Raw genomic sequence first — 57,671 nt, 5'->3', positions numbered from 1 at the left:
TGGCAGCCTCAAATGCCACACCCATATTCACATGATATCCCCCTGCCGCTGCACTGCTGGTCAATGCATTTTTCCGATAGGGGTCACTGGAGTTTTCCCAGAACTGTTTCTGCTGCTCTGAGATCAGATACATACTGGATGTTTCCAGAGCTGCAGACTTCTCATCCTGCTCCATATGATCCGATACCGGACAATCCCCCTCAAGGACCCATGATTTGACGTTCCCCATAATCCCGTCACTCCTGATGATCAGCCAGCGGTTGGGTATGCAGGGATAATCCTGCATATCTTCCTTCTTTGTACGGAGTTCCCGCGGGAGGACAAAACGTATCCAGACGCCGCGCTCCTCTATCTCATTATTTCTGTTGGTGGAACTGGGCTCAGGTGAATAAAATCTGTCCAGTGCGGCATAATTAAATTCCCAGCGGCGGAATATACTGTTCCCTCCCGTCAGGTCATCCACCACCATGGCTTCCAGTTCTAAGGATTTTACTCTATCCCCGCTCATTTCCCGCCCTCCTTCTCAAATACGGTACGTTCTCCCGTGGTCAGAAGTTCTGTCACAAAGGTCAGCACGTCTATCTCTTCTGCCTTTTTTCCCAGCCTCTTAGCCATCTGTCCCAGCAGCCCACTGCCCGCTTTATCCAGATCCAGGACATGGGCATCACTCCGAAACACTTCATAATCCTTATGGAGAATCTTCATCTGAAGGCTCTCCCCCGGCTCCTCCACCTGGATCCTTGCGGGTATTCCGTCCAGTATGCACAGAAGCGTCTCCCCCGCAAGGTGCTGCATGCGAAGGATTGCCAGCTTCTTTCCCTCCTTGTCATAAGCCTGCAGCGACAGTGTAGGCCAACTGGAAACCAGATGGCTCCGGATCATAAAGCCTCCTTTTGGCCCCCCATCATCACCAGGCACTGTCTCACCATAAAGGGCGGCCCGGTAAGCCAGCATCTCCTTTCTGGTACTTTCATAGAGTATCCGTTCCATCACACAGTTAAAATCTGCCTGTCTGCTGGAATCCAGCCCCAGACTCACAGCTCCGTCGAAGGCGGCCCTCTGCCAATTTTCATCCAGGTAAAAGAAACGAACACTTTCCCTGGGAAGCAGCTGCGGATGGGGAAGCAGATAATCCTGCGGTACAGGGTACAGCAGCAGCAGTTTGCCAAGCCAGGCTGCAAGGGGCGCTGTCTCTTCCTCTAAAAGGGGCAGTAAAAGCATATAATTCTCTTTGAGAAATGCCCTCACAAGAACCTCCGTCTCTGTCATGACCTCCCCCGTTATACAGGACGCCTCCCCTGCAAGCCTCATCAGCCCTTCCCCCTGTCCTATTGTATCCCATCCTGTCCTGTTAAGTGCCATGACCAGTGTCTCCGCATCTTTCCCGCCCTGCAGCAAACCGTCCCATTCCTCTTTCCCAAGTTGTTCCAGCTCTTTTCTGGCACTTTGGGCAAATTCCTCCGGTCGGTCCAGAGTATCTTTTTTTCCGCTTTCTGCTGCTCTGGACAGCATCCGGGAAAAAAGCACATCCGCGATCTGCTGGGCTTTTTTGCGGAGCGCCAGAATCTGTCTGACGTATACCTGATCCGATACAGCTGACAATCTGCCTGCCTCCCAGGCACAGGCCAGGGATAAATCAAAGACAGCACTCTGTGCATCATAGATCATAGCCGCATCTGCCGTAAAAAAAGGTTCCTTCTTCTCAATCTCCTTTCCGCTTACGGGTATCAGAGGTGAGCGGTAAAAGCACATCCCTTCATCGCCAGTCCTGGCATGGTAAAGCAGCGGCACAAACCCCTCTTTTACCCTTTCCTTTACTGCCCCGTCAGGGATATCTCCGGAAAGACGAAGAAGCATCCTATCAGCATCTTTCTCTGTCAGGTCTTCACAGAATCTTCTGAAACTGTAGGGCGTCTGCCCTGATACCTGAAACTCCCAGGAGTACAGGACTATGAAATCCTGGAACGGGCTGTCTTTCCCCTCCTCCCGTAACAGACCGTCCTGCACGATCAGGAAGGTATGATAAGACTGTACCTGTCCGGGAATATACTGGGGAACCCTGGGCGACATGACCACAGAGAATAACCCGTCCCGATCCAGACCCATCTCAGCCTTATTCCCTATATAAACCTGTCGGCAGTGTGCATAGTAAGACAGCTCATCCATGTGGGGCAGTACCTTTTTTGCCAGTGGACCTGCAATTCGTATATAACTACACTCCTGTTCGGCCATCTCTTTGGGTATATCTGTATAATCCGGACGGAACACCCCATTGTCCCTTCCTACTCCACCCAGATAATCCTTCACCTTCATCCTATGAAGTGTCCCACATCCGTTTTCCCTAAGCTCCTGTTCTGTCAGGACGAGAAGTCCCAGCGATGGGACTGCCTTTTCCTTCCACCTGCAGCGCCCAATCCATGGAAGGAACGGACCCTTTAATATAATGTGGGGAACACAGTCCGTCACCGCTGCCTTGGTACCGGGCAGAGGACAACGGTTCACCACCATCCCCTCAGTCAGAGAAAAAACTGCAGAGGGTACCAATATCTGACGGCGGACACGGATCTTTTCTTCATTGACAGCTTTTCGCTGTGCATCTTTATTTAGACTCAGCTCCTGTTCTATCTCTACCGTCCATATTCCCGCATCCATTTGGGGTACCATGGATGCATACAGACGCAGGTTTTCCGACTCATTCATGTACGGTTTCCTCCTTTTACAAACATCGGACGGTCGCGGAATATAGAATACAAATTCTTACCTATCAAGTCGAAGTCTCCCGACGGACCGTCATAAAACATGGCAAGCTGCGTTGCTGCATCCAGACGGCTGGCTTTTTCCTGCTCTGCCGCTATCCTCTCCAGACAAACAAAAGCCTCCTCCCCCTCACTGGGCCTGAACATATCCGATTCCTGATTTTCCTCAGCCAGCGGATTGGGCAGCTTGGTGCAGGTAATGAGAGCCTCCCTGTAATCTTCTATGTCTTTTGCGCCCTCGTTTAAAGCTTTTGGAGATGCAATCCGGTATCCTTTTACCAGACCGCCCAGCATGTTGGCTTTCGGACTGCCGGTGCCCTGAATGGGTCTTCCCCAGAGTGCTTCCGGAAAATCTCCGTGTATCTCCTCTGTCTCAAAGCCAAACTGCTCCGGCGGCCCCTGCCTCTTATCAGGTGAGATCACAGTGATCCTGTCTTCCGAAAAAACCTCCGGAAGTCCCATTGGGCGAACAGAGATATTCCCAAGAGGAATGACCGTCTCCGTAGCAAATTCAAATGTTCCGCTGTCCGCGATCCACGGCTCCTCCTGATCCTGCTGCGGCTGCAGGCCCTCCCTGGGGACTACGTGCACAATCTCTTTGGGAGCGGGTAGTACCTCACAAAATCCTTTCCAATCCAGTACCAGGCATTCGCCGTCTCTCCTTTTGCCAAAGCTGATATCAAAACTCAGCACGCACAGATCCACTGTGACAATGCCTCCCACAGGCGGACCCCATAACTGCAGCGCAGCCCCAAGGGTCAGTTTGATGGTCTTATGGCAGAAGAGCAGGTTCAGACGGCAGGATGCCCCCACTTCCACTCCTATTTCCGCCTGTAAGAAGAAGGGGTGCCACCGCATGACCATGTCTGCATATGCCGTGAACCATGCCCGCAGATCCCCTTTCTCAAAGACAAACTCCAGACTTCCCCCTGCCATGGCACAGGACGGCGTGACTGCCAGATATGCTTCCCCCTTTGCACTGATACAGGAACTCACCTTCCAGTGAAACCCTGCCCGGCATGGAGTGGGATAATGCTGCGGAATCCGGAAAGCCGGATGATATCCGCCCACGGTCACCACAAAATCTCCTGCATGGGGATTTTTACCGTACCAGGTATAAAAAGCCGCACCCCCGGTCAAATGGCAGTCCCTGCTTAAAAGGAATGAATCATCCGAGATAGCCGCATCAAGTGTAAATATCCCCTGACCCGGTTTCAATACTGCGGCCATCATGATTTTTATGTAGGCGTACGCTTGATCCCGCCCGGTACCTTTCGGAAATGTCATCTCACCACTCCCCAAAAGTGCTGCCTGTATCTCCTCCCCTAACATGAGAGAAAGGAGCAGTTTACCGTGAAGGAGTTCAAAGGACGTAAATTCAATGCCCACCGCTGCCATGTAATCCCCTTTTCGTACTTCCAGCCACGGTTCTTTCTGCCCATTGGGAGACTCCAGCTCTGAAAGGATCTGCATTCCTGTCTTTTTATCATCCATGGTCAAAAGCGGAAACGTCTCCACTTCCCCGATTTCAGGCATACGCAGCCGGCGGTTGATCCCAAGTCCTCCCATCAGGCCCGTCAACATAAAAGCCGGCGTCCCACCAAGTGCAGCCTGACAGTTCAGGAACAGGAAAAGGCTGGAGCTGTTATCCGTAAGCAGCGCATAGGATGCCATGCCGCTCAGCTTCCACCCTCCGGCTTTCACTGTGACGGTTCCCCCCAGCTTCAGACGAATACCCGGAGCTGATGTCTTTTCCCTGTAGATTCCGCCTTCCAGCGCAAGGGCTTCCGTGTTGTAAGACAGAGCCAGACCTATAAGTCCCCCAGTAATAGAATGGTCCGTTATATCATAACCGGCCGTCAAGCCTTTTATCTCCACTCCCACAGGCCCCATTTTCATCCCAGCATCCAACAACACCCGGATAACGCCGTCCTCCATGGATACCCCAACCCTGTGAAGGGCGGCCGTACCAATATTTTTATGTACATCAAACCAGCGGACACCCTCGTCTGTACAAATAGCACCTGTTTCGCCCTGTCCCTGCGTTTTCTCTTCTTGCCTCTCCTGCACAACGGCGGTACCGGCCGTCGAAAATGGTTCCTCCTCTTTTGAGTTGTCATTTGAATAGGCCAGAGAAATACAGCCCTCTGTTATGCTGCCATCCCTGTACGTCACCTTTATTCCTTCATCCTCATAGACAAATTCCCGGGGCAGCAGTTCTGCAAGCAAAGGAATCTCATTCAGACTGACCGGATTTTCAAGCTCTGCTTTTCCCTTGAAGGATACCATACAGCTGTTTTGGGCCAAATGGTATTCCATCTGAAATTCCTGAAGGGATATACAGCCCAGGAATCCAGGCAGGGATAGGCCTGGCACTGCCTTTCCCAGCGCCTCTGCCAGGTCCAGCACTGTGACACCAAACCCCAGACCTAAGCCTCCCGATATTACCCAGTCATCTGCCGCCGCATCATAAGAAGCGCCCGCGGTCAGCACCTTACCACTTCCCAGATCCATCATCCCGGCAAGTTTAAAACAGATTCCTTCCTCTCTCCGGTACTGCACTTCCATCTGCACATTTTGAAGTCTCAGCAGGCCTATCTGCCAGTCTGTCTTCAGACTGCAGTACAACCCGTACGCCTGCCCTTCAAGGTCCAGCTTTACCCTGCAGTCCTCCAGTTCCAGGTCTGCAACGGATGCTTCCGCCTCCATACTTCCCCCTGTCAGCTCCGAAAACAGCCTGCTTATCTTAACCGGGCTGTCTGTCTTCAGGCTGCCCTCTATGGTTTTGTCGGCCCAGTCAAAATCTACGAGAAATACCATATGCCAAAGTGTCAGCTGCAGTTCTGCTGTAAAATTCTTTAAACACCCCTCCTTCTCATCCAGGATGATCACTGCCCCGCACAGTGCAGCATCCAGGATTTCCTGGGAATCCGGGAGCCAGGATACCAGTTCCTCTGCATCGCTTTTTCCGGTGATCCATTTGATAAACGCAGAAAGCCCCGGAAATACACCTTCTTTTGATAATATACGAACCGTGATTTCCCGACCGGCCCCCCACCTGACATCTGCCGTCAGTTCCACAGCACCTCCTATACAAAAATACCCCTTCAGGTTATAGAAAAAAGCTGGTCCTGTCCTCATGATCATCATCTGTACCTGATCGAGAATTAGGATATCAGGCAGCAGCGTGATGCTTTTTGGATAACTGATAAAACAATTTTCCAGACATGTCTCTTCCTGATCCGAATACAGGATAAAGGAAAAGGAGCTGTCCAGATTTGACGCTGCTTCTTCCAGAAAACGAAACGATTCCGGGACATCTATGATCTTTTTTCCGGCAACGGTCAGAAGATCCTGTACATGCAGACTTTCCAGGGGATTGTGGCAGATGACCGCAATGCCTTCTGTCTCCCCATCCGTGGCAGTCTGTACACGCATACGCTCCCTGGCGCCCTCCTCCAGAATCTGCAGTTGGTCATCGCTTTTTTCAATCGTCAGGGTTTGTTCCGGAAGGCTTACCAACATCTGCACAAGCCAGAACGGAAGGCCCTCATCTACCGCAAATATCTTACACTGTCTCTCTTCACCTGACAAAAATCCGGCTATATTTCTTTTCTTCCCCATAAGACATGCCTCCTTCAGTCATGTTCTTTCAGTTCACCTACATGGCTGCAAATGTACATATTTCCATCTGCATTTTGGTCTGCCTCATCCCTGCGCTCCACTAGCACAGCCGGTATCATCGCAGTCCATCTATGAGGAGCAGGGCCTCCCCACAGGCGGTCATCATGTATATCGAGAATACTCACAATGGAGTCTTTGTCACAAAAAAGATAAAGCTGGGAAGCGCGTACCCTTCCGGGCTTTTCCGGTTCAAAATTGACCCCATAACCAATTGTGATATGTATATCCACATCTTTCAGACCCAAAATATCGGGTCTACCGGCATCTTTACATATGGATAGCCCTGCGGTAAACCTGTGACCAAAAGGAAAGATTTCAAAAACCGGAGTGACAGCCATGAATGGGGGCCTTTCCACAACAAGAGAGGTAAGTGTACTGACCTGGCACCTCTCAGGCAGCGGAAGATCTTCACCCGGAGAAGATATGGTGACCATATGTCTGTGTGCCTGCATAGAGCAGGGTCCATCCTCGTCTGAAATCGTCTGTTTATCCCAGGCAAACCAACATTTGTTTTCCCAGAATACAGGGGCCGTATTGTAATAAATGACTCTAAAACCTGCCGGAGTCAACTCATCCTGCATCCATATAATGGTCCCCGGCACTTGGAGTATCTTTACCTGGTTTTGGCGGCGGAAGGGTCTGAATCCCTGCTGTAAATCCTTTAAGCACACTCTGGGATGGCCGTTCCTACGCAGATTGAGCGTCCCGTACAGACAACTCCCGGAAAGAAAATCCCTTGCCACTTCAAAATAAACCGGCTCTCCTCCGCCCCTGGGCCAGTCAGCAAGCATGAATTCCGGCGCCAGAACCACAAACAGGTTCTCATCGCTGTTAGTCATATGGCTGGCTCTCATACATGCTGCTGCCGTATATTCATAAAACAGGTCTTCCTCCCAGGCCATCCACAATCTCTGCTGAGGCTCCCTGAATATTTTTATAAGATGGAAACGGGCCGCTGCAAGTTCAGACGCTATGTGGGGCCTCCATCTGATGAGATCTGATTCTATATACCTGTGCAGCCGTTCCCTTGTTCGTATGAGAAGATCAAGAGAAAAGGCAGCGTTTGCGTCTCTCCCTGTTTTGGGGTCTATACCCAATCTCTCTATTTCGTCACTAAGAAATATATCCAGCTGCCCTGTTGGAAGCCCCGGGTCATTCTCCGCGGTCTGTGCCGCCCTTTCCAGTAACACCACTGCCGGGATCTTCTGTCTGAATGCCACTTTCTCCTGATTCAAAACCGTCAACATACCCGGAGCGTGGAGCGTCTGCATAGCAGCCATCCCTATTAAATATACCTTCATCCCAACCCTCCCCGTAAAAAAAAAGACAGCCCTTTGATATGCTGTCTCAAGATTTTGTATTTCATTTATACTTATATTTGGTTTATATTTTTATTTTCCATGTTTTCACAGAGAAAGTCAAGGATTTTGTGAATCAGTCTAATTTTAATACCATAAGACTGTAAACAGTAAACAAAATGCATCCACAGGATCCCCCCTATGAATGCATCTGTTCCCGTTGTACCGGCCTCTGTATCTTTAAACCTTAAAGCGATACCCCACACCCCATATGGTCTCAATATACTGTGGTTTCGCTGTATTAAATTCAATCTTCTCACGGATCTTCTTAATATGCACCGTCACGGTTGCAATATCTCCGATGGACTCCATGGCCCATATCTCCTTGAACAGTTCGTCCTTTGTGAACACCCTGTTGGGGTTCTGTGCCAGGAAGGTGAGCAGATCAAACTCTTTGGTGGTAAAATTCTTCTCCTCACCGTTGATCCACACACGCCTCGCCGTCTTATCAATCTTTAGGCCACGGATCTCGATGATATCGTTCTCCTGCACACCGGTCCCTATAAGTCTCTCATATCTGGCCAGATGGGCCTTTACCCTGGCCACCAGCTCACTTGGGCTGAATGGCTTTGTCATATAGTCGTCTGCACCCAGACCCAGACCGCGGATCTTATCTATATCGTCCTTTTTGGCGGACACCATAATGACCGGATTATTCTTTACATTCCTGATCTCACGGCAGATTTCAAAACCGTCCACTTCCGGCAGCATCAAATCCAGGATAAACAGGTCATAACTGCCTTCCAGGGCTTTTTTCAGTCCCACGTCCCCCCGGTGCTCAATCTCCACCTCGAAGCCGCTCAGCTCCAGATAATCCTTCTCAAGGTCGGCTATTGCCTCCTCGTCTTCAATAATTAATATCTTACTCATTAATCGGTACCTCCTGGTATTTTCTAAGAACGAAGTACATTACCGTTCCAATATTCTCCTTGCTGGTTGCCCAGACTTTGCCGCCATGGTCCTCCATAACCTTCTTGACTATGGAAAGGCCAATTCCGCTTCCTCCCTTGGAAGAATTCCTGGAAGCGTCTGTGCGGTAAAACCTGTCAAAAATATTGGGCAGGTCTTTGGCTGCAATTCCTTTTCCGTTGTCCTCAATCTCCACTTGGACAAAATCACCTACGTCCTTCACCCGCAGGTTGATCCTCCGCTCTCTGCTGCTGTCCATGTATTTGAGGGAGTTGCTCACAATATTGTTTATAACCCTCTTAATCTGCTCCGCATCGGCAATGACAAGCACCTCAGTTCCCACATAATTGGAATACTGGAACTGTACAGACTTAGACTCCAGTTCAGAATCCAGCTCCTCCGCACAGTCATCAAAAAATTCTGTAACAGAAATCTTGTTGAATGTATAGGGGATTCTGTTGGTATCCATCTTGGAATAAAAAGTCAGCTCATTGATCAGCCTGTCCATGTCATTAGCCTTATTATAGATTGTATGGATATATCTGTCCATCTTTTCCGGTGTATTTGCCACACCATCCATAATCCCTTCCACATATCCTTTGATGGCTGTGATCGGTGTCTTCAGATCATGGGAAATGTTGCTGATCAGTTCCTTATTATCCTTGTCAAATTCCAGCTTCTCCTCCGCATTTTCTTTCAGCCTCTGGCGCATGGCTTCAAAATCCTGGCACAAGTCGGATATTTCATTGACACCCTCGCTGGCAATGGAGAAATCCAGGTTCCCCTCCTTGATCTTCTGCGTGGCTGTCCGCAGTTTATCAAGAGGAGAAATTACACCCCGGTATATCCACCAGGTAAGTCCCAGTGCTGTAACAGTAAGGATTATCACCACGGCCGCCAGCATATTCCGAATCAGCTCCTCTATCTGCGGCAGCGTCTTAAACACACTGGATACCACAAAAAGGCTGCCTTTCCCGTGCTCACTGGTCTCAAAATCAATCTGCTTGACCAGCGCCTTTATCTTGCCGCCCAGATAAAATCCGTCGCTGCTGTCACCGCTGTCCTCCTTGTAATCCGGCAGCCTGCTGATAAGCTCCGAGGGGTAAGGATCACATCCTATATATCTTATCTTATCATCTTCCCGGACAATAAGATAGGAGTGGACCTGCTCCAATTCCTTATTTACTGAATCCAGATATTCAATATTTTCCAGATCCTTGGGTGATTCCTTGGCTGCCTCTGACAACCGGCCAATGGCACCGCTGGTCATGCTGTTGATCACTTCCGCCGTGTTGGTCAGGCTTTCATATGTGGCATTCTCAATTCCATACTGCTTCTCTATGGCCTTGAGCTGATACTGGCTGAATCCCCAGAACGCCACACCGGTAAACAGCAGCGGCTCCAGTATGATGATGAAGAAAGAAACGATAATTCTTGTCTTTAATTTCATATTCCAGTACCTTTCTGCCCTTGTTAATGCTTTTTCAGTCAAACAGGCTCTAATACAAATGCTCTGAAACGGGCATAATGTCTTCTGGTAAATATTATAGCATAATTTTACACATTTTCTTCTAAACAAAAGTGAATCAAATCTAAACTTTCTATAAAAAACCTTACAAAATGCTTTGACTTTACCTGAAACACCTTCTAAAATATAAACAAACAGTTACCGGGGCCAACCCGCAGATTTTACCGAGGAGAAATTATGTTTTTAGATAAAGATAACCATCTTGCAAAATTAAATGAACTGTATGGGCAGAACTGTTTTCAGTCTGCAGCCATCTACTGTGATTCCGGTATGGGAAAGACTACCCTTCTCAGACAATTTTCTGCCGGCAAGCGGACTTTGTACTTTAAGCCCCTGGAGACCACGGACAATGAAAACTTTCTGGCATTAAAAAAGGAGGCCCTCCGCGTGCTGGGCCCATTAGAAAAACTAAAGGCAGCCAAAAGATTCGCCGAACTTTTCCGCACCATTGGAAAATCCTCCAGGGAAGACTCTCTCCTATTTATTATTGACGATTATCCACATCTGATCAATAAAAACAGAAGACTTTCCACATTGATCCAGTCCTATATGACAAAAGAGTGGAAAAACTCCCGGCTTTTTATTATCTTATGTAAACCTGCATCTCTTTACGAAAAAGAACACACCCAGACCGCCAATCCTCTGCTACTGAAACCCTTTACCTTTTTCGAGACACGCCAGCTTTTCCGCCATCTCCCCGTGGAACAGCAAATCTGGATCTTCGGCATAACAGGAGGGGTTCCCGGCTATCTGGCCTATTTCATCAACGATAAACCTTTTCAGGAAAACCTGTATCAATTGTTCTTCACAGAGGAAGGCGCTTTTTACCGCCGCCCCGCCAAATTTTTAAAGGTGCATCTGTCCGAACCGGAACTGGCGCACTCTGCCCTTTTGTGCCTGGGCGCCCAAAGGCGGAAACTGCATGAAATCTGTGAGCGCACAGAACTGACTCCCAGCGCTGCGGGAAGCCTTATGAACACATTGGATCTACTTGGTCTGGTGGATAAGATAATTCCCGTCACTGAGGAAGCCGGAAGCCGCAGGACACTCTACCGGACCTCTGACGGCGTATTTCGTTTCTGGTATACTTTTGCTGCCCCGCACCGGAGTGCCATTGAAATGGGATGCGGAAGAGAGGTATTTGACAAGGAAATCCTTCCTTCCCTGGACCGCTACTCTAGAGAAACATTTGAAGATATCTGCAGACAATATCTGGATCTGATAAGCAGCCTCGGCCAGGCTCCGTTTCCTTTTAACCATGCAGGAAGCTGGTGGGGACAGCACCCAACCAGAAAGCGTACAGAGTATGTACCTATTGCCGCCGCTGACGACAGCAATATATTGCTTGGTGACTGCTTCTGGACAGATGAATGGATCGACCTGGAGGGCCTGCAGAGTCTTCAGAAACATGCCAGCCTTTTTCCGCACAGTACAATCTGGTATTATCTTTTTGCCAAATCGGACTTTGTCTCAGGCATGGAAACTATCTACGGGGACACTGTAAAGGTCTTCACTCTGGAACAGATGTGTACCTGCGCGGATGCCGCGATCTGCACACCTGCTATCTGCTAAATTTAGCAAAATAGGTGCACATGATAACTGCCGTTTTACAAATGTTAATTATCAGTTCGTTTTTATCAAGTTTCCTTTTGGATATACTTAAAAGAAAAAAGGAGACACGGCAGTCATGGACGAGAAAAGAGAACGACAGTTCCGGGAACTGGGACTGACTATATCGTATTACCGGAAACTGAAAGGGCTCACACAATTACAGCTAGCAAATGCCGTAGGCCTGAGCCGGACCCATATCAGTAATATCGAGGCTCCCAGGATCAAAACATCCCTTTCCCTGGAAAGTCTGTTTGATATTGCAGATGCCCTGGACATCCAGCCCAGAGACCTGTTCAATTTCCGGGAACAGCAGCAACAGTAAAAAAGGTTCCGCATTCATCTGTACAGTGAATGCGGAACCTTTTCATACATGACCATAGAAGGTCCGTGGGGGGTACTTTCTATGATTTCTTATAAATATTTCTTTAAATCCTCTGCCTTATCCAGCCTTTCCCAGGGCAGATCCAAGTCGTTTCTTCCAAAATGTCCGTAAGCTGCTGTCTGCTTGTAGATCGGACGCCTCAGATCCAGCATTTTGATGATTCCCGCTGGCCTTAGATCAAAGTTTTCCCGTACGATCTCCGTCAGCTTCTGGTCTGAAAGTTCTCCTGTCCCAAATGTCTCCACCTGGATTGATGTGGGATGGGCCACGCCGATAGCGTAGGAAAGCTGAATCTCACATTTTCTGGCCAGCCCTGCTGCCACCATGTTCTTAGCCACATAGCGCGCCGCATATGCTGCGGAACGGTCCACCTTGGTGCAGTCCTTACCGGAAAATGCTCCGCCGCCGTGACGTGCGTATCCGCCATAAGTATCTACGATGATCTTACGTCCAGTAAGACCGCTGTCCCCATGAGGTCCGCCGATCACAAAGCGTCCTGTGGGATTAATGAAGAACTTTGTCTCCCCATCCACCATATGTGCGGGAAGAATGGGATCGAACACATATTTTTTAATATCCTCATGAATCTGTTCCTGGGTCACATCCGGATCATGCTGTGTGGAAAGTACCACTGCATCCAGGCGGATAGGGCGGTCATTCTCATCATACTCCACAGTTACCTGTGTTTTTCCGTCCGGTCTTAGATAGGTCAATGTGCCGTCTTTTCTTACCTTTGTAAGCTGGCGTGACAATTTATGCGCAAGGGAGATGGGATACGGCATAAACTCCTCTGTCTCATCTGAGGCAAATCCATACATCATACCCTGGTCACCGGCACCGATGGCGTCGATCTCAGCCTCGGACATACTGTTTTCCTTTGCCTCAAGAGCTTTGTCCACACCCATGGCAATATCCTTAGACTGCTCATCGATCGTAGTGATGACACCGCAGGTTTCAGCATCAAAACCATATTTCGCTCTGGTATATCCAATCTCGCGGACAGTTTCCCTTACGATCTTCGGAATATCTACATAGGCATTCGTCGTGATCTCTCCCATTACCATAACCATACCTGTTGTGGTGCAGGTCTCACAGGCCACACGGCTCATGGGGTCTTTTTCCATCAACGCATCCAAAATGGCATCAGAAATGGCATCGCACATTTTATCCGGATGGCCTTCAGTTACTGATTCGGAAGTAAATAATCTTTTTTCCATGTTTTTCTCCTTTTATAAGATTGTTTATCCTGCGGCGGCATATACCGCCAGTGACATACTCTGACAGAGATATAAACTTTCGTCCCGCTTTAAAACCACCCAGCAGAACAAAAAAAGGCCCGCATAAGCGGACCCATATCTTGCATAAATGAATCCTCTTATTGTTCGACTACTTCGCTCAGGTTGGCACCTTCCTTTTGTAAGGGGTTGCCGTGACTTCACAGATCCTATGTATCTCCATCACTCTGAATAAGGGGTACGATATTATATTGTTTTACTTGACTTTCACGTCGTATTATACACTTTATATGAAAAAAAGCAAGGATTTTTTAAATTTTTTAACCATTGGCGGCCTGTTCAAGCTCACGCCAAGGCCCATGCGGGCGGGCAGCCCTCCTGCGCCCTGTTGAGGAATAGGATGGCTGTCTTTTTGTTATTTCACCAGATATCCGCCATCTACCGGAATTACCGCACCGCTCACATAATCACTTGCATGGGAGGCCAGAAAGATGGCGGCTCCCTTCATGTCATCACCGGTTCCCCAGCGGTGTGCCGGGATTCTCTCAGATATAGATGCAAACCTGGGATTCTCCGGGTCCATGAGCGCCTTGTTCATCTCAGTAGCCATATAGCCCGGTGCAATGGCATTTACATTGATCCCTCTTGCCAGCCAGTCATTGGTCAGTTCCTTGGTAAGCTGTGCCACACCGCCTTTTGACGCCGCGTATGCCGGTATGGTCTGTCCGCCGAAGAAAGAATTCATGGACGCGATATTGATGATCTTGCCATATCCCTTTTTCAGCATCACCTTTGCAGACTCCTGGCAGAGGATGAAGATACTGGTCAGGTTCACACCAATGACCTCATCCCACTCTTCCATGGGAAATTCTTCCGCGCTGTGACGCCTCTGGATCCCGTGAGCCGTGAGGAGAATATCCACCTCACCGCCCAGCTTCTCCAGGCACTCACGGAAAACACGGTAAATATCCTGCCTGTCCCCCAGGTTTCCCTTGACGCCATGACATTTGAATCCCCGGTCCTTAAACTCCCCGGCCACCCGGTATACACTGTCAGAGGTTCCCACGATCACCACCTCGCAGCCTGCCTCCATATATCCTTCTGCCATTCCATAGCCCAGGCCTCTGGTCCCGCCTGTCACAATAGCCTTTTTTCCGCTGATATCAAATAAATCCTGTGCATGCATATTTTACTCCATGTATCCGCCCTTCATAGGAGAGACAGCCCTTTCTGAAAAGATTTTTAATACGCCCTTCTCATATTTCACCGGCTTAGGCTGCCATTTGCTTCTGCGCTCTTTTAAAACTGCCTCTACCTCTTCCTGTGTTTTCTTCTCCCCTGCGATCCCCACAATGCGGAGCACGCGGTTTGGAATATTTACCTCGATCAGGTCACCCTCCTCGACCAGTGCAATAGGGCCGCCCTCCGCCGCTTCCGGGGAGATATGTCCGATAGCCGGTCCCTTGGACGCACCTGAGAATCTGCCGTCTGTGAGAAGGGCAATGGATGCACCCAGTTCTGCGTCAGACGCAATGGCTTCCGTGGTATAGAACATTTCCGGCATACCGCTTCCCTTTGGCCCCTCATAACGGATGATCACTGCATCTCCCGGTTTGATCTCGTGGGTCAGCACCGCATGGATGGCATCCTCCTCACAGTCAAAGGGACGCGCTTTCAGAGTGGCCTCAAACATTTCCTTAGGCACTACGGTATGTTTTACCACTGCTCCTTCAGGCGCCAGGTTGCCATAGAGGATCGCTATACTTCCGTCTGTTCCGAATGGTTTGTCAAAGGGACGGATCACATCCTCTCTCTTCAGGCCTACCTGCTCCAGATATTTGTCACATTTATGGTAAAATCCGGTCTTTTTCAGTTCTTCCAGGTTTTCGCCCAGAGTCTTGCCTGTGACAGTCATGACATCCAGATGGAGCATATCCTTGATCTCTTCCATAATTGTGGGGACGCCGCCTGCATAATAGAAGAACTGTGCAGGCCATTCACCTGCGGGGCGGATGTTCAGCAGGTAATGCGCACCTCTGTGCAGCCGGTCAAAGGTATCCCCGTCAATCTCTATGCCAAATTCTCTGGCGATGGCCGGAAGATGAAGCAGGGAGTTTGTGGAACCGGAGATGGCAGCATGTACCATAATAGCATTCTCAAAGGATCTCATCGTCACGATCTTATCTGGTGTCAGGTCATGTTCTGCCAGCCATACGGACTGTTTTCCGGCTTCCCTGGCAACTGTGCGGAGGTCCTTGCTGGTGGCCGGCATAAGAGCGCTTCCCGGCAGCATCAGGCCTAATGCCTCAGCCATGATCTGCATGGTGGAAGCTGTTCCCATAAAAGAGCAGGCACCGCAGGAAGGACATGCATTCTGTTTGTAAAAAGTCAGTTTTTCCTGTGTGATCTCCCCGCGCTCGCACATGGCATTATACATACCGATCTGCTCCAGGGTCAGTAAGTCGGGACCCGCGTCCATGACGCCGCCTGTCACAATAATGGAAGGAATATTGACTCTTCCCACTCCCATAAGATGTGCAGGCATGCCCTTGTCACAGCTTGCCACAAAAACACCGCCGTCAAAAGGTGTGGCATTGGCATGGATCTCGATCATATTGGCGATCATATCTCTGGATGCCAGGGAATAGTTGATCCCATCGTGGCCCTGGGCTTCCCCGTCACAGATATCTGTGGTGAAATACCTTGCGCCGTGTCCGCCCGCCTCTGCAACGCCTGCCCTTACCTCCTCCACAAGCTCCATAAGGTGCCCGCTGCCGGGATGGCTGTCACCAAAGGTACTCTCAATCATAATCTGCGGTTTTGATAAATCCTCCAGTTTCCATCCGGTCCCCAGACGGAGCGGGTCTAATTCCGGTGCAATTTTTCTTAATTCCTGGCTTCTTAATTTCATAATCGTTCTCCTTTGATTAAATGGATCTAATGGATCGCTGCTTGATTTGGAATGGAATATTTCTGCCTTTCAAGACATCATACGTCGTATCTGTTTGTATAGTACCACTTCTTTCTTCTGAGGTCAATAGGTCCGCTTATTTTATCCCTTTTGCTTATTTTATCCCTTTTATATTTATGCAATGTTCACAAAAATACAGACCCATAACAATCCGAGAAGCCCCCTCTTGCAGTCCTTTCCGTACAACAAAAAATTCCGGGCTGACTAAAGCCCGGAAAGTCTTTCTATTTTATCCTGATTACTTGCCAGATGCTCTATCATGGCATCCTTGGCCGCCTGAGGACAGCGCTCCCTGATGGCATCCACGATCATCTGGTGAGTGCGGACGGTTTCCTTCGTCAGGGAATAATCGGTAATGTTTATAAAAAGGGAAATACCTGTCTGGATCACAGGAATGATATTTGGCATGATCATATTTTTGCTCATCTTTGCCAGCATTTCATGGAACTCAATATCCTTGTGCATATGAGGCTCCTCTTTATCACAAAGCTCCTTCACCTCATCCTCAATTCTCTGCAGTTCTTCTATTTCCTCAGATGTTGCCCGCTCCGCGGCCAATGCCGCTATCTCCGGCTCAATTATCATACGGACTTCACACAGATCGAGGCCAAGTCTTTTCTTGTCTTTCACAAAAGCAAATCCCAGGGGGTCATCCACAACACCCGGCTTTTCACAGACAAAGGTTCCGCAGCCGCGGCGGATCTCCAGTATATTCCTGGAAACAAGAATCTTAACAGCTTCCCGTATGGTGCCTCTTCCCACAGATAACTGCTGTGCCATATCAAATTCATTTGGCAGCTTATCACCGGCCTTCAGCTCCCTGTCCGCGATCAGGCTGATGATCTGCTCTGCCACTCTCTCCGGCAGTAGTTTTTTACTCTCATTCAACGACTCTAACATATATTTTTACCTCTTTGATCATTTAGTAACTCTTCGGTACTCTCACAGTTCCCACATTGGCCGGAAAGCCAATCAGCTTGTATAACAATTATTAACGGAAATTTGCACATGTTTTATATGCCCTGCACGGACACTGCTTGTCGAAGGTTTTCTGCATTTTTCAGCATTTGTTTACATATTATAGCACGTTCGTTTGAAGAAAGTCTACCTGGCACTTCATATAAATCAGATTCTTCCGGCGGGATTCGTTGTTTTTCCTTTGTAATAAAAAATGCCGCCCGGAGGGCATCTTCCCCCGGACGGCATCTATGGCCTTATATGTTCACACTTACATCATAAGTCCCGGCAGGAAGCCCTGGAACAGAGAAAGTATGGATACAAATATCAGAATCGCCACGCCGGCAACAAAACCGCCGATACTCCATCCACGGATGGTATCCGTGACAGAAATCTTAAAGAACCGGCTGATCGCCCAGAATCCGGAGTCGTTCGGCAGTGAAAGGCCGATACCGCCTGCACAGATAGCGATCGCACACAGGATCGGGGATACACCGCCGGATGCAATTGTGCTGGACATAATGGCTGCTGTAGTCATAAGAGCAACCGTTGTGGAACCCTGTGCACAGCGGATGATCTGTGCGATCAGGAAACACAGTACCAGGATCGGGATGCTGAACTGTGACAGAGAACCTGCAACGTAATCAGCGATACCGGTAGCCTGCAGAACTTTACCGAAAGCTCCGCCTGCACCTGTGATCAGCAGGATCAAACCAACCTGGTCAGCAGCTTCTGTCATGATGTCTGTAGCTGTCTTTGTTATGTATTTTCTGGAGATGACTGCAGCGTAAATAACGCCTGCCATCATAGCAAAGTTTTTGTTTCCAATAAATGTGACAAACGGAACGATCGCCGCATCCTTGCCAACTGCCAGCGGAACAAAACTTCCCAGCAGAATCAGGATGATCGGAACCAGAAGGATAGAAAGTGCCTTTCCTGCGCTCATTTTTGCGCGTTCCTTTCCTTTTCCTTTGCTGCTCTTGGACATTTCTGCCTCTTCCTCATCCAGATCTTCAAAGGTGTAGAAATGGTTGTTCTTCTGATCCTGTTTGTTCAGGATAGAACCATAAAAGATACCGCCCACGATCATTCCCACAAAAGCGGAGATCAAAGCATAGAAGAAGAAAATACCAATCTCAATATTCAGCTCCTCAGCAACTGCCAAAGGCGGTGCTGTGGGGAGCACTAATGCGAAGGTACAAGTGGTAGCAACAGAGATCGCACAGGCAAATGTCACCATGGAAATCTTTGTTTTCTTGGAAAGTACACGAAGCATGGGGGCAAACATGATGTAAACCACATCGCCGAACACTGGAATACCTGTGATAAAACCTGAAAGCGCAACAGCGATCGGGGATTTCTTCTCGCCGAACGCACCTAAGATCTTATTGGAAATTGACTCGATACCGCCGGACTCAAACATGAACTTACCCAGCATTACACCAAGACCTGTTACCATACCGATACCGCCCAGTGTACCGCCGAAACCGTCTGTAACGGTCTGTGCCACATCAGCCAGCGGCATATTTACCAACACACCTGTGCCAAATGCAGTAAGCAGTAATGCCACAAAAGCATTCAGCTTAAATTTAATGATCAACAACAATAATACGGCGATCGCCAGAATAAAAATACCTATCAGCAATGGCCCTGTTACCATTTCTCCTGAAAACATATACGTTTTCCTCCTTTTTCCCTTTTCCTGTTATCCCTGTCACTTCTTTTACAAGTAATAACACGTATGACCTCTCATCCATTCCATAAACCGACTATAGCAAATCAGACGTCACACGTCAAGAGCAAATATAAATTATGTGAGATTATTATAAATTTTCAATAAACTTTTTGTGCATATTTTATACACACCCGCGCTTTATTGCTGTGCTAGCAGAAATACTCCGGGTATTTTTCTAGTATTTCCTGAAAATGCCTTCGGTAAGTGCCCAGGTGCCTGTCATAAAAGTCTTTCAGATCAAAATCCACAGAGAGGCCCAGCAGCAGCATATGATATATATCTTTGTGCTCCTGATGTATGGCTGCAAGGTCCGTCTTATTCATGATCGCGTCCAGATAGCGCACTCTGTCATAGTGGGAGCTGACTTTTTTCATGGCGTACCAGGTCTTCTGCTTCCCTGCCATTTCATAGATCAGATGGTGAAATTCATCATCAAGTTTAAAAAAAGGGTCTATTTTCTCCTCATTCTCCAGGGCAGCCTTTTGTCTGCCCAGGTTCTCCTTCAGGGCCGTCATTCCCTCCTCCCGGAGATTACCCGCGATCTGGCGGATAATCTCCGGTTCTATCACAGACCTGAGAAAATACCCTTCCTTCAATATATCTATATGTATCATGGATACCCTGGAGCCGCTTTGAGGGAAAACGTCTACAAGAGATTCTTCCTTTAACATAATAATGGCTTCATGGATAGGTGTTCTGCTGATCCCCAGCAGTTCTGTCAGTTCCCCTTCGTTCAATGTGGTCCCGGGCATGAGCTGCAGTGTCATAATATTACTTCGCAGCAGCCTGTAGGCATATTCCCGGTTGTTTTCCTTTGCTCTTTTTTCTGATATTTTCATCATCACGGTCCCCCTGTTGTCTTCTGTTTACTGAAGCGTAACACACCACAAACATCACGTCAACTTTTGCATACTGCAGGACAGAGGACGTCATACGTTTTGTGAATTCTATACAGAAATTCCATTTATATGTTGGCACTTTTTCATATTGTACTTTGCTTCTGCATTTGTTATAGTTATGCCAAGACAACTGATATATCAATTTATTCCATTCATCCATTCCATTTCGACCTGTTTTCTTAAACACCATGAAAACAGCAGTCGTCAATTAATATATCAGTTACGCCGCAAGAAACGGGGCGTGTTCTCTATCAACTTTTTATTTTTCAAACAAAAGGAGTGTTCTGATCAAATGAAAGCTATAAAAGTAATCGAACCATTCAAGGTTGAAATCGTCGATGTTCCAAAACCTGAGATCAAAAATAAAGATGATGTGATCGTACGCATTACGTCCGGCGGTATCTGCGGCTCTGACATCGGGATATATAACGGCACCAATTCACTGGCAACTTACCCGCGGTTGATCGGACATGAGTTCGGCGGTATTGTAACAGAAGTGGGCCAGGATGTAACTGCCGTAAAAGTAGGCGACAAGGTTGCTGTTGACCCGGTTGTAAGCTGCGGACACTGCTATGCCTGCAAGATCGGCCGCCACAACGTATGCTCTACCCTGGAAGTTATGGGGGTTCACAGAGACGGCGGATTTGCAGAGTTCGTATGTGCTCCCGAATCCAATATCCACAAATTCCACAAGGATTTCGACGAATCTTTCCTTGGTCTGGTTGAGCCTTTCACCATCGGTGTGGAGATCAACAGAAGAGGACAGATCACAAAGGGAGATAAAGTCCTCATCATGGGTTCCGGGCCGATTGGTATTGCGGCCATGCAGGTCGCCAAGAGAAACGGCGCTGAAGTCATCATGACAGACCTGGTAAAGGAACGTCTGGACAAGGCGCTTTCCATGGGTGCAGATGAAGTGGTCCTGGTATCAGAGGAGAATCTGGAGGAACGCCTTCTGAAGTTTACAGACGGTGAAGGTATCCCGGTCATTGTGGATACGGTCTGCATTCCTTCTTCCTTTGAGCAGAGTGTACAGCTGGCCTGCCCGGCAGGACGTATGGTGGTTCTGGGACTGAAAAACGTACCTTCCCAGATCACAATGGCTGACATCACCAAAAAGGAACTGACCATAGCCGGCTCCCGCCTGAACAACAACTGTTTCGATGAAGTCATCGCAGGCTTTGAGGACGGCACCCTGCATCCGGAACAGCTCATGACAAAATCCTATAATTACAAAGATGTTATGGAAGCTCTGACTATGATCACAGAGCATCCCCAGGATGTGCTCAAGCTGGTTCTGAAATTTGAAGACTAGAACAATCCCATTGATGGAAAACAGGAGGAATCTATGAACGAGATATACCTGACAAACGAAACTTCCGGCATCTCTCCTGCTGAAGTAGAGAAATGCATGGATGAACTGCTGGCACAGTATCCCGGACTGAAGAAAGTCCTGATCATACCGCCGGACTTCACCCGCTGCTACTCCTACGCCGGGGAACTTACCCAGGTCCTCTATAAAAAGCTCTCCCCCACCGCCACTGTACATGTAATGCCCGCCCTGGGCACCCATATGGCAATGGACGGGGAGGAAAAAGAAAAGATGTTCGGCAGTGTCGTGCCGGAGGAAGCATTTTTAGTGCATCACTGGCAGACAGACACCGTTTCCATCGGAAAAGTGCCACAGGAAGTCATTGAGGAAATATCCGGCGGTCTGTATTCCACGGATATAGAAGTGGAAGTCAATGAAAAGCTGATAAACGGCGGGTACGACTTGATCCTCTCTATCGGTCAGGTGGTCCCCCACGAGGTTGTGGGCATGGCAAACTACAGCAAAAACATCTTTGTAGGTGTAGGCGGACGCCAGATGATCAATAAATCCCACATGCTCAGTGCCATATGCGGCATGGAGAAAGCCCTGGGTGTTGCGGACTCCCCTGCGCGGAAAGTCTTTGACTACGCCCAGCAGCATTTCCTGGACGGAAAACTTCCTCTGGTATATATCCAGACTGTCACCACTTTAAAGGATGAGGAAATCTGCCTGAACGGACTTTACACCGGGCCTTCCAGAAAACCCTTTGAGCTTGCAGTGGAGCTTTCCGGCAAACTGAACATCTGCCATGTGGAGCGCAGGGCAAAAAAACTTGTCACCTATCTGGACCCATATGAGCTGAAAACCACATGGGTGGGAAACAAAGGTATCTACCGCACAAGAATGGCTGTGGCCGACGGAGGGGACCTGATCATTCTGGCTCCCGGCGTCAAGGCCTTCGGCGAAAACGAAGAGATGGATCATATGACCAGAACATACGGCTACAAAGGCCGGGACTATGTGCTGAAACTGTTCAATGAAGGTGCTTTTGAGAACAGGATCATGGCTGCCGCCCATCTGATCCAGGGCTCCTCTGACGGAAGATTCCGGATCACATACTGTACCAGACCGGAAAATCTTTCAAAAGAAGAGATTGAGAGTGTGGGCTATCAGTGGACGGATTATGAACAAGCCGCGTCCCTGTACGATCCGGAGACTTTGCATGACGGGTGGAACACACTGGAGAACGGGGAAGAGATTTATTTTGTGAAGACACCTGCTTTGGGGCTTTGGAAAGTGGACTGACTGTAAAATATAAATTGAATCTTTGCATTGTTTTATAAACAACAGGGTATTTTCTGCTGCTTTCTGCAGAAAATACCCTATTTTAGTATCTATATATACAATACCTGAAACGGACAAATCAACCCACAACAATTGCCGTCTTTTCCTGCTCCATAGCACTGCCGGGATATTTCAGCCGCCCGCTCTCCTTGTTTTTATATCTTTAAAGTATTTCGATAAATGTAATCAGCGTCATCCCTTAACACTGCCAAGTGTAACACCTGCAATGATATACTTAGATAGCAAAAGATATACAAGAATTATGGGAACAATTGCCACCAAAATCATCATATAGATTTTTCCCATATCAAAACTCATATAATCTGCGCCTCTAAGCGTCGCAATTAGAATCGGAACTGTCATTTTATCTTTTGACTGCAAAACAAGAGCCGGAATAAAATAGTTATTCCATGAACCAACAAATGTAAAAATGGCCTGCACTGCAACCGCAGGTTTCATAATGGGAATCACAATTCTATTAAAAGTCCTGAATTCTCCTGATCCGTCAATTCTTGCCGCTTCAACCAGTGACAACGGAAGAGATGCCTGCAGATAACTATACATAAAGTAAAATACAGCAGGAGATGCTATCGAAGGAATAATTAACGGAAGCAGGGAATCATACATTCCCATCTTTGTAATCAAACGCAGGAATCCCATTGCTGTAACCTGTGTCGGCATAACAAGAATGGCCATAATAAATGTAAATGCTGCCTTTTTTAACTTGAAATCATAAGCGTACAACCCATACGCTGTCAAAGCCGAAAAATATATACAAATTGCCGCACTGCAGGCAGATACGATCAAACTGTTAATAATACCGCGAATCATGGGAAATGTACCATCATTGACAACACTTTTTAGGTTTTCCAAAAAATTTTTTCCCGGAAATACAGAAAATCCTTTCTGCAGGTCTGCATGTGATCTCGTCGCATTGATGATCAGAATATAGAAGAAAAACAGACACATAAATGACAATATAATTAATAAAGCATGCGCTAAAATATATTTTAAACGATTGTAAGATTTTGATTTCACAGTCTCTTTTTCCTCCTCAGTTTGTGTGCTTTTTCATATTTTTTCATAGATTTTGAAAATTCATCCGAATCTACTCCATTTGTCATCCGATAGACAATAAAACACAATATTCCGCTAACAACAAACAAATACATTGATAAAGCACCTGCCATACCATAATTTTTACTCTTCAGATGACTATTTAAGAACATGATTAAAGTCATGGAGGTACGATCTGGACTTCCCTGACCATTCGTTAAAATCTGCGGAACATCAAACATCTGAAGACCGCCGATAACAGAAGTAATCAATGTGTATGCAAGAATCGGTCGGATAAGAGGTAATGTAATCTTAAAAAAGCGCTGTCTGCCGTTACAGCCATCCAGCTCCGATGCCTCAAATATATCCGGACTGATTCCCATAATTGCTGCCATAAGCATAATTGTGGAATTGCCAAACCACATTAAAAAATTCATAAGTCCGATCAAAGATCTGGTCCCAAATGTAGACCCCATAAAATCTATGGGATTCTTCATTCCCATGGATGTCAGAATTGAATTGATCGGGCCATTCGTAGAAAACATCGTGAAAAAAAGCATCGCAAATGCTGATGCCATAATCAAATTGGGCAGATAAATAACCACTTTAAAAAACTGTTTTGCATGAATTTTCATTCGGATATCAACAAACCAGGATGCCAGCAGCAAGGCAATCACTATCTGTGGAATAAATCCAATCAGCCACAAAATCAAAGTATTTCCTGCATATTTCAGCATATCCGAATCTAATAGCGCTTTATAATTTTCTAATCCGATAAAATTCGGTCCAATTTCTTTGATTCCTGAACGGTAAAATTCATAAAAACTGTATCGTACTGTATCTATCAGAGGAATCAACGAAAAAATTAAAAAAGACAGAAAGAATGGAAGAATAAAAATATATCCCCATTTTGCGTATTTCAGGCTTTTTCGTTTCGATTTCATAAGATCACATTCCTTTCATATAAACTATACTGTGAGGCAGCAAGCGCCTCACAGTATATGATTTTTATTCCGGCCAATGAATCTCCGTAATATCCGGATAACGTTCTTTTACTGCCGTTTCAAAGTTCGCTTTTGCCTTTTCAAAATCAACTTTCCCCTGGAAATAATCGCTGAAAGCGTTCTGGATCAATTCAACACATCCCTGATCATATGCAGAGAGCGGTGCGATTTTAATATTTTCGGCAACCGGTGCATAATATTCAAATGGATTTTGTCCACCCAGGAAGTCAGACGCAAAGCTGTCATCTTTTGCAGCCTCCTGCATACCTTTCTTGGTATTTGTAAAATCCGAATAATCTTTTGAAATTTTCAACAGGTTATCCTTATCGGCAGTTACTGCAAGAATAATATCCTTTACATGTTCAACATTGTCTGTACCTGTTGCAGCATGTACATAGGAACCCCCCCAGTTATACTCTTGCGGAGGAGTGGTAACAGCCCATGCACCAGCTTCTCCATCCCAGTTAGGATTTAAAACAAAATCTGTTCCCCACGCCGGTAGGAGGAATGCAAATACTTTTGACTCTGAACCCATTGCCTTATTCCAGTCGTCATTAAACTGGCCTTTAACAGTTTTATTAAAATATCCCGCATCCAGCCATTCTTTAGAATTATTTACCCAGTCCATGATCTTCTGGTCGACTCTGATAGTTGTCTCACCATTTTTAACCCATGGCTGTTCAATACTATTTCCATACAGACGGAACGTGTCCGCATAAGAAGAAAGTGCATAATAGCCTTTTGCACTCAGTTCATTTGCTGTGGCTTTCATGGCATCCCAGTCCTTTGTCTTTTCACCGATTGCCCCCGGATCGTCTGTACCAAATACCTCTTTTGCAATATCCCGCCGATATACTAACAAGCCGGGGCAGCATTGCCACGTAGAACCTCTCTGCACACCGTCTGCATCAGATGCTGTTACTTTTGTAAAATCATATTGGTCCGCAAGATCTTTATCCGGATCAATACCAATATCTTTAAGTGCCATAGCAGCACCCGCATCTGCATCTGTGTATTTATTTACATAATCTGTTTCTGATAAAAAGATATCTATTTTTTCATCTGCTGCTGCATCTGCCTGTTTAAGTAGTGCTTCATCTAATTTCTGCTGATAAACTCCATCCTGATTGGGATTTACAACCCAATGGATTTCTGTACCATCATTTAAAGTTGTTACTGTTCCATCTTTAGAAGTTTCTTTCACTTCAGGATAAACTGCTTCCACACGCTGGCGGAATTCATCATTCCAACTATAAATATTAATAATTTTTCCTTCTTCTCCAGATGCATCTGCTGTATTTTGGGAATCCGATGCGCCTCCACAACCTGCAAGTGTACCGGCAACTATAGTTGCTGTCATAAAAATGCTTACAATTTTCTTGTTCATTTCCTATATCCTCCTATTTATTTTTCCTAAGGTATCTGCCTTATTGTCCTTGAGGTGATTGAATTATAACTTATTTTTTTCTGTTGGTATATTACAATTCTTAATAAAATATCAAATTCATGACATATCTTGAATATTTTCTCATTGAGAAAACATGGCTTTTATGTCATAATTAAAAAAACTCTTCCTTGATCTAACGTATATGAGGGGAAAGACAGTTCTCCTCAAAGGTCAGAAAATACGAAAAGATGGAGGTAAATATGACTTTATCCAAAGACTGGTGTAAAACCGAATTAAGTAATATTGAACGTGATATTGAACACCGCTCCATCATTGAAGAATATCATTTTTATAATGCTGTAAAATCCGGTGATATGGAAGCTGTAAACAAAAACTGCGACGAAGGAGCTTTCACCAATCCGGCCGGTGTGGGAGTCCTCTCAAAAAATCCACTTACCAATATAAAATACCATTTTGTTGTCACAGCCGCCTTTATCACAAGATACTGTATTGAAGGGGGGCTGGAAGCAGAGCAGGCATATCGTTTAAGCGATTTTTATATTTTAAAGATGGACTCCTGTACCAGTATTGAACAAGTATCTGAACTGCATCATACTATGGCCAGAGACTTTACCGGTAAGATGATACTTCTTCAGAAACAAAGCATTATTTCTAAACCGGTAATGCAATGCGTTGATTATATTTACAGCCACATTAAAGAACGCATTACCATTCAATCTCTTGCAGAGTGTACTGGTCTTTCCACCGGTTATTTATCCCGGGTTTTTAAAGAAAATCTCGGTATCTCTGTAAGCGATTATATTCGTGAGAAAAAAATAGAAAAGGCCACTCACTTATTACGTTATTCTGATAAAAGTTTTGTGGATATTGCACACTACCTGTCCTTTTCTTCTCAAAGTCATTTTATTCATACCTTTGAAAATTTCACCGGCATGACCCCCAAAAAGTATCGTGAGAAATACTATAAAGCCATGTGGTGATCAAATTGTTATGAAATAAACAATTCAATGTCCGTCTGCTCTGTTAAGAGGTCCGCCGGAATATAACTGCCAGTAACCACGTTCCCATTAACCACCAGTTTTTCACAGCCCGATTCCACATGCCCCGGATTCTTTACCTTAATATGAAGATGACAGCCTCTGAAATCTTTTTCTACTTCATATTCTTCCCATTCCTTTGGAATAGCCGGGGCAAGCCTGATTCCGTAAAAATCCGGACGTATTCCAAGAATTCCTTCCACACATCCAACCATGATCGTCGATGCGGTCCCTGTAAGCCAATGCACATGCGAACGGCCAAAATTGGGACTGTCTTTTCCTTCTGTAAACTGTCCGTAACAATATGGCTCCAATTTACGTATATCTGCCCTGTCATTCTGTGCTGCAGGCGCATTTTCCATAAAGTAGGTAAATGCGCGTTCACCATGTCCTCTCAATGCTTCCGCCAGAATGATCCATCCCTGAGATTGTGAAAAAATACCCGCATTTTCTTTGGTACCTGGATTGTAGATTACTGCAAGTGCTCCGTCAAAGGCATGTGCATGGTACGGTGGATCCATCAAAACTAATCCATATTCCGTATTCAGTCTTTTCTCAACAACATCCAATACCCGATCAGCCTGTTCTTCATTTGCCACCCCGCTGATAACGGCCCAGCTTTGTGGATTCAGCCACAAATTTGCCTCCGGATCAGTGGATTTTCCGATTATCTCTCCATTTTCTGTGAATCCTCGGATAAATCGCCCCTCATCCCAGCAGAATTTCTGGATGAGTTCCTCAAGTTTCTTCTGCCTTTCACAAAGAAATTCCATATATTCCACATCTTCTTTATATTTTGCGAATTTTTTCAATATTGTCATGGCATAATAAAACTGCATTGCCACAAATGTAGATTCACCATCTTTTCCAAGTCTCAGGCAGTCATTCCAGTCTGCATATAACCCTGCAGGCATTCCGTGTCTCCCCAGATGATCCATGGAAAACTTAACCGCACGTTTCAGATGTTCATAAACAGTTGCTTTTCCACGGTTTGCAAATGGAATCACTTCGTCAATGAAATCCATATTACCTGTCTCAGCAATATATTTATAAACCGTAGGGAACAGCCACAAAGCGTCATCAGCTCTATATGCCGGATGGCCTGTCTCCTTTACATAGGAAGCATCATCCGGCGTATCTTCATGTCCTGGATTGTGCGTGAATTTTACAAGCGGAAGCCCACCGCCATTGTCTGCCTGGGCGGAAAGCATAAAACGAATTTTCTCCAACGCCATATCCGGAGCGAGATGGATGATTCCCTGGATATCCTGTACCGTATCCCGATATCCATATCCGTTTCTCAGTCCACAGTAGATAAAAGATGCTGCCCTGGACCAGATAAAGGTCATAAAACAATTGTACGCATTCCACGTATTCACCATTGTATTAAATTCCCGACTGGGTGTCTTTACTTGAAAATGTGACAGATAACCATGCCAATACTTCACCAGTTTATGAAATTCTTCTCTGCATACAGTTTCCGGAATTTCATATCTTTTTAAAATTTCCTCCACCTCTGCATCTTTCTTCATTCCCAGAACAAAAACAACTTCCTTGGCCTCACCTGGTTTAAGGACGAAATCCGAACTGAGGGCACCGCAGCCGTTTCCATTATAATTAGGCAGGCAGCTCAGCTTCCCCTCTATTACACCTTTCGGAGCATCATAACCGTGATATCGTCCCAAAAATCCATCCTTATCACCACACCAGGAGGTAACCGGATTTCCTGCCAATCCAAAGAACCGTTCTGTCACCTGCTTATCATCTACATCTTTCCCGGGTTCCAATTGATCCAGGTTTGCGTGTATCATCTGACAGATTCTGTTACCACGGAAAGCTGTCTGTGTAATAAACTGGGAATACTGCAGATTCACCTGATCCTGCTCATAATTACTGTTGTTTGTAAATTCTGCATATCCTGTCACGCATAGGTTTCTGGGCCTGTCGGAATTGTTGGTCAGACGGAGTCTCCACACCTCATACGCTGCCCCCAATGGTACATAATACAGTACCTCCGAACTGATTTCACTGTACTCTGCTCTCATGTTCGTGTAGGCAGTTCCATGACGGCACTCACACTGATATACATCCTGAGGTTTTCCTACCGGCTGCCAGGAGGCAGACCAGAAATCCTTATTTTCCTGATCTCTGATATAGATGTAACGGCCCGGCTGGTCAAAATTGTTAAACACATAGCGCAGAATCCGTCCATTGGCACCTGATTTTTCAAAGCTGTACCCACCTGCGTTATTGGAGATAATCGCGCCATATTCCGGAGAGCCCAGATAATTAACCCATGGAGCCGGCGTATCCGGTCTCGTGATCACATATTCCTTTTTTTCTTCATCAAAATATCCATATTTCATATTTTTCACACACTCCTAGCAGCTTTTTATTATACCGTATTCCTTTTTTATTCCGAATCTATTTTTTTATAATACTGATATCATCCACTTCAATCACGGATTCCGGTACGATATCACCTGTTTTCCCCATGGATAACACAAAATCTATAGACGGATCACTCTCCTTATCCACTGTAAAGGTATAGCAGACTTGTTTTTCCTCCTCCTCTGTCAGTTCCAGTTCCTCTCCGCCATACCATTCATATGACTGACTGAGCAATGCCCATTTCACTGTTCTGGATGCTGAAGACTGAATCCGCATGGTAACTTCATAGACTGCCCCTTTTTCCAGAAACAGATTATGCTGCTTCAGCTGCAGATGCCATTCCTCAGTGCCGGGATTTTTAACCTCACAAATAAACTTACCATCTGTAATCTGCATGGTCCCGTATTCGGGATCAAATATGTACTTTTCCCAAACACCGTTGTCTTCTGAAAAGTCCCCCTGAACAATCAGTTCTTCTTCAGGTGTCGGGACAACGGGGGGTGTGATGTCCGGCTCATCAGGTTCGTCTATCTTTTCCAGATTGATGTTGTCGATCACTATTTGATGTGGCTCCGTAATCCTTATCCCGTTGACAGCTCCCATAGAGATGCTCAGAATCGATCTCAGATCCGTTGGCTTTGTCATTTGAAATTCCAGCCGGAAGGACTGATACTCCTGTTCCAGTTTTACAATCTTTTCACCGGAATATGGATCCCAGTTGTCATCTGCGCTTCCATCCCTCTGTATCGCAAACATTATGTCTCGCTCCATACTGGATTTCGCATCCAGGGTAAGCCGGTACCACTGACCTTCTTCCAGCTCTACATTATTCTGCTTCAGTTGAATCTTCCAGGCCTGATCGCCTGTATCCCCTATTGTAAAATCCGCCGCATTTGCTTCTTTAAGGCTGTCCACCACTGCCGAGGCATCGGCACTTTGATCCTTATAGAATTCATATCCTGCGAATCCGGCATCAAAGCTGCCGTTTTTAATCAATTCATCCTCTACAATACGGACATTATCCAGATAAAAGGTTCCTGGCTCCTCAATGAAGAATATCAGATCACGGTCTCTGCTTTCCTCTGTAATGGTAAATTTGTATGTATAGTTGTTCTCCTGACCTATAAGCCTGGCCGGTTCAAGACTTTCACCGGCCACCTGTACACCCAGGTGCTTATTCACATCCCCCTCTGCAGTAAAACTAAGTGCATAAGAGGTACCGCCCACCATACCCAGTTCTCTCTGTGAAATAAGTACCGGCTTATCAGCAGATGTTCCCACCGGCGCTGTAACTTTTAATCTCCTTACATTATTCTCATTTGTGACAACAGCATCTGCCCCTTCCTGGACCTCCCAATAGTCCATTCGGCTGCTTCCCTCCTGAAATGCTCCGTTATACACGTAATTACCATCTGGTAACACCGTTTTCTTATCATCCGGAACCTCTGCTTCTCCCACTTGTTCCAGTCTCACATTCGTGATATATACATCTGCCGCAGAACCTTGGTTTCCCAGATTGAATTCTATTCTTCCATTTGCATCTGATTCACTCCGCATATCAAAGAAATATTCATAATGACTTTTTTCTGTTTTCAGTTCAGCCTTTGTATCCTGGAGGTAACGTCCGAAATTATGATCCGGCGCTGTTATGCCGGTAAAAATAGTCCGTTCCTGTGCTGCCCACGCATCAAAGCTGAACTTATACTTTTTGCCGTATTCTATCGGCAGCCCCGCCTGGACAAGCTGTACGCTGTAATCCAAATCACCTGGATTTTTCGTTTTAATGCAAATTCTGTTATCTGTAATAAATGCTTCTGCATCTCCTGCACCAGCCAGTAGGAATTCCCAGTCCTTATTGTCATTCAAATCCTCCGCCGAAGAAAAATCACCGTTGATACAGTAGTTTCCGCTTGCGTCCGGTTCTCTCAAATCCACCTCTTCAGGATCCGGTTTTGTCACATTTTCATCATAAGAATCCTTCTGATATACTCTGACGTAATCTACATGCATTTCCGCATTTTCATCAAATGCAGTACTGTCATCCGGGTATCCTACCCAGCTTCCACCTACAGCCAGATTCAAAATCATATAGAAAGGCTGGTCATAAGGTGCCGGATATGCTACCTCACCGAATCCTTCTTTTTTAGAAAACCATCTCTGGGCTGTATGATAAAGTTTTCCATCAACATAAAAACGGATTTTTCCGGGTTCCCATTCACAGGAGAATACATGATATTCATCAGAAAAATCTCCTTCCTCCAGGACGTAGGTTCCCTGATCCTGGGTGTGGGGTTCCCCAAAATGAAGTGTTCCGTGTGCAGTATCTGTCTTGTCTCCAAGGACTTCCATAATATCAATCTCACCGCACTTTGGCCATTGACCGTAAAGATTTTCATCCGTAGGCATCATCCAGAAGGCCGGCAAAAATCCTTTCCCTTCAGGAACTTTTATCTTTGCTTCAAACATTCCGTATTTATAATCCTGTTTTTTCTGTGTATTGATGCGTCCGGAAGTATAGGAGACATCTCCGCTTTCATCTACCTTTTTTACTGCCTTGAGTACCAGTTCACCATCTTTCACATAGATATTTTCCGCAGAGTCTTCATAAGACTGCAGCTCCGCGTTTACCCATCCCGGATTATGAAGCTCTACATTCCAATTGCTCCGGTCCAGCTCAGTTCCGTCAAAATTCTCCTCCCATTTCAGCGTATAGCCTTCCAGGGATAAATCTGTACTGTTTTCACTTTCTTTTTCTACTTTGTAAAAAATTTCTGCCTTCAACATCATTTCCTCACCATTGACCCATATTCTCTTTGTTACCTCTGCTGTCCTTTCTGCCAGTTCCCTTTCCTCTGCTTTTACAGAAGTTTCCATCCCCCCCAGACAGCTTCCCGCTGCCGCAGCTATGAGGATAAATGTGAGCAATCCCTTACCCTTCTTTTTTTTAACACAAAAAGCCACAACACCAAGACTCACTAATACCAACACGATCCACACGGATACCTGGTTAGAATCTCCCGTTTTTACGGAATCGTTTTTGAAAGGCTTGTTCCCGGGTTTTGCTGCATCTCCTTTTCCCTGAGGAGCAACCGATTTTGCGGGTTCTTTTCCTTTCTGAGGAGGCTCTGTCACCGATGGGTCTTGATTCTCCTTCGTTTTCTCTTTCGCCAAACAGACGGTTATTTCAGCCTCTGCTCCTGCTTTTACTTCCTTTATTTCACGATTCCACTTTTCCCCTTCTGTTTTTTCGCCATCTTCCTTATATCCCTGTGGAATACTTCCCTGGATTTTGATTCCGGTTATACTGCTTTGAACAGTATTTTGAATCCTAAAGGTTTCTGTAATTGATTCATCTCCGGAATACTCTGCTTTATCTGTTTCCAGAAAAAATTCAGGTTCTTCTGCCCCATTATCTGCTGAAACTGCCATATTTCCAGTCCCTGCTGCAATAATGGTGAGCATTGCCATCACTGCCAGTTTTTTTAATTTTTTCATCCTCTTTCTCCCTTCTCCGGTTTTCTTCCACTATAATTCATCCGCCATTTGGGGTATACAAAATTTCTTATAAAAATATCAAATCCATGACGTTATGATATATCGCTTAAAATATACCTGCCATAGTCTTGTTTGCTGCAATTGTCTATACAGATGACGGAATAGATTCGGAACTATCTCGGGAAGATTGGCTGGCTTTTCAGAAAATATATAAAATAACGACCTGTCATCAAATCATCCTTATGTTCAATAAAAATCACCCCGTCATATCCGCACTTTTTCAGTTCGCTGAAAATTTCTCTCCACACACTCTTATTATGGCCGTATCCAATAGTCCTGAAAAGGCAGGAGCGCTCTTTCACCTTGGCTTCTTTGGATACCGTATAATCTGCAAATGCTTTCATAAAAAGTCCTGTAACCCTGTTACTGAGTTTGAATCCGGTCACACGGTTTCCTGCTTTCTCTACGATCCGTTAATTTTCCCTGCTTCCTTAAGCTCTTTTGGTAACTTTCATCACATAGGAGCTACCTGAGAACTTTACGACACAATAAAAAGCTGTGCCGTTTAAAATACAGAGCAATTAGAGAATTAAATAAACCATTCTCAAAACAATCACTCTATAATTTAAACAGCACAGCCTTAACAATCTCTATATACAGTATCCCGAAAATACCGACATCTCTTATTTTTTATCGAAGAGATACATGCTGAAAAAAGAGGCCACATCCCCATTCCACTGCATATCCATATTGCAGTGTTTAGCCATTTTCGCTGCATCTATACAATACGCGGACAGGCATGAAAATCTGCTCTGCTCCTGCACGCATGGTTTTCCTTCCGGCATATTGCACGACTCGCATAAGTTACAGGGGCCGCACATGACAAGCATGCCGTTCTCATCCAGACCTCTTCTCTTTAATTCCTCCACCGTACGCAGTGTCATCCGCGTATGTATCTTTTTAATCTGTTTTGTCTCCTCATTGTCAAAAATGTTGCTCACCGGAGTTTTGGATTGGAAAACTACTGCCCGGCGGTACTGCATAACTCTGCTTTCCATCTCCTCTGGGGTTCCGCAGTAAGGTGGACATCCATAGTTACTGCCATAATTTCCGCAGTCATTTTGCTGGCAGAATCTGCGGAACTCATGTTGAAATACCAAATCTTCCGTGTTCATGACAGCGGCCTTTGCAAACCCTGCTTCCTCAGCTGCTGTGATCAAATCTTCTTCCTGCATATTACTGGTCCTCCTTTCCGGATCTCTTCTATCCAGCCTTGCTTCAGACATTGGTGAACAAAAGAAGGCTGGCGCAAAAAGGCCAGCCTATAGATTCAGCCTACACGAAGCTGAAATTTCTGTATTTCCTTCTCACTGGACACCTTCTCGATCTCAGCTCCCAGATTTCTTAATTTCTCCTCAAAGCGCTCGTATCCCCTCTGGATATAAACAATATCATCCACAATGGTAAGGCCTTCCGCTGCCAGTCCTGCAATAACAAGCGCAGCCCCCGCACGCAGATCGGGCGCACTTACCCTTGCACCTGTCAGTTTATGCACACCATCTATAATAGCTGTATTACTCTCCACCTTGATATTGGCTCCCATACGGGATAGTTCATCCGCATACTTAAAACGGTTCTCAAAAATGGACTCTGTCACAATGCTTGTCCCCTCTGCCAGTGTCAGAGCCACGGTAAACTGGGGCTGCATGTCAGTGGGATAGCCTGGATAAGGCATAGTCTTAACATGGGTGCGTTTCAGGCGTTTGGATGCCACTACGCGGACCGCGTCGTCGAACTCCTCCACCTCACATCCGATCTCTTCTAACTTGGCAGTGGTAGCCTCCAGATGCTTGGGTATCACGTTCTTCACCATGATATCCCCCATGGTGGCTGCTGCCGCGCACATGAAAGTACCCGCCTCGATCTGATCCGGGATGATGGAATAACTGGTGCCGTGAAGCTTCTCCACGCCCTTAATACGGATAACATCCGTACCGGCGCCTTTGATGTTGGCACCCATACTGTTCAAAAAGTTGGCCACATCCACCACGTGAGGCTCTCTGGCCGCGTTCTCAATGGTGGTATTGCCGTCCGCCATGGCTGCTGCCATCATGATATTGATGGTCGCACCCACAGATACCATATCCAGGAAGATATGCTTTCCTGTCAGCTTCTCCGCCTTGGCTACAACTGCGCCGTGCATAATATCAACGGACGCGCCAAGAGCCCGGAAACCTTTCAGATGCTGGTCAATGGGCCTGCTTCCGATGTTACAGCCTCCGGGAAGAGGAACTTCCGCAGTCTTATATTTTCCAAGTAATGCGCCCAGCAGATAGTAGGACGCTCTGATCTTCTTGATATATTCATATTCCACACTGATGTTGGCTATGGTAGAACCTGTGATCTTCACCTCTGTGGGGCTGACCCGCTCAACAGACGCGCCAATCTCCCTGATCGCCTCTAATAAAACATTGATGTCACGTACGTCCGGTAAGTTCTCAATGTAAACCATTTCATCCGTCATGATTGCCGCCGCAAGGATGGCCAGTGCCGCATTCTTCGCGCCGCCGATCTCTACTTCGCCGACTAACGGGTTACCGCCTTTGATAACATATTGTTCCATATTCACACCTCTATATTTTATTTATGCTCCCCGCCGGTATACTCGGTACCAGAAAACATAATCTCGTCTTCAAATTTGCTTGTAACTGTTCAGTGCCTTCACAGTTACGGGCAAAAATCCATGCAGGACCGCCTTTGGCGATGGGATCTTCACTCGGCTGTTGAACGTTTTCTTACGGTCAGTGCAGTAAACGCGCAGACCCGCTGAATAGTAACATTTACTTTACCTCTTTCCGAATAAAAGACAGACTTCCCGGCAGGTTATTTAATTAGCTTCCTGCTAAGATAGTCTACGACTTAAATATTATATTATAACAGATAAAGCAATTTGTAAACAAAAATTAATATTTTCATCTTTTCTTCATAAACCGACACTTTTTATTCTCTGTCACTGTTTCAGTCTCTCTACTATTTTCTGTAAAGTTTCCTCCACGTCCAGATTTTTCTCATCAACTGTGATATCCGCATATTTTTCGTACAATGGTATGCGTTCATCGTAAAGACCTCTCAGGTCCTGACCGTCCTTTAAGACAACGCCCCGCCCCTTCAAATTACAGAGACGTTTGTCAAGGGTATCATAGTCCAGCTTCAAATATACGATCTGCCCTGTCCCGGACAGGTGCCGCATGGCCTGTTCGCAGTACACCACGCTCCCTCCTGTGGCGATCACTGCTTTCTTCGCCTCCCCGGCAACCTGTATATTTGCCTTTTCCTCCGCTTTCAGGAATCCTTCCAGCCCGTCCTGGGCAATGATGTCACGGAGCAGCCGGTTCTCCCTTTCCTGGATCACCAGATCCGCGTCTATGAACTGATAGCCCAGTACCTTTGCCAGAATGACTCCCACTGTACTTTTGCCCACGCCGGGCATTCCGATCAATACTATGTTTCTTTTCATTTTCTGCTTTTCTTCTTTCTGCGCTTCTTAATACTGTATCCAAAGGTGCCCAGCTTTTTCCCCAGACCATAGTATTCTCCGTGGGAATAGACTATAGGGTTTGCAAGAGCCAGGTCAAATTTTCCCTTCTCATCCATGTATTCTTTGTCCACATGTACTGCCAGCACGTCTGCAAGAAACATGCTGTGGCTTCCGTATTCCGTAATTTCCTTCACGCGGCACTCTATGGAGACCGGTGATTCTTTTATCATAGGGGCACCCACATGGGAAGCCTCCTCCCTGGAAAGTCCGGTCATTTTGAACTTGTCCACGTCCTTTCCTGATCTCACCCCGCAGTAATCTGTGGCAAATGCCAGCTTTTCTGTAGTCAGATTTATGACAAACTCCCTGGTGCTGCAGAGCATCTTATAAGAATAGCGCTCCGGCCTTACGGAGATGGATACCATGGGCGGATTGGTACAGACCGTCCCTGCCCATGCCACAGTGATAATATTGTCATGCCCTTCTTCATCCGCCGCAGTCACCATGACAGCGGGGAGCGGATAAAGCATGTTTCCGGGCTTCCATTCTATTTTAGACATTTTGGTTCCTTTCTTCAAATGTTTTTATTCGCATTTTTCGAGCACGATCGGCACGCCTTCCTCAGGAGTAAGCTCCATGACGCCCCCTTCGCTCTCGATCACAGTGCCCTGAAAACGCCATCTGCCCTTTGGCACAGCCACATTTCTGGATGTCCTGCCTTTTTCACAGATGGGCGCCACTAAAATATCTTCCCCCAGCATAAACTGGTCATTCACTCTTTCATAACCGCCCTCCGGGAATTCATATGCCATATACCTGGCAGCAGGCTCCCCCGTACGGGCCGCATGATGGGCCAGCTCCAGGATCTTTGGTGCGTAACGCTCTCTCAGTTTCACACTTTTTAGTATCCTGTCATAGCTTTCCTTTCCCAGCACCCTCCACGGCGCTGCAGAAAACTGCATGACAGGCAGAAGGCAGGCGATCTCACTGTGGCGGTTAAACAGCTCCTGGTCCAGATTCCCGCTGTTCTCCTGGAAATTCATATATTCCCCGCCTCCGATCATATCCGGGCTTCCAAAAGGATGTCCTGTGATCCCCTGCATCAGAGTGTCAGGCACAAGTGCCCGGATGCCCTCCTCCCCCCAATTGTGGGGCTTGTCACAGAGCCTCTGCATCAGGGCCATGCCCCCGGCCTTAAAGGCCATGCGCAGCTCATTAAAAGCATACTTCTCCGCATAAGCACACCATAAGCGTGCCATGTCGTTAGGTGTGACACTCCCTGCGGTTATTATATCATCAGGATAATACAGCACATCTGCTCCGTCAAATTTAAAACCGTCAACGCCTATCTCCCTAAGGGCCTCCAACTGCTTGTCCAGCCATTCAACGGCAGCCGGGTTTGACAGATCCAGGGCAGCGGAATAACCGTTCCACCATTCTGTGATAAGAGGCTTCCCGTCCGGATTCTTGATCAGAATATCCATTGCTTTCGCCTGGCGGTACTGCAGGGTGTCTGGTGTGATGTAAGGACAGATCCAAAGCATCACAGAGAACCCTTTACTGTGAAGGGTTTTCAGCATCTCTTTGGCATGGGGGAACTTTTCTCATCAGCACCCCTGCAGACATCCCATTATCCAGAATACTGTCCGCATATTTTAGGATTGCCTCCTCATTCTGCCAAAAAGTAAGCTCTATCCAGGAGTTATAGACCGGATTCTTAAAGAATTCATCACTGGGCCCTTCTTTTCCGAACGGAAAGTGCTCCCTGCTGGCTGCCAGATATGCCCCCTTTAGGTTTACATAACCCTCCCGCAATTCCACATCCCGGTCAATTGTAATGTTTCCTCCCCCAAAATGGAGGAGAAAGCCCTCGTCACACCAAAAATAACGGCCCTTTGTAGATACAAAAAAGGGCATTGCCTGATTCGTGCTGTCATTTCTGCGCAGATTGATCTCCGCTTCACTGGAAGCGTCGTAGGGATATTCTCCTCCTGATCACAGTCCATTCCCAGTTCTAATTATTCTGCTGCAGCGTACTGATAAGGGCAGGGATCAACTGTTTCTTCCTGGATACTACTCCCTGAAGAATATAGCCGCCTTCCTCCTCCTTCACACCGAAAGCATCCTCCACCAACTTCCCGCTTCCATCCCCGTAACATATGATCTCAGAGGATTCATCCAAAATATTGGTAAGCATGATAAATACCATAGTGATACCATTCTTGCCGCACTCTTTCTTCATAAACGGAATCAGGCGCTTTTTCAGATCCTGCAGCTCCTCCTCGTTCATAGAGCTTATCTGACCCACCCCGAAATTGGTATCATCCGCAGTAAATCGTTTAAAATCCTGATAGAAAATACCTTCCGTTGTCTTTCCTTTCAGGTTACTACCCGCTGTAAACATCTCTCTTGCAAACTCTTCTATATTGACACCTGCAATAAGCGCCAGCGCCCCTGCCGCCATCTTATCCATATGGGTGCAGGTAGGAGAACGGAACATCAATGTATCTGAAATAATAGCCGCGCAGAGAAGCCCTGCTATATTCGGCTGTATTTCCATAGCCTTTTCCGTATAGATCTGATACATGATCGTGGCGGTACAACCCACCGGCTGATTCCGGAACATAATAGGCGAGATCGTTTCCAGGGACCCCAGTCTGTGGTGGTCAATAATTTCCAGAATATGGGCAGCGTCAATATTATCCACTGCCTGCGTCTTCTCATTATGGTCCACCAGGATCAGTTCCTTTTTCTTCATCCCCAGCAGATTCCTTCTGGAAACAGTTCCGATATACTTCCCATGCTTATTCACCACCGGAAATGCCCTGTGCCTGTTCTTAACCATCACATCCCTGATATCATCCGTAAAATCATCCGTCTGGAAGGTGATGAGATCATCCTTTTTCATAATATGTTTCACAGGAATACTCTGATTGATCAGTCTTGCCACCGTAAAAGTATCCAGAGGCGAACGCACAATAACACAGTCATTCTTAAGTGCTGCATCCTTAATATTCTCCTCCACCTCAGTATTATTGCAGACAACCACACAGCTTACATTCTCACGGATCGCGCACAGATGGTCCTCATGCCTGTCTCCCAGGATCACCAGGTCATCCTCCTCCAGAAACTCCCCCAGTTTGTCCGGATGCGCAGCCCCGATAACCACCTTCCCCTTCACAAAATACCCATGAGGGTTTCCTGTTACCACAGTCCCATCAACCGTATTGGCGATACTCCTGTACTGCGTTCTTGCATTTGACAAGAAATAGTTGTCATGTGCGTCCATATAAGACTTGGCAATATCCCCGGTAGTGATCAGCCCCTCAAGCTGTCCGTCCTCCTTTGTAATAGGCAGGGTCACGGCATTACTCTCCTTCATGATCGCCCAGGCATCTTTAATAGAAATACTGCTGGATACCCCAGGCGTCTCCCTGATCTCCATATCCTTTACCTGTGTACCCACATCTGCCAGATACCCCGGTGCCTCCATCCCAAAACGCTTCAGCACATACTCCGTCTCACTATTGATCTGTCCTGCCCGTTTTGCAAGATACCTTCTCCCATCACCCGAACGATTCTTAATATCCGCATAAGCGATGGCCGAGCAGATAGAATCCGTATCCGGATTTTTATGGCCCATTATATAGATCTTCCCTTGTTTTGCCATTCTCCGTTTCCTTTCCCTTACTTCTATATAATCATCACTTCATAACTGTTCCGTACCTTCACAGTTACCGGCAAAAATCCATACACCTTCGTCCCGGAGCATACCTGAAACCCCATCCCCACATACTCCAGTCCCCGAAATTCCCGCCCATCTGCAAAATACTTTCCTAAGACCAGCGCAGCCAATGCCCCAATCTACGGAACCGTTACATTATTTTCTACAAATCTTCCCACAACTATTCAGCCTTCCCAATTTCAAGAAACACTGTATTTTTATACTAGCACAACTATTCCGTATCCTAACAGATACAAAAAATCCATACAGCCTTGGCAACGTACTTCTTACTTTTCCGCAGAATACGCCCTCACAGCTAGCTGCCACAATAAATACGCAGCCCCGCTGAATAATTACATCCTAACATACTTTTAAAAGAATATCAATTTACCTCCCACTCCCCACCCTATTTTTTCTTTTATCTTTTTTTCATCCTGTGGTGGGCAGAGAAAACCAGGAGAGGTATGGGAGAGGGCCGGGGGTGAGAACTGCCTCTCCGTCCACCTCTCCGTCCCCCTTTTCTCCCCTATTTTCTGCACACAAACATTGCGGCCCTTCCCCTTTCTGTGATATAATCGAAGGCAAAAGAATTTGCTAACCGACACAGGAGGGAAAAATCATGGCAGAAGAAATGAAAAACCAGGAAACTATGGACGACTTCGCAAAAGAGATCGACGCTTCTTTTAAGAGCTTCAGAGATGCAGATATGGACATCTGGGAAAAGCTGGAGAAAATGAAAGAGGACAAGACCGAATTTGACGTAACCATCGAAGGCATTGTAAAAGGCGGCGCCATCGCTTATGTGGAAGGCATCCGCGCTTTCATCCCCGTATCCAAACTGTCCCTGCAGTACGTGGAAGACCCGGAGGAGTTCCTGAAAAAGACTCTGACAGTCCGTGTCTTTGATGTAAGCGAGGAGGATAACAACCTGGTACTCTCTGCAAGGGAAGTCCTGAGAGAGAAAAGAGACGCTGAAAAACGTGAGAAGACCGCTGAGATCAAAGTGGGCGCAGTCCTGGACGGCACGGTTGAGACCCTGCAGAACTACGGTGCTTTCGTAGACCTGGGTGACGGTATTTCCGGCCTGGTCCATGTATCCCAGATCAGCCAGAAAAGGATCAAATCTCCAAAAGCCGTATTATCCGTAGGCGACAAAGTAACTGTAAAGGTGATCAAGAATGAAGACGGTAAAATCAGCCTCAGCATGAAAGCACTCCAGGAAGTTCCGGAGGAAAAGGATACGTTTGAAGATATCGAGATTCCCAAAAGCGAAGAGCTGACAACAACACTTGGCTCCCTGTTTAAAAATATCAAACTGGATTAAGACAGGAGTACAGAACATTGAAAAAATTACTGAACCGCATTTTTGTGGACGGTTTAAGCGGCATGGCTTCCGGTCTTTTTGCCACCCTGATCATCGGCACCATCATCCAGCAGATTGGAAATCTCATTGGCGGAAACATGGGAACCCTGCTGTACCAGTTTGGCAAAATGGCTGCAGCCATGACAAGTGCCGGCATCGGTGTGGGTGTGGCATGCAGATTTAAAGAGGCGCCCCTGGTGGTTCTCTCTGCTGCCACCGCAGGCATGGTGGGCGGTTTTGCAGGCAAGATCACCGCAGGTGCCGTATTTGCTGAGGATGGCGCTGTGATCCTGTCCGGTCCCGGGGAACCTCTGGGTGCCTTTGTTGCCGCCTATGCAGCCATTGAACTGGCACGCCTGGTTGCCGGAAGGACCCGTCTGGATATTATCCTGGCACCTCTGGCAGGCATCCTCTCCGGCTCCGCTGTGGGCATTCTGGTGGGACCGCCGATCAGCCGCATGATGACGCAGTTAGGCTCCCTGATCAACTGGGGAACCGAGCAGCAGCCACTTCTCATGGGCATTATTGTATCAGTCCTTATGGGAATGATACTGACGCTCCCCATAAGCTCCGCAGCCCTGGGTGTGATTTTGAACTTGTCCGGCCTGGCAGCCGGTGCAGCTACAGTTGGATGCTGCTGCAACATGATAGGGTTTGCTGTGGCAAGCTTTAAGGAAAACGGGATCTCCGGCCTTTTAGCCCAGGGAATCGGTACTTCCATGCTCCAGGTACCCAACATCGTAAGAAAACCGATCATCTGGCTGCCGGTTATTTTATCCAGCGCAATTCTGGGCCCTATCGGTACCATGTTATTTAAAATGACCAACAACGCCACCGGTTCCGGTATGGGTACCGCAGGTCTTGTAGGCCAGATCATGACCTGGCAGACCATGGTTCCCGCAGAGGGTGCTGTGCTCGTAATGGTAAAAATCGTACTGCTCCATTTCCTGCTTCCCGGACTTTTGTCTCTGTTCTTCTGCAACTGTATGCGGAAGCTGAACTGGATCAAAGCCGGAGATATGAAACTGGAAGTGTAAAATATTGACAGACCTATAAAATTTTCATTAACAATCGTCAAAATTGTGACAATCTGACGCTTTTGTGATATACTTGATAAAAGTGGGAATGTTCCCGCCGGCAGTGAAAAGCACCTGTAAATACACTGCCGTGAATCGCGAAAGAGGATGTGAAAAGAATGAGCAGCGCCCTTCATATTACCAATTACGAGGACGTAAACAGCTGGGAAACTCTGATGTTCCTGTACAATGCCGCACTGAAGGAAGTGGGGACCAAGATTGATATTCTGAATGAAGAATTTCAGCACATCCACCGTTATAATCCGATTGAACATGTAAAATCCAGGATCAAAACGCCTGAGAGTATTGTAAAGAAACTGAGGAAAAACGGATATGATTCCAATATTGAAAACATGGTCAAGTATGTAAACGATATTGCAGGTATCCGGATCATTTGTTCTTTCACTTCAGATATTTACCGCATAGCAGACATGATCGCAAAGCAGACTGATCTGAAGATACTTTCCCTGAAGGACTACATAAAGAATCCCAAGGAAAGCGGTTATCAGAGTTATCATATGATTGTAACCGTCCCCATCTTCCTGTCAGACGGTGTAGTGGAGACCAAGGTGGAAATACAGATCCGCACTATCGCCCAGGATTTCTGGGCAAGCCTGGAGCACAAGATTTATTATAAATTTGAAGGAAATGCCCCGGATTATATAAGCAGTGAATTACAGGAATGTGCTAAAATAGCATCTCAGCTTGACCGACGCATGCTTTCCCTGAACGAGGCAATTCAGAAATGCAGCACCGGTTATGAAAACGAATAGACGTCCCGGCCGGCTTACACAGAGCTGCGGCTGTTAAACAGGTATGAAAAAGAGGCCCCGAACCACAGAGTGATCTGTATGTCCGGGGCCTTTATCTATTGTGGTTATACGGATGGCCAGCAGCAGGCCTCCATGTTCTCTTAGCTGAACAGATCCTTAAAGAATTGAATGATCTTATCAAAGAATCCCTGTACCTTTTCCTGGTTGATATCCAGCTTCAGTCCCAGGTCCTCAATCTTGCCGTACAAGTCCTTAGCCTGCTCTTTCAGACTGTCCACATCCAGATCCAGACCTTTGATCTTCTCCATCAAATCTACGATAGCCTGTCTGTCCTCATCAGAAAGTTTGATCTCCATCTCGTTTGCAGCCTGGTCCACCACATCACCGATTTCATCCTCTGACAGATTCCGGGCTTCCACTACTTTTTCCTTTACTGCGCCTACAAGCTGCTCTGCCTTTTCACTGTCACCCATATTTTCTGCAAGCTTTCCCGTGATGACCAGCTCATTTGTGGCTGTATCCGCATTTTCCTGTTCTACCTTCTCCCCGGTCATGTTCTCGTAGGATTTGATGGCACCTACCAAAGCGGCTGTTCCGGAAATCTTGAAGGGTCCTGCTACCACAATATCTGCATCCTTGATTCCGGCAGTTACCAGAGCATTCTGGTACATGCCCGTGGTGCAGTAGGAAATGTTGTGGGTTGTTACTTTGATCCCGTTTCCGTCCGTCTTGCCTTCAACCAATACGGAGGAAAGTGCCCTTGATCCAATCACACTTTTGTCCAGATAAGCGTCCAGATAGTCATGCTCATCCTGGTTGGTGATGGTGGCGGTCGTATAATTTTTCAGGTCATCCTCCGTCACCCCCAAAAGCTCCAGCACAGTGGCACGCTCCTGTGCATTCAGATCCGCGCCTAACGATACATATGGTTTTTCCAGTTTGGCGTCCTCACGGTCTGCCAGTACACTGACAGGTGACGCCAGCAGCATGATTCCCCCCACCAGAAATGCAAGTCCTCTTTTCATCATGATCATAACTCCTTTCTTATATCCCCCTTGTAACACGCAGGATGTCCCTGCCTGCTATAAGAATAGCATAAATCGTCAAATCCTGCATCTAAAGTTTCTCTTAAAATTTTCCTAGGATTTTCCTAAGGCTGCGGTTCACTGCCCGCCGTCCAATTAGGTATTTTCCCCAAGGGGATGCTGTGTGGTGCACATTGGAATATAGCTTTAATTTGTATAGTGGGTAAACAAATTACTTGCCCCAAGTATAGAAGAAGTGGTATGATTACTATAACAGTAATTACATTCTGCATTACGGAGGATTATTTATGGCGATCGCAAACCAAGAAATGATAAGAGACAACAACAGGCGGCAGGTCCTGGAATATATTGTAAACAATCCGCCTATCTCCCGTGCTGCTCTGGCTAAGGAGCTGCATCTGACAAAGGCAACCATATCCAACATTGTGCAGGAGCTGATGGACCAGAATCTGGTGGCAGAGATAGGCAGCGCCCAGACCGCCCTGGGCAGGAAGCCCATCCTTTTGGAGTTCCGGAAAAAATGCGGTTATGTCTTTTCCATAGATGTCCATCCCCGTCAGATCATCACACTGACCGCTGACTTAAAGGGTGAAGACTGCCATTTGAAGGAATATCCCTTCCGGGAGGAGGACAGTCTGCTGGAGCTGCTCCGCGGTATTATGAAAGAAGCCATTCCCCGGTGCAAGGATGCTCCTTATGGGATTGTGGGAGTATCCATCGGTATTTACGGTGTTGTGCGGGACAATGAGATCATTTTTACCCCCTACTACCCTCTTCCAGAACCTTACCTGGGAAAAATCCTGGCCGGGGAGTTTGGCATACCGGTACATGTGGAAAATGAATCCAATCTGTCCGTGCTGGGTGAGTCCGCATTTCATTATAATTATAAAAATATGATCCATCTGAACATACACGATGGAGTCGGTATGGGTATCCTTATTGATGAGCAGCTCTATAAAGGCCGTGACGGCTACGCCGGAGAGTTCGGCCACACCATCCTGTTCCCCGACGGCAAACCCTGTCCCTGCGGCAATAACGGCTGTTTTGAGCTGTATACTTCGGAGAGGGCTATTCTGAAAGAATATGCTGCGCGCACCCATCAGAACACCGTTACCATTGACAGCTTTCTCAGGGCATATCAGGATCGGAAAACAGATGCGCTGGAGATGATGGATCTGTTTGTAAAATATATGTCTATCGGCATTAATAATATCATCAATACCTTCAATATTGACCTGATCGTGCTCAACAGTTCTTTTTCCAACTATATTCCTGATATTAATCAGCGGATCGTGGCATACCTGGCCTCCCATCAAAACCGGGACTGCCGCATTATCCCCTCCAGACTGCAGGATACATCAGGGCTTATGGGTGGGATACGGCTGTGTGCGGAACGTTTTCTGGATATCAAACATTTGAAAATACGGGTTCCATTTAGTGACAATTTACGATAATTTTTTACATTCATAAAAGATTCGGTTTTCGTTCATGAATTCTTCACAAGTTAAACATGATTTGCACATATTTAGGGAATATACTTATATCATAAAAATAATTTAAATCAAACATTATTTTTATATTTTCTTTTTCATATGTCGGTCGTAAGACCGGCTCTCCTTCCTTTAATATTTATAGAAAAAGCCATCGCCCGGTTTGGATATGTCCGGGCGATGGCTTTTGTTTTGGAAAAATTTATTTAGGCGTTCTCACGTCTGCTCTTCAATTCTTCCACATTGGCTTCCACCTTTTTCTTACTCAGCGGATACACAAACCATAAGAACAGAGCCACAACGAAAAAGCAGATGGCAGGTATCAGTGTGGAGGTTGTGTACAGGCCGTTGATCACGGACGCTGTCTGTACCTTTGCAAGCTGGTCGTACCCGATAATGGACAGTGCCCAGCCTCCTGCGCCTCCGGCCAGTGCCTGGCCCAGTTTTCTTGCAAAGGAATATACTGCGTAAACGGTACCGTCTTCCCTCTGACCTGTCTTTACCTCCTGGTCGTCTATAACGTCTGTGATATTAGCCCAAATTACGGTATTGAAGAATCCAAGTCCCAGCATACCCACATTGGCAAGTACAATGTAAACCACAACGTTCTGCACATGCATAAAATACAGGACAAGGAAGATAACTCCTGCCAGAAGCACTCCTGCCGTGGATGCTTCTTTTTTCCCGAATCTGCGGCTGATGGGCACACTGAGTGGTGCAACCACCAGCAGCATAAGGGCTGTGTTCACTATGGTCACAATGGAGATCGCGCCTGCAGATCCAAAATATTCTGTGTACAGATAATTGTTCATGGCTTGTATGAGAAGCTGGCTCAGCAGAAGGAAAATAGCTGCCCCAATGATCCCCAACAGTGCACGGCTCTTGAAAATAGCTGCAAAGGTCTGTCCCAATGTTACCTTTTTAGCATTCGGATCCGGCTCCACTTTTACACGCTCTGTAGTAAGCTTATAGCAAATGATGTAGCAAAGGATTGCGCATACCGCGAACACACCGGCAATGATAGTGAAAATAGAGGTACTCCTGATAACCTGATTGCCGTCCGCATCCTTCACGTAGATCAGAAGCGGTGTCACCGTTCCGATAACCAGACCGGCCAGTGTGGCTCCCACAGTACGGAATGTGGAGAGGGCAGTCCTCTCATCCGGCTTCTCCGTAATAGCTGATGCCATAGAACCGTAAGGGATATTGATAGATGTATAAAACACACTGCCCCACAACAGGTATGTCACATACATATAAACAATCTTCAGTGTCATAGGCGCTCCTGCCATGCCGCCCTGGTACATTAAAAAGCTGGCAATGGCAACCGGACCGCACATTCTTCTCAGCCAGCAGCGGAACCTTCCGTCTCTGGACGGCTTCACAGAGTCCACAATACGCCCCATGGTGATATCCGTAAAGGCATCCACTACCCTGGCCAGCAGAAACAGCGTTCCTACCATAGCACCGCTGATCCCAAGTACCTTTGTATAAAATACCATTAGGAAGGAGCTGGCAAATATAAAGGTAAAATCATTTCCAAAGTCACCGAACATATAGCCGATTTTATCCCGTATCCCAAATGGCCTTGCATTATTTTTCTCGTTCATGGTAATCTCCCTGTTTTTTTTCTTATCCTCAGGCAACTGTCCCCCGCCTGCAGTTACAGGCAGAAATCCCGCCGAAACACCTACGGCAATCGGATCTCTGCTTAGTGCGGGCTGTATGCTTACTTACTTTTATGGTTCAGCGGCAGGCTTTCCCAGCGCTCCTTAAAGTAGAAGGCTGCATCTTTTGGCTGTCTCTGTCTGGTGAAGATTCCTTTTTTGTTGCCGTTTACACGCATGATCCCCTCTGTGGTCTGGAAATCTGCAAAATTCCAAACCTGCTCACCTTTGATGAAATCATAGGAGTCAAAGACTCTGTGGCACATTTCCAGATATTCTTTCTGGTATTCCTGGCTCCACATAACAGAAGGCAGTTTGTGCTCCGCGGCATACGTGTCAGCTCCATATTCGGTGAAGATAAACGGTCTGTCCAGGTCCTTGCCGGCCCACTTGTCCATCTCTGCCCTAAAAGCCGCCTCTGCGTCACACATCTCGTACCCGCCCATAAGATACCAGCCATAGTAACGGTTCATACTGATCACATCTGCCAGATGATAGCATTTGCAGGTATCCGGCAGGGAATTCATGATCAGCGCAAATGTTCTGGGGCGCTTCTGCACATCCAGCTCATGAGCCCGCGCAAACACTTTCTCAAAATATGGTACTGCGGCCTCATCTGTGGTCTCAGGCTCGTTTAACAGGGACCAGGCAATGACGCAGGCATGGTTCTTGTCTCTGGTTATCATCTCCTCCACTGCACGCAGATGATTTTCCAGCAATTCAGGGATGGTGTCTTTTGCAAAAAATGCCGTCTTCTTCCCAGTAGATGCCTCCATGAAGTTCATCAGACTCTCAAAAAGTCCCACAGCCGGAACCTCATCAATGACCAGGAAGCCTTCACGGTCCGCCATCTGGTAAATCTCGTCACTGTATGGATAATGGGAGGTACGGAAGGAGTTAGCTCCGATCCATTTCATACATTCAAAATCTCTCTTCATAACCCCAATGTGAAACCCGCGGCCCACAATATCACTATCCTCGTGTTTTCCGAAACCTTTCAGATAAACAGGAGAACCGTTGATCAGGATGTCTTTTCCCTTTACCTCCACAGTGCGGACGCCAATCTCCTCACTATATTCATCCAGCACTTCCTCTTCGTCCTTGATGCGCACCGTAAAGGTATAGAGATAAGCGTTTCTCACCTGCCACAGATGTGCATTTTCAATGTGGAGGATTCCCTCTTTTCCCTGGGAAACTGCCACTTCTCTGCCGTCCTCATCATAAACCGTAACCTCCACCGGATGCTCTCCTGTGGTAACTACGCTGTAAGAAACCTCCGCGTCTCTGCCGTTTATCCTGTGGTCCACTGTCAGGTCAAACACATATTCCTTTGGATATGCAACCAGCTTTACAGGGCGCTGTAACCCGGAATAGTTGAAAAAGTCAAAATACGGACTGTTCATTTTCTTTCCATTGCTGAGAACTTTTGTTTTACCGCAGGGGATATTGGTCTCACTCAGCTCATTGTTGATTTTGACAACAACCTTATTTACTGCATTGTATCTGGCCACATTTGTAATGTCAGCCATAAAGGGAAGGAACCCGCCCACATGAGATGCCACATGGACACCGTTTAAATAAACCTCTGCTCTGTGGGTTGCACACCCAAAGCGGATAGCTACATTTTTTCCCGCATATTCTTCCGGAACAAATACATCTGTCTCATACCAAAGATCACCCGCATATTCCCTTGTGTCTTTGTCTGTGTAAAAATCCTGAAAGCTGGCAGGCACGGGAATAAGGTCAGCCTGGGGGATTCCATCTGCCCACCCGTTTTCTGTTCCCTTTCCTTCCGGGTCCAGGCAAAATTTCCACATGCCATCCATGCTCACGGTTCTTCTGGATACGGACTGCTTCGGGTATAACATTGAATACTGTAACATTTCTTCTCCTCCTCGTTTCTTGTATGGCTAGATTCTAGCAGTTTTAAGCCAACAGCATTCTTACATTTTTTTGCTTTATTCGCATTTTTTTATTTAGGACTTGAACATTTCAAAAAATTGTATGATAATAATTAAAAATAGTATGAGGGGGCATATGTATGGCGTCGTATGACACTGTTTTGAATTTTTCCCGGAAAGTGTTGAAAAATTATAATTTCCAAACCTACATCTTAATGGAGGATGAACTTGACCATATTGATCTGGATTTGGGATTGAGAAAGAAAATCGCGGCAGACAGTGACTCCAGGGATAACGCACTGCATTTTATCAGAAACAGTAAAGAGCATGTGATGTATTTTTCCAAAGATTGTTTTAACTGCCATCACACAGTAATGCGGCTGCCGGAGACGGAATCACCTGCCTTTTTTATAGCCGGTCCTTATCTGCAGCACAGAGCCGATAAAAAATTCATCCTGAAGATGCAGCAAAAATTGTCCATCCCCACAGAGTTTTCCGGATTTTTGAAACAGTATTATGAACTGATCCCTTTCATTAACCACGAAGATGATGTGCGCACCATACTGCTTCTGCTGGCAGCGGAAATATTTGGCGGGGCTGAACATTTTTCTGTTGAATACTGTGATATGTTTATGGATGAAATTACAAAGGTTTACTATGGACAGGCACAGGTCAATCTGGAAAACCGGGAGCTGATCGAACAGAGGTACCAGTCAGAGCAGGAGATGATGCAGGCAGTGGCTTCAGGAAATTATAAAAAGATCGAGCTGCTGGCAGCCGGGGAGATGACGGTTTCTCTGGAGCAGAGGCTTTCCAACCGCATCCGGGACTCCAAGAATTATCTGATCATATTAAATACCCTGCTTCGGAAGGCCGCGGAGTATGGCGGGGTGCACCCGCTGTATTTGGATGAACTTTCTTCTAAGTATGCACGGGAGATTGAGACGATCACCAGCGAGGATGAGGACGGGAAGCTGAAACGGGAAATGATGCGGAAGTATTGTCTTCTGGTGAAGTCCCATTCTTTGAAGGGGTATTCACCAATTATTCAGAATGTGATCAACCATATTTGTCTGTATTTGACAGATGATCTGAGTCTTAAAAGGCTGGCGGAGGAGTTTTCTATCAGTCCCAGTTACTTGTCTACACTGTTTAAGAAGGAAACAGGGAGTACGCTGACGGATTTTGTGAATAAGAAAAGGATTGAGAATGCGGTGTTTTTGCTGAATTCTACGGATTTGCAGATACAAAGTATTGCGGCGGCGTGCGGGGTGGCGGATTTGAATTATTTTACGCGGTTGTTTAAAAGGAATATGGGGAGGACGCCTAGTGAGTATCGGGAGATGATTCATCAGAAATGATGGCGAAAGGGACGGGGAGGAGGGGAGAGAACGGTAAAAGAATAAAGGCGTTAGTTTGGGAGATGGTGTGGGGCTGGATGCGGATATGTGGATTGGAAGAAGAATATGGATATTTAGAAAGAACCGCACCGGTGTTGGATTTGGGGTGCGGTTCTTTTGGGAATTGTTAATTATAGGAGGTCTAGGAGGCCCCGGATGTCTTGGATGATGTGGTCGGCGCCGGCGGTTTTGTAGGTTTGGGCGGCCTGGGTGAGATGGGCGGACCTGTCGGCAGGGGACAGGGCGTTGTATTCGGATTCGGTGAGGCCCAGGACGGAGCTGCCTTCCAGGACACCTACGGAGAGCATGCCTGCGTTTTTGCCTTCTTTGATGTCAGCTACCGTGTCTCCTACTTTTATGATTCGGCGGACATCCATGAGGTGCATGGATTCCATGTTGCGGAAGATCATGTAGGGGTAGGGACGGCCAATGCCGCCTACGTCGTCAGGGCTGAACCAGAAGTCGGGAGCATAGCCTTGTTCTGCGGCTCTGGGGGCTACAATTTTCATCATTTGCTCTGTGTAGCCTGTGGTGGAGCCTATCTGCAGGCCCAGGCTCCGCAGTTTTTCTATGGTCTCAGGGACGTGGGGCTTGGGGGACGCAAAGTCCGGGAGGATCTCCAGGATGGCGGTCTCGCTGTGCTCGTACACTTCTTTTACGTCGTCCTCGGTCCAGGGGGTGCCGTGGATCTGGGTCCACAGGTTTTTAATGCGGTCCATGGAAAGCATGGTGCGGATGTGGTCTATCTTCAGCATACCCATGGGGGCGCGTACCTCCTCTATTGTGGGTGTTATGCTAAACTCTTCAAAGGCTTTTATGAATGCCTGTACGGGAGCAAAGCTTCCGTAGTCTACTGTGGTTCCTGCCCAGTCGAATATGATCGCGTCAAATTTGTTCATTTTTTGTCTGCCTCCAGAAATTCTTTGATGATATTGTAAAGGTTTTCCATGTCTTCATGGTAGATCTCGCCTATGTTTCCAATGCGGAAGGTATCGGCATCTGTGACTTTGCCTGGGTAGATGGCATAGCCTCTCTCTTTGATGTACCGGTACATCTCCTGGAAGGAGAAGCGGCTTCCCTCCGGATAGAAGAAGGTGGTGATGATGGGGCCTTGGTATCTGCCTTCTATGTAGGGGCGGATTCCCAGTTCCCGTAGTTTTTCGATGAGGTAACGGTTGTTCTCTGCGTAGCGTTTGGAACGGGCCGGGATGCCGCCTTCCTCCTCCAGTTCCTCCAGGGCTTTCGCAAAGGCCAGAACTACGTGGGTGGGGGATGTAAAACGCCATTTTCCGTCTTTGTTCATGGTCAGCCACTGGTCGTACAGATCCAGGGACAGGCTTCTGGCTTTTCCGCTGCTGTCCATGAGTTTGTCTGTTCTGCAGATGATGAAGGAGAATCCGGGAACGCCCTGGATGCATTTGTTGGCACTGCTGACCAGGAAGTCAATACCCCATTGGGCTGCCGGGATATCTACGCCCCCGAAGCTGGACATGGCATCCACGATGAAGGTCCTGCCCATTTCTTTTACTACTTTTGCAACTGACTCTATGTCGTTGAGGATACCGGATGTTGTCTCGCTGTGTACCATGGATACATGTGTGATCTCCGGGTCCTCTTTCATGATTTTTTTAATGATCTTGGGGGAGGGGACTTTGTCGTATTCCTCACGGTAAAGTACATAGGGGATGCCTGCATGAGCGGCAATGTCGGCCATTCTCTCCCCGTAGGCACCGTTTGCTGCAATGAGGAGTTTGTCGCTTTTGCCGATCACGCTGGTGATAACAGACTCCACGCCAAAGGTTCCGCTGCCCTGCATGAGGACAACTGTGTATTCCGGCTCGGATACATGGGCCAGCTTCAAAAGCTGGCTACGGATTTTCAGGGTGATTTTTTTATAGTCATCATCCCATGTGCAGTGGTCAAAAAGCATCTCTTTTTTTACGGTGTCTGTTGTGGTCAGAGGGCCTGGGGTTAATAATTTATAGTTTAACATTTTCATTTCTCCTGTGTTTTTATTTTGTTTTGGAGTGGCTGCTTATTTACATTCCTCTGAAAGCTCCTGATGGCGTTCCAGAAGGGATACGGTTAACTTCTCTGAGAAAACTTTCGGATAGGTGGACACATTATCCGGGTCTGCTTCCTCGCCCTGGTAGATTGGGTTTGGATATGTCTTGATCAGTTCGCTTCTTCCCTTTTCCACCATGCACTGGGCCATTTCCATAGCCAGGGGATTGGCGTCTTTCTTGTCGACCACTGCAACGGACTCTGTGAGGGAGAAATTGCCCTCTTTTGGGTCCACATAGTCTACAGGAAGGCCGTCCTTTTTGTCGGCAACTGCCTGGTGGCGGAGGCCGAATCCAACTGCAACCTCACCGGCACGGATTTTTTTCAGCGGCGCGGAGCCTGAGCTTTCGATGTGTGCCCCGGCATTTTCATAGATGCCTTTCAAAACGTCCTTGGCGCCGTCCTCCCCGTATTCGCTGACAAGGGCCTGCATGAGAAGCCATGCCGTGGATGAACTTTTGATGTCTGTCACAGACAGCAGGTCTTTGTATTCCGGCTTTGTCAGGTCTTTGAGGCTCTCAGGCCTGTCCAGCTTATTTTCACTGAGCATCTCTGTATTCAGAAGAATGGCTCCCTCCTGGGAGGTGATAGGTGCATAGAATGCAGGGAATTCTGTAAGGGTGTTATAGTCAAAGGTCAGATCCCGGAACATGTTGTTCTGCTCCTGTGCACTGTCCAGGTAAAAGGAACTCATGGTCACCATGTCCGCCTCAATATTTTTCCCCTCTGCCAGCAGTTTGCCCCCAAGTTCGGAGGTACCGAAGGTCTGGAACAGATATTTTCCCTCGTAGCCGTTTGCGTCCAGGGTCTCTTTCATGGCTTCTACAGCCTCATCATCTGCGTTTGAATAGATGACTACCTGTTTCTCACTGCCTGAGCCGCATCCGGCAAGAATAGATACCCCCAGGGCTGCTGTCATTATGAATGCCGTTACTTTTTTCATTTTCATACTTTCTGTACTCCTCTTTTCTTTTTTAATATGGATAAGTCCGGGATTTTTCCCGGATGGAATTCCCTCTGGGACAGATATCCCACAAATCCCTTTACCAGCAGATTCGTTGCCAGGATCAGCAGGGACAGGACGAATATTTCATTGAATCTGGTATAATACTGAAGTTCCTTTATCTTGGTAGTGATGACCATGGTCCTGGCACCGGCAATGAAGATGACGGCGCTGACTGTCACCATGGCGTTGACGAAGTAATAGCTGAACACTTCCAGGATAGTGGAGCGCATGTTGGGCGTCACGATCCTGAAGATGGTCTTTGCCCAGGAGTCCCCCATGAGAAGGGCAGTTGTCTCCCAGGAACTGTTCAGCTTCTCCAGGGAATTCTTCATCATCAGATATGGTGTGGAGAAAAAATGCACCACATTGCACAGGATGATCAGGGCAAAGGTATTCTGCAGCGGTGTGCCTGTAAAAATAAGAAGAAACGCAATACCGATCACCATACCCGGAATGGTGTTAGTCACCAGTGCGATGCTCTCAATGATACCCTTCCATTTCCTGTTCAGCTGGCTTCTGGCTGTGGCAAGTGCCGCGCCGTAAGTGGTGATAAGTCCCGCAAGGGCTGTCAGCACTGCCATAAACAGTGAATTTTTGTAAACCCCCAGCAGGCTGCTGTCCCGGAACACTTCTGTCACATGTGACAGGGTGAAATCGGTTCGGTAGGGCCATTCTTCCACAAAGGGAACCACAATGATCACAGCAAACACGGAGAGGATCACAAGCAGGATCACGCTGCTGGTCACGCCGCAGAAGTAATCTCTCCTTCTGTTTTTTCTTATTTCTATGGTGGAAATTTTGTTGTATCGGACATTGTAGCGTTCCAGCCAGTGAAGCAGTGAAATACTCAGCACAGAGGGAAGGAGCATCATCATTGCCACCACGGCTCCATTCTGGAAGTTGGGTATACTGCCCAGCATCTCGTTATAGAGAACTGTTGCCACAACCTCAAATTTTCCGCCCACTGATGCAGGGATCCCGTAATCTGTGAAGCACAGGAAAAAGCACTGTACCATGGAGGCCGCAAGGGTGCCCAGAAGAGGGCGCACCACGGTTCCCATAAATGTGGCGAAGGGCTTATCTCCCATGACTCTGGACACCACCATGAATTTCTTGTCTATGTAGCTCATGGTGTTCAGAATAAGCAGGAAGGAAACGGGAAGGGTATAGATCACATACCCCAGAAGCAGACCGTTAAACCCATATATCTCAAAAATCTGGCGTCCGAAAAGTCTTGTCAGAAGTCCCTGTTTGCCAAAGGAATAAATGATGGCAAACCCGTAAGTAATTGTGGGAAGCAGCATGGGCAGCACAGCCAGGGTACGGATCAGTTTTTTGGTCCTCTTCTTCAGGTTTGTATAGTGGATGGCATAAGCCAGGAAAAAAGCCAGCAGAGTGGCCAGAAGCGCACTGCAGACCGAGATCCACAGACTGTTCAGAAGCGCCCTGCCGAATCCTTTTCCTGTCAGCACGGTTATGTAATTCTCCACGGACAACCCCGCTGCCCCTTCAAAGGACTTTCCGAGAAGTCTCAGTATGGGGACCGCAAGGAAGACCAGAAACAGGAGGACCACCAGCACATAGATTACTTTTATTTCCTTTTCGTTTCTTTTTATCATATGTTTACACCACCTGCAGGCTCACCTGCTTATCCTGACGGAACAGCATAAAAATATTGTTTTTCTTGATCTCAAGCTGGTTCAGGATAAACTCTTTTACAAAGAGATTCTGCGGGGAAGTGATGATCTCTTCCGGGCATCCGTACTGGGAAATGGTTCCCTTGTTTACGATCAGCACCTTGTCGGACAAAGTCAGCGCTTCCTCCGGATCGTGGGTGACGATGATGGTAGTCAGGTGAAATTCCCTGGCGATCTCTTTTATTTTCTCTTTGATGGATTCTTTTATGACTCCGTCAAGGGCACTCAGAGGCTCATCCAGAAGGAGTATCTTGGGCTTCATTACCATGGTCCGGGCAAGAGCCACGCGCTGTTTCTGACCCCCGGAGAGCTGTTCTATTTTTTTATCCAGGTGTTCTTCCAGTCCCAGAAGGTGAATGAATTCCTGTACTTCCTTATCGCTGGAAATATTCGGTTTGTTTCTGAGCCCATAGGTAATATTTTCATATACATTTAAATTGGGAAACAGGGCATAATCCTGAAATACAATGTTAAATCCGCGTTCCTCCATGGGTACATTTGTCATATCTCTGTCATTGAATACGATCTTTCCTTCATCTAAATCAGTAATACCAAGTATAAGATTCAAAAGTGTTGTTTTTCCGCATCCGGACGGTCCCAGGATAGAGACGATTTCTCCCTCCTCGATACAAAGATTGATATTCTGCAAAATGGTGACTCCGTCATAGGATTTTGTTACATTCTGAAGTTCTAACATGAAATGTATTCTCCTTTCCTTTCATGTACAGCAAAGCCGCTGACAAAGCTTATTAAACTGCATTTTCACCTTTTTATCCATCCCGTTTTCGTAAGTTCTTGGTTAAATGCCTGTAAAACGGCTGCCGGTGCCGCTGTTTTACGAAAACTCTCAGCGGATTTAACAATAGACGGATAGAACCCTTTGCTATATAGATGTAAGATTGGGATGTAAAATGAAAAAACAGGAGGGACCTTACTATATGAGAAAAATATCCGTCCTGGATGAAAGACGCATCTTGGAAGGGTCTGCCAGGACACCTTGGCCGGAAAGGGGACTAAGATCATCCTGCTTGGGGACCAGGCCAAATTGACCGGCCATTTCCGAACCTCTCCATTCAAATGGATAAAAAAATCATCCAGCTCAATATTGAACTGGATGAAGAGATTTGTTCCATTATGGACTATTATGAAATTTTCATGCAGCGTATGCTCATGTGTAAGCGGGCTTCCGAAATACTGGGCATAAAATTTAAGCTGATGGCAAATGGCAATAAAATCTGCTGATCCTTCATCATTACGGATACATTCCCACTACAGGAACATCCCTAATCCTTACATCATGGGCCGGCCTTCGTAACACTTCAGATGCTTGAACGGTTACTGTCAGCTCCTAAGCGGAGTCTCCAATATCTGCAAGCGCGTTGGCGAGCTGTGCGAAATCCGCCAGTGTCAGTGCCTCCCCCCGAATCCCTTCCCGGAAGCCGCAGGCTTCTATGGTACGCTGTATTTCCTCCTTGGTAAATGACAGTTCAGGGGAATTGTTCAGTCCGTTAGCCAGCGTTTTGCGCCTTTGGTTAAAGGAAGCACGAATCAGGCGGAACATAAGCTTTTCGTCCTTAACATCCACCGGAGGTTCTTTGTGGCGTGTCAGGCGTATAACTGCACTTCCCACTTTAGGTCTGGGCATAAAGCAGTTGGGCGGTACATTTGCCACAATATAGGGGTCAGCATAATACTGGACTGCCAGGGACAGGGCACCGTAGTCCTTGGTTCCCGGCCCTACCTGCATACGGTCCGCCACCTCTTTCTGCACCATTACCGTAATAGACGCAATGGGCACATAACCTTCAAACAATCCCATGATGATCGGCGTGGTAATATAATATGGCAGATTCG

At 46.8% G+C, this 57,671-nt stretch carries 45 protein-coding genes and 1 riboswitch (2 of these 46 running past the window's edge); of the genes, 11 read left to right on the top strand and 34 right to left on the bottom strand.

Annotated elements, in window-relative coordinates:
- The 6 genes from A4V09_RS20765 to A4V09_RS20740 form a co-directional block, all read right to left on the bottom strand.
- A protein-coding gene (locus A4V09_RS20765) for a hypothetical protein (protein ID WP_065543993.1) crosses the window boundary here: on the bottom strand, nucleotides 1–508 show its 5' end (the start). 2,822 nt of this gene lie to the left of the window's left edge; the window shows 508 of its 3,330 coding nt (coding positions 1–508); the start codon lies at nucleotides 506–508; the stop codon falls past the left edge of the window.
- Nucleotides 505–2,700, bottom strand: coding sequence for a hypothetical protein (locus A4V09_RS20760; RefSeq protein WP_065543992.1), 2,196 nt, complete (start codon nucleotides 2,698–2,700; stop codon nucleotides 505–507). The genes A4V09_RS20765 and A4V09_RS20760 overlap by 4 nt, the downstream gene beginning before the upstream one ends.
- On the bottom strand, nucleotides 2,697–6,380 hold the full coding sequence (locus A4V09_RS20755) for a DUF6603 domain-containing protein (protein ID WP_065543991.1): 3,684 nt from the start codon (nucleotides 6,378–6,380) through the stop codon (nucleotides 2,697–2,699). Before A4V09_RS20755 ends, A4V09_RS20760 begins: the two co-directional genes overlap by 4 nt.
- A gap of 14 nt (nucleotides 6,381–6,394) precedes the next feature.
- Nucleotides 6,395–7,741 (bottom strand): hypothetical protein, encoded by a 1,347-nt coding sequence (locus tag A4V09_RS20750; protein ID WP_065543990.1) that lies wholly within the window; start codon nucleotides 7,739–7,741, stop codon nucleotides 6,395–6,397.
- Nucleotides 7,742–7,978: 237 nt separating this feature from the next.
- A complete protein-coding gene (locus A4V09_RS20745) occupies nucleotides 7,979–8,668 on the bottom strand; it encodes a response regulator transcription factor (RefSeq protein WP_065543989.1) in 690 nt (229 codons plus the stop codon).
- Nucleotides 8,661–10,157, bottom strand: a complete 1,497-nt coding sequence (locus A4V09_RS20740; protein WP_065543988.1) for a sensor histidine kinase — start codon at nucleotides 10,155–10,157, stop codon at nucleotides 8,661–8,663. The genes A4V09_RS20745 and A4V09_RS20740 overlap by 8 nt, the downstream gene beginning before the upstream one ends.
- A gap of 255 nt (nucleotides 10,158–10,412) precedes the next feature.
- Between A4V09_RS20740 and A4V09_RS20735 the strand changes: the two genes are divergently transcribed.
- Both A4V09_RS20735 and A4V09_RS20730 read left to right on the top strand, forming a co-directional pair.
- Nucleotides 10,413–11,807 carry an ATP-binding protein gene (locus tag A4V09_RS20735; protein WP_084043704.1) on the top strand — a complete coding sequence of 465 codons (1,395 nt, stop codon included), beginning with the start codon at nucleotides 10,413–10,415 and terminating at the stop codon, nucleotides 11,805–11,807.
- A 115-nt stretch (nucleotides 11,808–11,922) separates the two neighbouring features.
- Nucleotides 11,923–12,168, top strand: a complete 246-nt coding sequence (locus A4V09_RS20730; RefSeq protein ID WP_026255486.1) for a helix-turn-helix transcriptional regulator — start codon at nucleotides 11,923–11,925, stop codon at nucleotides 12,166–12,168.
- 89 nt (nucleotides 12,169–12,257) lie between these two features.
- Here the strand turns inward: A4V09_RS20730 and metK are convergent, their stop codons facing one another.
- From metK to A4V09_RS20700, 6 genes are all read right to left on the bottom strand, one after another.
- Nucleotides 12,258–13,445 carry a methionine adenosyltransferase gene (gene metK, locus A4V09_RS20725; protein ID WP_065543987.1) on the bottom strand — a complete coding sequence of 396 codons (1,188 nt, stop codon included), beginning with the start codon at nucleotides 13,443–13,445 and terminating at the stop codon, nucleotides 12,258–12,260.
- Between the two features lie 155 nt (nucleotides 13,446–13,600).
- Nucleotides 13,601–13,701: riboswitch (SAM riboswitch) on the bottom strand.
- A 177-nt stretch (nucleotides 13,702–13,878) separates the two neighbouring features.
- On the bottom strand, nucleotides 13,879–14,649 hold the full coding sequence (locus A4V09_RS20720; RefSeq protein ID WP_065543986.1) for an SDR family NAD(P)-dependent oxidoreductase: 771 nt from the start codon (nucleotides 14,647–14,649) through the stop codon (nucleotides 13,879–13,881).
- A 3-nt stretch (nucleotides 14,650–14,652) separates the two neighbouring features.
- On the bottom strand, nucleotides 14,653–16,374 hold the full coding sequence (gene ilvD / locus A4V09_RS20715; RefSeq protein WP_065543985.1) for a dihydroxy-acid dehydratase: 1,722 nt from the start codon (nucleotides 16,372–16,374) through the stop codon (nucleotides 14,653–14,655).
- 264 nt (nucleotides 16,375–16,638) lie between these two features.
- The gene (locus tag A4V09_RS20710; RefSeq protein ID WP_065543984.1) at nucleotides 16,639–17,334 is read right to left on the bottom strand and encodes a FadR/GntR family transcriptional regulator; all 696 of its coding nucleotides are present in this window, start codon (nucleotides 17,332–17,334) and stop codon (nucleotides 16,639–16,641) included.
- 328 nt (nucleotides 17,335–17,662) lie between these two features.
- Nucleotides 17,663–19,066 (bottom strand): GntP family permease, encoded by a 1,404-nt coding sequence (locus tag A4V09_RS20705; RefSeq protein ID WP_084043703.1) that lies wholly within the window; start codon nucleotides 19,064–19,066, stop codon nucleotides 17,663–17,665.
- 209 nt (nucleotides 19,067–19,275) lie between these two features.
- Nucleotides 19,276–19,968 (bottom strand): GntR family transcriptional regulator, encoded by a 693-nt coding sequence (locus A4V09_RS20700; protein ID WP_242963881.1) that lies wholly within the window; start codon nucleotides 19,966–19,968, stop codon nucleotides 19,276–19,278.
- A gap of 349 nt (nucleotides 19,969–20,317) precedes the next feature.
- Here A4V09_RS20700 and A4V09_RS20695 point away from each other — a divergent pair, with 349 nt between their 5' ends.
- The gene (locus tag A4V09_RS20695) at nucleotides 20,318–21,340 is read left to right on the top strand and encodes a zinc-binding alcohol dehydrogenase family protein (RefSeq protein ID WP_065543983.1); all 1,023 of its coding nucleotides are present in this window, start codon (nucleotides 20,318–20,320) and stop codon (nucleotides 21,338–21,340) included.
- Nucleotides 21,341–21,373: 33 nt separating this feature from the next.
- Entirely contained in the window at nucleotides 21,374–22,642 is a 1,269-nt protein-coding gene (locus A4V09_RS20690) for a nickel-dependent putative hexonate epimerase (RefSeq protein ID WP_065543982.1), read from the top strand.
- Between the two features lie 231 nt (nucleotides 22,643–22,873).
- Here the strand turns inward: A4V09_RS20690 and A4V09_RS20685 are convergent, their stop codons facing one another.
- The 3 genes from A4V09_RS20685 to A4V09_RS20675 all read right to left on the bottom strand — a co-directional run bounded on the left by A4V09_RS20685 (nucleotide 22,874) and on the right by A4V09_RS20675 (nucleotide 26,128).
- Nucleotides 22,874–23,719 carry a carbohydrate ABC transporter permease gene (locus tag A4V09_RS20685; RefSeq protein WP_018595368.1) on the bottom strand — a complete coding sequence of 282 codons (846 nt, stop codon included), beginning with the start codon at nucleotides 23,717–23,719 and terminating at the stop codon, nucleotides 22,874–22,876.
- Nucleotides 23,716–24,681, bottom strand: coding sequence for a carbohydrate ABC transporter permease (locus tag A4V09_RS20680; RefSeq protein ID WP_065543981.1), 966 nt, complete (start codon nucleotides 24,679–24,681; stop codon nucleotides 23,716–23,718). The genes A4V09_RS20685 and A4V09_RS20680 overlap by 4 nt, the downstream gene beginning before the upstream one ends.
- A 64-nt stretch (nucleotides 24,682–24,745) precedes the next feature.
- Nucleotides 24,746–26,128, bottom strand: coding sequence for an ABC transporter substrate-binding protein (locus tag A4V09_RS20675; RefSeq protein ID WP_065543980.1), 1,383 nt, complete (start codon nucleotides 26,126–26,128; stop codon nucleotides 24,746–24,748).
- Between the two features lie 260 nt (nucleotides 26,129–26,388).
- On the opposite strand from A4V09_RS20675, the gene A4V09_RS20670 reads away from it, so the two are divergent.
- The gene (locus tag A4V09_RS20670) at nucleotides 26,389–27,129 is read left to right on the top strand and encodes an AraC family transcriptional regulator (RefSeq protein WP_018595365.1); all 741 of its coding nucleotides are present in this window, start codon (nucleotides 26,389–26,391) and stop codon (nucleotides 27,127–27,129) included.
- Between the two features lie 8 nt (nucleotides 27,130–27,137).
- Here the strand turns inward: A4V09_RS20670 and A4V09_RS20665 are convergent, their stop codons facing one another.
- The 10 genes from A4V09_RS20665 to A4V09_RS20620 all read right to left on the bottom strand — a co-directional run bounded on the left by A4V09_RS20665 (nucleotide 27,138) and on the right by A4V09_RS20620 (nucleotide 40,280).
- Nucleotides 27,138–29,552, bottom strand: coding sequence for a glycoside hydrolase family 94 protein (locus A4V09_RS20665; RefSeq protein WP_065543979.1), 2,415 nt, complete (start codon nucleotides 29,550–29,552; stop codon nucleotides 27,138–27,140).
- A gap of 58 nt (nucleotides 29,553–29,610) precedes the next feature.
- A complete protein-coding gene (locus A4V09_RS20660) occupies nucleotides 29,611–33,072 on the bottom strand; it encodes a carbohydrate binding domain-containing protein (RefSeq protein WP_065543978.1) in 3,462 nt (1,153 codons plus the stop codon).
- Between the two features lie 173 nt (nucleotides 33,073–33,245).
- Nucleotides 33,246–33,518, bottom strand: a complete 273-nt coding sequence (locus A4V09_RS20655) for an IolE/MocC family protein (protein ID WP_065543977.1) — start codon at nucleotides 33,516–33,518, stop codon at nucleotides 33,246–33,248.
- Nucleotides 33,519–33,755: 237 nt separating this feature from the next.
- Nucleotides 33,756–34,307: a DUF2284 domain-containing protein gene (locus A4V09_RS20650; RefSeq protein WP_065543976.1), complete on the bottom strand. Its 552-nt coding sequence runs from the start codon at nucleotides 34,305–34,307 to the stop codon at nucleotides 33,756–33,758.
- Nucleotides 34,308–34,402: 95 nt separating this feature from the next.
- On the bottom strand, nucleotides 34,403–35,695 hold the full coding sequence (gene murA / locus A4V09_RS20645; RefSeq protein ID WP_065543975.1) for a UDP-N-acetylglucosamine 1-carboxyvinyltransferase: 1,293 nt from the start codon (nucleotides 35,693–35,695) through the stop codon (nucleotides 34,403–34,405).
- A 387-nt stretch (nucleotides 35,696–36,082) separates the two neighbouring features.
- The gene (locus tag A4V09_RS20640) at nucleotides 36,083–36,589 is read right to left on the bottom strand and encodes a shikimate kinase (RefSeq protein ID WP_065543974.1); all 507 of its coding nucleotides are present in this window, start codon (nucleotides 36,587–36,589) and stop codon (nucleotides 36,083–36,085) included.
- Entirely contained in the window at nucleotides 36,586–37,170 is a 585-nt protein-coding gene (locus tag A4V09_RS20635; RefSeq protein WP_065543973.1) for a flavin reductase family protein, read from the bottom strand. The genes A4V09_RS20640 and A4V09_RS20635 overlap by 4 nt, the downstream gene beginning before the upstream one ends.
- Before the next feature lie 24 nt (nucleotides 37,171–37,194).
- Nucleotides 37,195–38,154, bottom strand: coding sequence for a glycoside hydrolase family 31 protein (locus A4V09_RS20630; protein ID WP_242963880.1), 960 nt, complete (start codon nucleotides 38,152–38,154; stop codon nucleotides 37,195–37,197).
- A gap of 13 nt (nucleotides 38,155–38,167) precedes the next feature.
- Nucleotides 38,168–38,527 (bottom strand): hypothetical protein, encoded by a 360-nt coding sequence (locus A4V09_RS20625; RefSeq protein WP_065543971.1) that lies wholly within the window; start codon nucleotides 38,525–38,527, stop codon nucleotides 38,168–38,170.
- Between the two features lie 97 nt (nucleotides 38,528–38,624).
- Entirely contained in the window at nucleotides 38,625–40,280 is a 1,656-nt protein-coding gene (locus tag A4V09_RS20620; RefSeq protein ID WP_065543970.1) for a putative manganese-dependent inorganic diphosphatase, read from the bottom strand.
- 673 nt (nucleotides 40,281–40,953) lie between these two features.
- On the opposite strand from A4V09_RS20620, the gene A4V09_RS20615 reads away from it, so the two are divergent.
- From A4V09_RS20615 to A4V09_RS20605, 3 genes are all read left to right on the top strand, one after another.
- Nucleotides 40,954–41,658: a S1 RNA-binding domain-containing protein gene (locus tag A4V09_RS20615; RefSeq protein WP_065543969.1), complete on the top strand. Its 705-nt coding sequence runs from the start codon at nucleotides 40,954–40,956 to the stop codon at nucleotides 41,656–41,658.
- A 17-nt stretch (nucleotides 41,659–41,675) separates the two neighbouring features.
- The gene (locus A4V09_RS20610; RefSeq protein ID WP_084043699.1) at nucleotides 41,676–42,734 is read left to right on the top strand and encodes a PTS sugar transporter subunit IIC; all 1,059 of its coding nucleotides are present in this window, start codon (nucleotides 41,676–41,678) and stop codon (nucleotides 42,732–42,734) included.
- Nucleotides 42,735–42,892: 158 nt separating this feature from the next.
- Nucleotides 42,893–43,546, top strand: coding sequence for a GTP pyrophosphokinase (locus A4V09_RS20605; RefSeq protein ID WP_065543968.1), 654 nt, complete (start codon nucleotides 42,893–42,895; stop codon nucleotides 43,544–43,546).
- 140 nt (nucleotides 43,547–43,686) lie between these two features.
- Here the strand turns inward: A4V09_RS20605 and A4V09_RS20600 are convergent, their stop codons facing one another.
- Nucleotides 43,687–44,574 (bottom strand): DUF1002 domain-containing protein, encoded by an 888-nt coding sequence (locus A4V09_RS20600; protein WP_065543967.1) that lies wholly within the window; start codon nucleotides 44,572–44,574, stop codon nucleotides 43,687–43,689.
- Between the two features lie 305 nt (nucleotides 44,575–44,879).
- On the opposite strand from A4V09_RS20600, the gene A4V09_RS20595 reads away from it, so the two are divergent.
- Nucleotides 44,880–46,046 carry an ROK family transcriptional regulator gene (locus tag A4V09_RS20595; RefSeq protein WP_065543966.1) on the top strand — a complete coding sequence of 389 codons (1,167 nt, stop codon included), beginning with the start codon at nucleotides 44,880–44,882 and terminating at the stop codon, nucleotides 46,044–46,046.
- Between the two features lie 242 nt (nucleotides 46,047–46,288).
- Here A4V09_RS20595 and A4V09_RS20590 read toward each other — a convergent pair whose 3' ends face one another.
- Together A4V09_RS20590 and uidA are read right to left on the bottom strand one after the other, a co-directional pair.
- A complete protein-coding gene (locus A4V09_RS20590) occupies nucleotides 46,289–47,692 on the bottom strand; it encodes an MFS transporter (RefSeq protein ID WP_065544894.1) in 1,404 nt (467 codons plus the stop codon).
- A gap of 119 nt (nucleotides 47,693–47,811) precedes the next feature.
- Nucleotides 47,812–49,632, bottom strand: coding sequence for a beta-glucuronidase (gene uidA, locus A4V09_RS20585; protein ID WP_065543965.1), 1,821 nt, complete (start codon nucleotides 49,630–49,632; stop codon nucleotides 47,812–47,814).
- Between the two features lie 158 nt (nucleotides 49,633–49,790).
- On the opposite strand from uidA, the gene A4V09_RS20580 reads away from it, so the two are divergent.
- Nucleotides 49,791–51,011 (top strand): helix-turn-helix transcriptional regulator, encoded by a 1,221-nt coding sequence (locus A4V09_RS20580; RefSeq protein ID WP_052099324.1) that lies wholly within the window; start codon nucleotides 49,791–49,793, stop codon nucleotides 51,009–51,011.
- A 170-nt stretch (nucleotides 51,012–51,181) separates the two neighbouring features.
- Here A4V09_RS20580 and phnX read toward each other — a convergent pair whose 3' ends face one another.
- From phnX to A4V09_RS20555, 5 genes are read right to left on the bottom strand one after another with little or no spacing between them, the layout of a single operon-like run.
- A complete protein-coding gene (phnX, locus tag A4V09_RS20575) occupies nucleotides 51,182–51,949 on the bottom strand; it encodes a phosphonoacetaldehyde hydrolase (RefSeq protein ID WP_065543964.1) in 768 nt (255 codons plus the stop codon).
- Nucleotides 51,946–53,043 (bottom strand): 2-aminoethylphosphonate--pyruvate transaminase, encoded by a 1,098-nt coding sequence (gene phnW / locus A4V09_RS20570; protein WP_065543963.1) that lies wholly within the window; start codon nucleotides 53,041–53,043, stop codon nucleotides 51,946–51,948. Before phnW ends, phnX begins: the two co-directional genes overlap by 4 nt.
- A gap of 42 nt (nucleotides 53,044–53,085) precedes the next feature.
- Complete coding sequence (locus A4V09_RS20565; RefSeq protein WP_065543962.1) at nucleotides 53,086–54,063, bottom strand: extracellular solute-binding protein; 978 nt, start codon at nucleotides 54,061–54,063, stop codon at nucleotides 53,086–53,088.
- Nucleotides 54,060–55,739, bottom strand: a complete 1,680-nt coding sequence (locus tag A4V09_RS20560; protein ID WP_065543961.1) for an ABC transporter permease subunit — start codon at nucleotides 55,737–55,739, stop codon at nucleotides 54,060–54,062. The genes A4V09_RS20565 and A4V09_RS20560 overlap by 4 nt, the downstream gene beginning before the upstream one ends.
- A gap of 4 nt (nucleotides 55,740–55,743) precedes the next feature.
- The gene (locus A4V09_RS20555; protein WP_065543960.1) at nucleotides 55,744–56,514 is read right to left on the bottom strand and encodes an ABC transporter ATP-binding protein; all 771 of its coding nucleotides are present in this window, start codon (nucleotides 56,512–56,514) and stop codon (nucleotides 55,744–55,746) included.
- 380 nt (nucleotides 56,515–56,894) lie between these two features.
- Here A4V09_RS20555 and A4V09_RS20550 point away from each other — a divergent pair, with 380 nt between their 5' ends.
- Nucleotides 56,895–57,059: a hypothetical protein gene (locus A4V09_RS20550; protein WP_198168559.1), complete on the top strand. Its 165-nt coding sequence runs from the start codon at nucleotides 56,895–56,897 to the stop codon at nucleotides 57,057–57,059.
- A gap of 106 nt (nucleotides 57,060–57,165) precedes the next feature.
- Here the strand turns inward: A4V09_RS20550 and rsmA are convergent, their stop codons facing one another.
- Nucleotides 57,166–57,671, bottom strand: the 3' portion of a protein-coding gene (rsmA, locus tag A4V09_RS20545; RefSeq protein ID WP_065544893.1) for a 16S rRNA (adenine(1518)-N(6)/adenine(1519)-N(6))-dimethyltransferase RsmA. Its footprint extends 376 nt past the window's final position; 506 of the gene's 882 nt are visible here — the last part of the coding sequence; its start codon lies beyond the right edge, outside the window; its stop codon occupies nucleotides 57,166–57,168.

This window comes from Blautia pseudococcoides (assembly GCF_001689125.2).
GTDB lineage: Bacteria > Bacillota > Clostridia > Lachnospirales > Lachnospiraceae > Blautia > Blautia pseudococcoides.
This window is presented reverse-complemented; position numbering and strand designations above follow the sequence as displayed.

Bases quoted from the DNA above. Each gene is read 5' to 3' on its own strand.
- A4V09_RS20760 (WP_065543992.1), bottom strand. From the start codon at position 2,700: ATGAATGAGTCGGAAAACCTGCGTCTGTATGCATCCATGGTACCCCAA.
- A4V09_RS20755 (WP_065543991.1), bottom strand. From the start codon at position 6,380: ATGGGGAAGAAAAGAAATATAGCCGGATTTTTGTCAGGTGAAGAGAGA.
- A4V09_RS20750 (WP_065543990.1), bottom strand. From the start codon at position 7,741: ATGAAGGTATATTTAATAGGGATGGCTGCTATGCAGACGCTCCACGCT.
- A4V09_RS20745 (WP_065543989.1), bottom strand. From the start codon at position 8,668: ATGAGTAAGATATTAATTATTGAAGACGAGGAGGCAATAGCCGACCTT.
- A4V09_RS20740 (WP_065543988.1), bottom strand. From the start codon at position 10,157: ATGAAATTAAAGACAAGAATTATCGTTTCTTTCTTCATCATCATACTG.
- A4V09_RS20735 (WP_084043704.1), top strand. From the start codon at position 10,413: ATGTTTTTAGATAAAGATAACCATCTTGCAAAATTAAATGAACTGTAT.
- A4V09_RS20730 (WP_026255486.1), top strand. From the start codon at position 11,923: ATGGACGAGAAAAGAGAACGACAGTTCCGGGAACTGGGACTGACTATA.
- metK (WP_065543987.1), bottom strand. From the start codon at position 13,445: ATGGAAAAAAGATTATTTACTTCCGAATCAGTAACTGAAGGCCATCCG.
- A4V09_RS20720 (WP_065543986.1), bottom strand. From the start codon at position 14,649: ATGCATGCACAGGATTTATTTGATATCAGCGGAAAAAAGGCTATTGTG.
- ilvD (WP_065543985.1), bottom strand. From the start codon at position 16,374: ATGAAATTAAGAAGCCAGGAATTAAGAAAAATTGCACCGGAATTAGAC.
- A4V09_RS20710 (WP_065543984.1), bottom strand. From the start codon at position 17,334: ATGTTAGAGTCGTTGAATGAGAGTAAAAAACTACTGCCGGAGAGAGTG.
- A4V09_RS20705 (WP_084043703.1), bottom strand. From the start codon at position 19,066: ATGTTTTCAGGAGAAATGGTAACAGGGCCATTGCTGATAGGTATTTTT.
- A4V09_RS20700 (WP_242963881.1), bottom strand. From the start codon at position 19,968: ATGATGAAAATATCAGAAAAAAGAGCAAAGGAAAACAACCGGGAATAT.
- A4V09_RS20695 (WP_065543983.1), top strand. From the start codon at position 20,318: ATGAAAGCTATAAAAGTAATCGAACCATTCAAGGTTGAAATCGTCGAT.
- A4V09_RS20690 (WP_065543982.1), top strand. From the start codon at position 21,374: ATGAACGAGATATACCTGACAAACGAAACTTCCGGCATCTCTCCTGCT.
- A4V09_RS20680 (WP_065543981.1), bottom strand. From the start codon at position 24,681: ATGAAATCGAAACGAAAAAGCCTGAAATACGCAAAATGGGGATATATT.
- A4V09_RS20675 (WP_065543980.1), bottom strand. From the start codon at position 26,128: ATGAACAAGAAAATTGTAAGCATTTTTATGACAGCAACTATAGTTGCC.
- A4V09_RS20670 (WP_018595365.1), top strand. From the start codon at position 26,389: ATGACTTTATCCAAAGACTGGTGTAAAACCGAATTAAGTAATATTGAA.
- A4V09_RS20665 (WP_065543979.1), bottom strand. From the start codon at position 29,552: ATGAAATATGGATATTTTGATGAAGAAAAAAAGGAATATGTGATCACG.
- A4V09_RS20660 (WP_065543978.1), bottom strand. From the start codon at position 33,072: ATGAAAAAATTAAAAAAACTGGCAGTGATGGCAATGCTCACCATTATT.
- A4V09_RS20650 (WP_065543976.1), bottom strand. From the start codon at position 34,307: ATGCAGGAAGAAGATTTGATCACAGCAGCTGAGGAAGCAGGGTTTGCA.
- murA (WP_065543975.1), bottom strand. From the start codon at position 35,695: ATGGAACAATATGTTATCAAAGGCGGTAACCCGTTAGTCGGCGAAGTA.
- A4V09_RS20640 (WP_065543974.1), bottom strand. From the start codon at position 36,589: ATGAAAAGAAACATAGTATTGATCGGAATGCCCGGCGTGGGCAAAAGT.
- A4V09_RS20635 (WP_065543973.1), bottom strand. From the start codon at position 37,170: ATGTCTAAAATAGAATGGAAGCCCGGAAACATGCTTTATCCGCTCCCC.
- A4V09_RS20630 (WP_242963880.1), bottom strand. From the start codon at position 38,154: ATGCTTTGGATCTGTCCTTACATCACACCAGACACCCTGCAGTACCGC.
- A4V09_RS20625 (WP_065543971.1), bottom strand. From the start codon at position 38,527: ATGCCCTTTTTTGTATCTACAAAGGGCCGTTATTTTTGGTGTGACGAG.
- A4V09_RS20620 (WP_065543970.1), bottom strand. From the start codon at position 40,280: ATGGCAAAACAAGGGAAGATCTATATAATGGGCCATAAAAATCCGGAT.
- A4V09_RS20615 (WP_065543969.1), top strand. From the start codon at position 40,954: ATGGCAGAAGAAATGAAAAACCAGGAAACTATGGACGACTTCGCAAAA.
- A4V09_RS20605 (WP_065543968.1), top strand. From the start codon at position 42,893: ATGAGCAGCGCCCTTCATATTACCAATTACGAGGACGTAAACAGCTGG.
- A4V09_RS20600 (WP_065543967.1), bottom strand. From the start codon at position 44,574: ATGATGAAAAGAGGACTTGCATTTCTGGTGGGGGGAATCATGCTGCTG.
- A4V09_RS20595 (WP_065543966.1), top strand. From the start codon at position 44,880: ATGGCGATCGCAAACCAAGAAATGATAAGAGACAACAACAGGCGGCAG.
- A4V09_RS20590 (WP_065544894.1), bottom strand. From the start codon at position 47,692: ATGAACGAGAAAAATAATGCAAGGCCATTTGGGATACGGGATAAAATC.
- uidA (WP_065543965.1), bottom strand. From the start codon at position 49,632: ATGTTACAGTATTCAATGTTATACCCGAAGCAGTCCGTATCCAGAAGA.
- A4V09_RS20580 (WP_052099324.1), top strand. From the start codon at position 49,791: ATGGCGTCGTATGACACTGTTTTGAATTTTTCCCGGAAAGTGTTGAAA.
- phnX (WP_065543964.1), bottom strand. From the start codon at position 51,949: ATGAACAAATTTGACGCGATCATATTCGACTGGGCAGGAACCACAGTA.
- phnW (WP_065543963.1), bottom strand. From the start codon at position 53,043: ATGTTAAACTATAAATTATTAACCCCAGGCCCTCTGACCACAACAGAC.
- A4V09_RS20565 (WP_065543962.1), bottom strand. From the start codon at position 54,063: ATGAAAATGAAAAAAGTAACGGCATTCATAATGACAGCAGCCCTGGGG.
- A4V09_RS20560 (WP_065543961.1), bottom strand. From the start codon at position 55,739: ATGATAAAAAGAAACGAAAAGGAAATAAAAGTAATCTATGTGCTGGTG.
- A4V09_RS20555 (WP_065543960.1), bottom strand. From the start codon at position 56,514: ATGTTAGAACTTCAGAATGTAACAAAATCCTATGACGGAGTCACCATT.
- A4V09_RS20550 (WP_198168559.1), top strand. From the start codon at position 56,895: ATGGATAAAAAAATCATCCAGCTCAATATTGAACTGGATGAAGAGATT.